Raw genomic sequence first — 56,594 nt, 5'->3', positions numbered from 1 at the left:
AAAGCTCTGGAAGAGGAGTTCGGCGTTTCCGCTGCTGCTCCTGTTGCTGTTGCTGCTGCTCCTGCTGCTGGTGGCGCTGCTGCCGCTGAGGAGAAAACCGAGTTTGACGTCATCCTGAAGAGCGCTGGCGCAAGCAAGATGGGCGTTATCAAACTGGTCAAAGAGATCACCGGTCTTGGCCTGAAAGAGTCCAAAGAGCTGGTTGACAACGCTCCTAAAGCCATCAAAGAGGGCGTTTCCAAAGCTGATGCTGACGATATCTCCAAGAAGCTGACCGATGCAGGCGCTGAAGTTGAGGTAAAATAAGTCACTTTTACAGAAAAAAGCGGAGCCAATATTGGCTCCGCTTTTTTTATGATTCTTTTGGGACTGTGAAGCATTTACAATTTTTTCTCTTCTGCCCAGATTTTCCTCTGGGCAGATTGTCATCCATGCTCACTCAATTCTTATTTCAGCTGATTTCCCAATTGATATGCCTGCCGGGGAAACATAGAATGCTGGGTCATAGAAGGTGTGCCGCAACCGGTTCCCAAAATCATCCCCATATCTGTCAGGTTCAAATAACGCACCAGCGTTTTATAATGGCATTCCAACGCCTCGAAGGTCCAGTTGTCGCTGTTCCACGCGGCAGCCAATAAAGCTGATTTCATATGTTTGCGCTGGATACTGCTATTAAACGCACAGAATCGGTCAATGAGTGTCTTTAGCTGGGCAGACATTCCATAATAATATAGTGGCGTCACAAAAACCACCATATCCGCCTCTAGAATCTTGGGGCGGATTTTTTCCATATCATCCTTCTGCACACAGGGGCCCTCATACCCACAGTGAATACATCCGGTGCAGGGATGAATGTTCCCATGGGCAGCATCGATGATTTCCACCGTGTGACCAGCTGCTTCCGCCCCCTGCCTGAAGCTATCCGACAGCAGGTTGGAGGAACCATTTCGATTTGGGCTGCCTTCCAACATGATAATTTTCATGGTCTGTTTCGCCTCATTTCCTTTGTATCAAGTGACCTGCGGCATCTTTCCGGCTTGGTATAGCCGTCTCCTTCTTGCGGAAGCTTAAAGGTCCGCTGCCCACCGTTTCAGCATATCCTCAGAGGGATTTCCATTGAGCAATTTTCCTTCCTTGATCACTGCACCCGCGCAGCTGGAGGCGAGTTCCTTTGCCGTCTTCCCCATGCCGCTTCCGCCAGAAGTGGCAAACAAAATGATGGTTTTGCCGGTGAAGTCATAGCTTTCCAAAAAGGAGCGGATGATGGTAGGCGCTGTGTACCACCAGATAGGAAACCCTAAAAAGATCCGGTCATAGTCCTGAATATTGGCGTCTGTATCGGCCAGTTCTGGACGGGAGGAAGGATCGTTCATTTCCACTGAACTGCGGGAATGTCTATCCTGCCAGTTGAGATCCGCCCGGGTATACGGCACAGCCGGTTTGATTTCGTACAGGTCACCGTCAGTTGCTGCTGCCAATTTTTCCGCAACGCCCTTGGTGGTACCACTTGCTGAGAAAAAGGCTACTAAAGTTTTTTTCATATGATGTATCCTCCTTGTCACTTTACATTTTAGGCTATTCTATCACATCAATCGTGATGGTTCCAGACATCTCACCGACCAGCTCCCCGCCAGAAACAACCTGTCCCAGTTCATACAGGGAGGGATTCTCGTTATAGTCTCCGTAAAACATCACTACGTCTCCCCAAGGCGCATAATAGGCCAGCGTGCCAGCTCCTCCTTGCGCCAATGGAGTATTGTCCGTATCCAGCTGCTGGGGCGGATAGAAGATTTTCTCGTTGGTGCTGTAATCCTCCACCTCGATGGTGAGGGGCAGCTGCTCATAGAAAGAGGCGGCCGCCCCACCATCGTTAAGCTGGTAAACAACAACATTTTCTCCAAACCGGACAGAAATCTGCCGGGATGATGTAGTTTCCGGCTCTTCCGAAGCTTCTGACGCTGAGGATGTTTCTACCACCGAAAGCGGTTCTGATGTTGCGAGAGGTTTCGATTCTCCTGCAGCAGAAGATGATTCTGTTACAGGAGATGACGGTTCCTGATCGTTGGCCCCGCAGACCGAAAGAGTAAATACCATCAGGCAAAGAAGGAGTACGCCAAAAAGTTTTTTCATATTCTCTTCCTCCCGCTATTAATAGCCAAGTCCAGCGACCCAGCTTTGAATGTCGCCTTGGGAAGAAGCGGCCTCCTCTTCGTAGCAATCAAAAATATTTTCGGAAATCACTGCATTGGGCGTTGCCTCTGTAATCAGCTCCACACTGTTGGCAAGGCCGCCAGTGCCGTGGGAACAGAATAGATATACCTGTTTACCAGAAAGGTCATTCTCTTCCAAGAAGGAAAGCAGGGCCATCGGCACGCCGTACCACCAGTTGGGATACCCTAAAAACACAGTATCATATTGATCTAGATTTTCAACATTTCCCCTTAGCTCTGGACGGGCATTGTCTCCCCTCTCCTGGTTGGCCCTGGCCAGACACTGATCCCAATCACTGGGATAGGGTTCAGTAACCTGAATAGAGAATAGGTCTCCTCCAGTTTCCTCCTGTACCCAGCCTGCCAACTGCTGTACATTTCCGGGGGCAACTACACTGGGCGAAGCAACAGCATCCACATCCTCTGCTAGGATAGCATTGTCTGCCCAGGAAAAATAAGCTACCAAGATATTGCTGGTTCCCCCTTCATTTCCCTCTCCAGCAGCGGATGATCCTGACTGCGAACTGGAAGTTTCTCCCTCTGCATCACTGTCATTCGGTTCTGCCGGCTCAGACACGGTTACACCCTCTTCAGAGGTTTCAGAACTATCCTGACCTTCTGTTGTTCCACATGCTGAAAGAGAGAGAATCATTGTTATTGCTAAAATAATCGAAAGGAATCTTTTCATTTGCAATCCTCCTTGTTTGTTTATTGCCGCAGGAAATCCCTAAACAATCTGCGGCTTTCCTACTGGTAAAAGGCTTTAGGATTTCTAATTTCATTATAAATCCCTATTTTTTCAATGTCTAATACCTATTTTTTATCTTTTGTTATGCAAATTAAGTATTGATAAGCTCATAAAAAGATCTCCTAGTCTTGTCTAGGAGATCTTTTTATGAGCTATAAACTTGGTGGAGCTTCTCATGTTACGCCAAAAATACCCAGTTTTTTGCCGAAAATCCCTTTCTATTCCAGGGTATTTTCCTCCTGATGTATCTTTTCTTGTCCTTCGCCCACCGGGGGAACTGGATGAATTCTTTTCGGCTTCTCCCCTTCCCCTTTGTCTTTGAAAAAAAGTTCCTTGGCGCCAATCAATAGCAGGAAAACGGCGAAGAGCCGGCGCAGCATATCCTCCCCTATAAAAAGAGCTGTCTGATATCCTAAGAAAACGCCGGCATATCCGAAGATTGTGACCCAAAGCACTACTTTCCAGTTGACCAGCTTGTTTTTAGTATGCATAATCAGAGCAATGACAGCAATAGGCATAAAAAAGATGAGGTTAATGGTCTGTGCCTCCAACTGGGCCACACCGGCAAATGCCGTCAGATAGAGCAGGAGAATTCCTCCCCCTCCCATGCCCATGGCGCTGATGGTGCCAGCCAGGAGGGCCGTGATCGAAGTAAGCAGAATATCCGTCCAATTCATCGCATCAACAGCCGGATAGCGGAAAAGATGATAAGGGCTCCGAAAATCCTCCGCAACAGCGTCTGGGGGATTTTGGGCAGAAGCCAGGCGCCCAATAGTCCCCCCGCAATGCCGCCAGGGATATAGAAGATCCAATTGGTAAATGCAAGCTGGGTTTTCCCCATATAAAGCCAAAGGCTGAAAAGACTGAGAAAAAAGATGACTGCAATAGAGGTGGCGTGGGCTTTTTTCACCTCCAGGCCATTTGCTTTGAGAAAGGGTACAGCTACCATGCCGCCTCCCGATCCAAAAAATCCATTGAGGAATCCAATGGCTATTCCAATGAGGGCAGTCGCTATCTTTTTCCCCTTCTTTATCTTTTCCAACCGGCCTCCTCCTTTCTTTCGGAATCAAACCATCCGGCAAAACAAAACTGCTGGCTTTAGTATTTCCTGTTTTTCTTAGGAAATGACAAGCCAGCAGTTTTAACTTTTTTATTCAGACCAAATTTAATAAAAACCGAACCGCGTAAGAGGCCAGAAAATATCCGGCCGCAGGAGGCACAAAAGCAGTACTGCCCGGTGAGTGACGTCCCTGTGGAGAGTCGGGGGCGCACACCGCCTCCATCGGCTGCTCCCTGCTGAAAAGCACCGGTGTATGTTCAATCCCTCTGCGTCTTAATTCCCGCCGCATGATCCGGGCCAAGGGGCATCCGCATCCGACAGTATCTGCAATATCCCCTAAAACAAGCTGGGAGGGGTCTATCCGGTTTCCTGTCCCAAGACAGGTTATCATGCCTATCCCTTGATTGCGGCACTCTGTGGCCAAATCTAGCTTGGCTGTGACCGTATCAATGGCGTCCACCACAAAATCGGGATGATAGTCATAGAGAAAGTCCCGATTTTCCGGCAAATAGAATTCCTCACGTAGTGTCAGCTCCAGGCCGGGATTAATATCTAAAAAGCGCTCCCTGAGTACCTGTGTCTTTTGCATCCCCAGTGCGCTGTGGGTAGCCACCAGCTGGCGGTTGAGGTTGGTCAAATCCACTGTATCGTGATCCACCAGCATCAGATGCCCTACGCCTGATCGAACCAAGGCTTCGGCCGCAGCGCTTCCCACGCCGCCCAGCCCCAAAACCGCTACCCGGCTGTGGGCCAACTTCTCCAGCCCCTCGCCGCCAAGCAGTAGCTCTGTCCGGGAAAGCCAATGTTCCATGGAGATTCCTCACTTTCAAAAAATGGGCATAAATATACCCCACAAAGCCGCCATGTGACTGTATGAAAACCCGTCATTACAACAGGGTGGGTGCCATCCCAGCAGTTTCACGCTCCCTTCATCCGCCAAAGCGGGAGGTCTGCAATCTGCTACCGGAGTCTAGCTCCCTTTTCATCAAGTGTTGGATTATATATGGTCACACTTTATCGCACTTCGCAGGGTGTATTTGTCTCAGTTTGTTTGTGATGTTCCTATTATACCACAGGTCATACAGATTACACAATGGAAATCCTTTACGATTCCTGAATATCGTAATATTCATCCAAACGATCGAGGAAAATTTCAGACACTTTGTTAAATTCCTCTTCGTCCTCAATGGCCACCAGGAACTCTTCTTCCCCTTCCATCTCGGATTTGAGCAGAATCAATTCCCCATCGTCTTCCACCGCATCCTCCGCGTCGTCATATACAGGAATCAATGCGATGTAGCGGTCGTCCTCTATTTCCAGGGTGTCTATGACCTCAAACTGGTGCTCTACCCCTTCGTCATCCACCAGCGTCAACAGGTCTGGTCCAAACTCCATCTCTTCCGGCATGCCAATCAACTCCTTTGGTTCTAGTTTTATCAGCGAGCGATGTAATATGAGTTTAATGCAATTGCTCTCGCCTGTCAATCCGTACACAAAGACTCCATACTTAATTTACAAAATATATGATTTTAGTTCAAAAAAACTATTGACATTATCTATAGTGTATGGTATATTATAGTCACAGGAAGGAAATAAAGATCATCTAACAACATAGTATCTGAAAGATGATGAATGAGATCATACCAAAGGGATTTGGAAAGGTCGAACCATTGTCCGAGAAAGATGACTCACTGTAAATGGGATGGTCATTTCCTCCGAAAAGTATCTGAAGGCAATGAAGGCCAATAAAAAGGCAGCATTGTCAAAAGGGATACTGATTGAATGATAAGAAAGGGAGGCGGTACCCATGTACGAAGAAATGCCAGGAAATTTAGTTGCGTTCCATAGATATATGGGCAGCGCTCGATAACATAATCTGCAATAAAGCGTTAAACCAAAAGTATGAAACATTTCGAGAAGAAGCATGTTCAAACGGTTAACAGACAACGGAGTCATTTTCCGATTGAGATTATGCAAAAGGCTGTATCTTCTGTAAAGAAAGAAGATTCCATTTTATCTTTGGAACGTGAAGAATTGCCGAGAGGTTTTCTTTCCATATAAGAAAAATTGAAAGTGGTGAATCCCATGAAATAGCTAAGGCAGCAGAAAAAACTGCCGAATCGGATAAAATTAAAAAAATCCGAGGGATAAAGAAATCGAATGGAGCATTAGTCCAATGTAATATTTGATGTTTATCCTGTTATTTCAGCAACGTGAATTCTTGCAAAAAGAAGCGTAAGCCTTGTATTGAATCAGATCAGCATTACAAGCGGCAAATGAAATTGCTCACGTAAAGCAGTGAAATGAGATCAATGCGAAACTTGCATCTTCCCGTTATCACAATAAGGTGATAAATAGTTCTACTTGTAGAAAGATAAATAAAGAATGGTTTATCTTTAAGAAAGCTAAGTATAAAATAAGCAGTGTTTCCTGTTTAAACTATGAAAGGTAATCACAAGTAAGAAGCCGCAAGTAGTTGCTGAGAGATTTCAAAGGGAAACCAAGCAAAGACAAATTTAAATTTAATATCTAATGAAATAAAAACAAACCGCAATGGTGAAAGCTGTTGCGGTTTGTTTTTTGTCTTCCCTCCCCTATTTTATTTCACAATTTGTTTATTTTGTTTTCTTGTGCCATCCTCTCTTTTGCTGTATAATGGAAATCGCCGTTCAAAAAGGCGTATGTTTTCCCACATCCGCAAAAGAATATAATGAGGTGACAAACCATATGAAAAGAATCTTATCAGCAGTCTTAGCCGCAGTGATGGCCTTCTCCTTGGCCGGCTGTTCCAGCGACAACGGATCATCCTCTTCCTCCGGATCAGAGAGCTCACAGGCTCAGGCTCCAGAGTTTACCCCAGGAGATCCTATCCAGCTCAAACAGTTTGAGGAGCCCCAGCCGGGTGAGGAAATTGCCATCATTAAAACCAATATGGGCGACATTACCGTCCGCTTCTTCAAGGATGAGGCTCCTAAAGCGGTAGAAAACTTCATTACCCATGCCAAGGATGGCTATTACGACGGTCTTACCTTCCACCGGGTTATCAACGACTTTATGATCCAGGGCGGTGATCCCAAGGGTGATGGTACCGGCGGAGAAAGCATTTGGGGTACAAAGTTTGAGGACGAGTTTTCCGATAATCTCCATAATTTCCGCGGTGCTTTATCCATGGCAAATGCAGGAACCAACACCAACGGTAGCCAGTTCTTCATCGTCCAGTCCTCCCAAAAGCCTACCACGGCTGAGGAGGAAGAAGCTTTTCTTCAGAACGTCTACTTCAACAAGTTGGTAGCCCAGGCAAGTCAGCGTCTCTACGAGAAATCTTCTACCGAGGAAAGTATAGACATAGATGCCTATAATGAAGAGATAGAAAAAGAAAATGCCGCGATCCAGGCTGCGGTCAATGCAGGCGTGCCGGAAGAGGCGCGGGAATATTATCAATCCGTCATTGACAAGTATAAGGAAGTGGGCGGCACTCCCAACCTGGATAACAAGCATACCGTCTTTGGCCAGGTCATCGAAGGGATGGACATTGTAGATCAAATTGCCGCTGTGGAAACCGATGACAACGATAAGCCCACCGAAGATGTCATCATCAATTCCATTGAGATCACAACCTATGCATAAAAGAAAAAGCGCCGTTAACGGCGCTTTTTTCTCAAATATGCCAGATAGCTACCAACGTGGTGACAACAATAATGCTGATACAGATGGAAATGGAATTGATAACTCCCGCTACCGAAACATCCCCGCCCAGTTTTTCGGTAAACACCGGCGCCATACAGGGAATGGGTGAAAAGGATACAATCACCAAAACATGTCTGACCTCCTCCGAAAAAGGCAGAAGGAAAAAAGAAACAAGGGCCAAAGCTGTGGCGCAGGTAAATCGTAGACCTACATTGGTAAGAACCCGTTTGATCTTTTTATGATCCAGATGAAACTCAAAAATCAAGCCAATCAGGAGCATAGAAAGAAAGGTGTTGGCGGAGCCAAAAGTTCCGGTGATGTCGTAGACAAAATCGGGAAACCTGAGTCCAGCAAAGGCCATGATCAGCATTAACATATAGGCATCAAAGGGTATAGAAGAAAAGAGCCTGTAAAAGAAGTATTTGGGTGATTGGTTCTTCCCTTTGCCTGCAAACTGGGCCGCCACCGCATAGGTCCCGCCGGTAGACATGATAGAGTTGCCCGCATCAAACATGCCGGTGACAATGACCCCAAAGGAGCCCATAAAGCTTTGTACATAGGGCATGGTAAAGCAGCCGATGTTAAAACCCGAATAGTTGAGGATGTTAAACGCTTTATCAATCCCGTCCATCTTCCTGGCCATAAAATAACCTACTCCCGCCATAAAAAGGTTGGCGCATAAGCCAAGAAGGATAATCCCCATCAAGGAGGGATCCATAGAAAAATCGTCAAAGCTGGTGATGATGACAGCAGGCAATGTCAAATGCATAATGATCTTCATGACAATCCGGTAATCGGTAGCACAGAACAATCCTACTTTTTTGAGCCCATAGCCTGCGGCGATGATCAGTACAAAGCTGAGTGCCTTTACCAAAATGGCAAACATATTGTTTTCCCCTCTTCACTGCAATACAGGTCTGTATCTTACGGACCCGGCTTCTCCCCATTTTATCTATTTATTATTTGAGCGGCAGCACATCCTTAAAAACGGCGGTGTACAGCGGGGATATCATCTTATCCAGATGGTAATGCCCGAAATACCAGCCCTTAAATTTTACCTGCTTTGCTATTTCATCCAGATAATCATGGAGGTTGTGGATGTCATGGCAGTCCATATCCAAAAAGGTTCTAACGGTGGAGGAAATCTCGTGGGTGACGATATAATCCACCTCATTGCCACAAGCCGCCAGGTTCTCCCTTCCCCTCGCAAAATCTTCTTCACTGGGCATTTCCTGTGGCCACCAAAGCTGGTTTTTCTCCCTGGACTCTATGTTCTCGCTTTCTCCCCCTCCAAAGGCGAAGATCTTTTTCCCCTCGATTTCGTAGACAACGCCACGCTGTAAATAGGAAAGATTGCCGCTGATATGGCGGGCGGGCGCGCCGCCCAGCTCAAAGAGCTCATAGTCAAAAAGACGGTCAAAGTTTTCGTGGGTACCGTCTACAAACAATATCTGATAACGGCGCTTTCCAATCCATTTGAGAAGCTTTTGCTCCTTCTTGCCGCCATCCCACACAAAGCCGAAATCGCCGCACACGATCAGGGTATCCCCTTTTTTCAGCTTTTTGAGTTTTTTACTCTTAAATCGCTCCATGTCCCCGTGAAGGTCACCTGTCACATAAATCAAGGCCACGTCCTCCCTTTTCTTGGGCTTGTCACAAAACATGCCCCGCGGCCAGACTCCCCGCGGGGCATATGAATTTATTCTTATTGTATGCCTGTTCCCCGCAATTTGTCAAGAACCCTTCCATCGTGACGAATCCGGTAAAAAGAAGGAAATTTGGCTTTCTATTTCTGCCCATTTCTGGTATACTAATCATAAGTAGATTTTTCTTTGATGAAATGTTATTTTAAAATTCCGATATCATACTGCGGGAGAGAAAAGTTATGAAAAAGAAAATTGCATTTATATTAGCTTTTATCATCTGCTGCTCTGTTTTCTCCTCACTTTTCACCTCGTTTGCCGCCTATACGCCTCCGGAATTCAATCCGAAAATCGATGAGGACGCGGCCATTTATATGGTCAACCTAGACACCGGTGATGTCATCTATGAGCAGAATGCAGACAAAGAAATGTATCCGGCTTCACTGACCAAGATCATGACCACCTTGCTGGCTTTGGAAAACACTGACGATCTGGACGCCCATACCGTAACGGCAATGAATTCCCTCTTCAATGAATTCGCAGGCATCAACATCTCCACCGCCGGTATTTTAGGCGGGGAAACCCTGACCATGCGTCAGCTTCTTTACTGCATGATGCTCCAGTCGGCCAATGAGGCCGCGAACATGGTCGCTTACGATTTGGGGGATGATTCCATTCCCAATTTTATCAATATGATGAATGAGCGCGCCAAAGAACTGGGATGCCAGAATACAAACTTTGCCAATCCCCATGGTCTTCATTCTCCTAGCCATTATACCACCGCAAAAGACATGTTTCTCATCACCCAGGAGGCGTTGAAAAACCCAGTTTTCAAAGAAATCTGTGGTTCCTCCCGCTACACCATTGACGGTACCAATATGCGGGATACCTTTACCCTCGTCTCCACCAATTATATGATGGAAAACGGCAGCAAGTATTATAACCCTTATGTTACCGGAGTGAAAACCGGCACCACTGATGAGGCTGGACGGTGTCTCATTTCTACTGCGACCAAGGACGGCTACACCTATCTGACCGTTGTGATGGGCGCGCCTCAAACCGATGAAAACGGAAATGAACTGGCGGATAACCTTGCCTTTGTTTACACCAATAATCTGCTGGATTGGGCCTTTGATACCTTCCGTGTAAAAACGCTCGTTGAAGCGGGAGAACATATTCAAGAATTGCCTTTAAGGCTGGTTTGGGGACAGGACTACATTCCTCTGGCCACAGGTGAAAGTTTCTCCGCTCTCATTCCCGCTGATATTGACTCTACCAGTGTACAGATTATCCCCAATGACGATCTGCCCGACTATGTCAAAGCGCCCATTACAGAAGGGGAAAAGTTGGGGACTGCTACAGTTGTCCTGTCCGGAGAAAGTATTGGCACCATTGACCTGATCGCTGGGGAAAGCCATGAGGCCAATATGCTTCTCTCTATTCTGGACACGATTGGCAGTATCTTTCACTCCTTCTGGTTTAAGTTCTTCTTTGCTTTGGTCATCATCCTTGTCATTGGATATATTGTGTTGATGATCATCCGCAACCATAACCGAAAAAAATACAAAGCGATTAAACAGCGCCGCAAACTCTGATAGAACAATCTCTCATGAGGAGGGGACTACGGTTCCTTCCTCTATCTTTTTAGAAAGGAGAATCTGGAATGCAGAACCGAAAAATTGACGGCGGCAAGCCCTTTGACTGGGGACGTACCTCTGATGACTACGCCAAATATCGGGATATTTATCCGCCCATTTTCTATAAAAAATTTTGGATCTCGGCTTATGCATTTCCGGTCAAAAGGTGTTGGATCTTGGTACAGGCATCGGGGTATTACCTCGTCATCTCTATAGCGCCGGTGCCCATTTTACTGGAATAGACATTTCGGAAAATCAGATTCTTCAAGCTCGCCGGCTGGCGCAGGACGGTGGTATGGACATCGAATTTATTGTCTCCCCTGCCGAAGATCTAGCCTTTTCTCCCAACACCTTTGACGTAGTCACCGCTTGCCAGTGCTTTTTCTACTTTGATTCTGCTCGGGTTCTGCCCCAGATTGCCCGGATGCTTGTCCCCGGCGGAAAGCTGGCCATCTTTTACATGGCGTGGTTACCAGAAGAAGACCCCATTGCAGGGGAAAGCGAAAAACTGGTCCTCCGCTACAGTCCTCAGTGGTCGGGAGCGGGAGAGCAAAGACGCCCCATTCCCATCCCCCCTGAAGCCCACGACCTTTTCACACTCACCCATTCCCTCACCTTTGACCTGCGTGTCCCCTTTACCAGGGAAAGCTGGAATGGCCGAATTAAAGCATGTCGCGGTATTGGCGCCTCCCTTTCTTCAAAAGAGATCTCCGACTTTGAAAAAGAACATCTTGCCTTGCTCAACCGCATCGCGCCCCCTTCTTTTGAAATTCTCCACTATGCCTCTATGGCAGTATTAGAAGTAAAAAAGTAAACCTTTACTTTTTTGGGCAGAACCTCCAAGCACTGTCCCTTTGGTTTTATAGTTTCTACAAAATGCATGAGACCCGTTGATCTCATGCATTTTTCATGCTAAGATATAGATGAAATCGGAAAAAACGCATAGTTTTTCTACACTTTTTTGTTAAAACTGCAACAAACATCTCTTTGGCGAGAATTCCGTAAAACATGATTGAAAAAGAAAGAGGGGTGTCCTATGCCAGATCCCAGTTACACACCATTACTGCTTCTCGACAACAGCAACATGATGTCCATCCTCAATCAGGGAGAATTTAAATGTACCAATCTTAGCTTCGCGGAAGCCAAAGCAATTTTGGAAATGCATGATGAATCGGATATCCTTCGCTGCTTTACCGACAACAATATTGAGGAAATCATCTTCAATTATCTCGGTATTGCCAAACGGGATTTTGCCTACAAGCATATCCGGAATATGCGGGTTGGACAGGACGCCATTGTTTTTAAGCTCTACATCACCCCATCGGAAACCCAGCCCATCATCCAGGCGGATGACCATGTAGAGGCAAAGAAGATTCAAAATGTCTATGTCTACTGTATGTTGGTATCCCGGACAAAATAAAAAAAGCGGCTACAAGCCGCTTTTTTTATTTGCTCTCTTCCTTGGCCTTTTCTTTTTGATTTCTCCGGTAGGCAAGATAACTTTCCAGAATAATGGTGGCCGCCACCTCATCAACCATGTCCTTACGCTTCTGTCCGCGGATATCCGCCTCGTTGAGAATTTCATGAGCCGTCACCGTGGTGCGGCGTTCATCCCACAATTCCACCGGAACCGTGACCACATTGCGCAAGCGCTGGGCAAAGCGTTCACATTTTTGGGCCCGCTCTCCTGTGGTGCCATCCATGTTTTTGGGGTATCCCACAACCACATGGGAGACCTGGTACTCATCCACAGCAACGGATACCTGTACCACCAATTTGTTTAGATCCCGTTCGTGGATAACACCAATAGGGGAAGCCAAAAATTCCGTCCGGTCACAGACTGCCAGTCCTGTCCTGGCGTCCCCCAAGTCTACCGCCATAATCTTCATGCGTCTTTCTCCTTTAATTCCTTCTGCCAGGCTTTATCATCGTTGATCTCTACACCCTCCACATGTAGGTGGCTGGAATCGTTATAAAATGCCACATGGGTGTCAAAATGATCGTCATATTCTACCAGGGTTACCGAGGTATTGTCGCACCAGGGCAGCTGATCCATTTCCTCAGGCTTCAGATGCATTGCAGACTGCATCAGGCAGCGGATGGCCCCGCCGTGGGAGACAACGCAAATGGTCTTTCCCTCGTTCTCCTGGGCCAATTTTTTGACAGTATCCCGCATCCTTTCACACACATGCTGGATAGTCTCCCCTCCCGGAATACAGAGCTGATAGATATGATGATCCCACAAATATACTTCATGGGGATATTTTTTCGGCATATCCGGCCAATACTGGCCTTCCCACTCGCCGCCGTTGATCTCTACAACTCCGGGCTCCGTCAATACAGCAAGCCCTTGTCGGGATGCAATGGCCTTTGCCGTATCCTGGGCGCGGGACATCTGGCTGGCATACACCTTATCCAGATGGATTTTCTTCATCCGCTCTCCTACCAGCGCCGCCTGTTTCCTTCCATTTTCGGTCAGCGGCAGGTCAGAAAGGCCCTGGAATACATGAGTCACATTGCCGACAGCTTCTCCGTGGCGTACTAAATATACCTTTGTCATTGTGCAAGCTCCTTCTTCGTGTGATCTATTGAACATTGAACAGTTACGATTTTACCAGGGTTCTACAGTTCCCACGATGTCGGACACCCTCTTGATCTGCTTTTCTTCCAGATAGGCATCCAAGCCCTCCACCACATGGATTGGCGACCATGGATCCCAGAACATGGCGGCGCCGATCTGAACAGCGGACGCTCCCGCCATCATCATCTCCACGGCGTCCTCCCATTTTGCGATACCGCCCATTCCCACAACCGGAATAGAAACGGCGTTGGCTACCTGCCAAACCATCCGCAGGGCGATGGGAAATACAGCAGGTCCGGACATTCCTCCGACATTGTTTTTTAGGATCGGACGCCGGGTTTGGATGTCAATGCGCATTCCCAACAAGGTGTTGATGAGGGAAACTGCATCGGCGCCTTCGCTTTCCACCGCTTTGGCGATGGAGGCGATGTCGGTGACATTGGGGGAGAGTTTCACCATCAGCGGTTTTTTGCAGTAAGGCCGTACTGCCTTGACCATCCCCGCCGCTCCCTCACAGGAGACGCCGAAAGCCACCCCGCCTTCCTTGACATTGGGGCAGGATATATTCAGTTCGATCATATCGACTTCTGTATCAGAAAGCCGCTCTACCAAGCGGCAGTAATCTTCTACGGTTGAACCGGCCGCGTTTGCAATCAGCACGGTATCCTGTTCTTTCAGATAGGGCAGATCATTTTCAATAAAGCTCTCCACACCGGGATTTTGCAGCCCTACCGAATTGAGCAGACCAGATGGGGTCTCTGCAATCCGGGGCGGAGGGTTGCCCAAACGCTTTTCATAGGTCATCCCCTTCAGGGACACGCCGCCCAACTTGGAAAGGGGATATAAATCCTCATATTCCCGGCCAAAGCCAAAACAGCCGGAAGCGGTAATCACTGGGTTTTTGAATCTAACGCCGGCAATGTTGACACTGAGATCAGCCACCGAATACAACCTCCTCCGCCTCGAACACTGGACCATTTTTACATACATGGCTATAGTTTTCCTGCCCCTGCTTGTCCCAGGTTTTACAAGCACAGACAAGACAGGCCCCGACGCCACAACCCATCCGCTCCTCTAGGGAAACCTGGCAGCGGATACCAAATTCCTTGGCAATCTCGGCCAAAGCCTTCAGCATGACCATGGGACCGCAGGCATAGATGATATCAATGCCGCCCTGGGCGAGCAAGGCCCGAACCTCTTGGGTGACAAAGCCCTTTTTGCCATAAGAACCATCGTCGGTGCAAACCCGTACATCACAGCCTTGATTTCTAAAATCCTTTTCCAAAATCACACGGCTTTGATCTCTGAAACCAATAACAGCGGTGGCCCTTTTCCCAAGAGACGTCGCCACTTCTACCAACGGGGGAACGCCAATACCGCCGCCTACCAAAAGAGCATGCTGGCAATGGCCTGATAAATCAAATCCATTTCCAAGGGGACCCATGATATCTACATTGTCCCCAACGTTCAATGCCGCCAGGTTTTTGGTTCCTTCTCCTTTGACCTCAAATACCAGCCGCAGATTGCCCCACAGCTTATCAGCCTGGCAAATGGAGATCGGCCGCCTCAAGGTCACCCCCGGGCAGCGAATATGTACAAATTGCCCCGCTTTGGCAAGCTGTGCCATTTCAGGACAAGCGACAACAACATCAAAGATACCTTCCGCTATTTTCTGCTTGGATACAATAGGAAAAAAGCCCTGTAGATAACCCATTTTATTGCTACCGCCTTTCTTACATACACAGGGTGAGCGTGCATTATCCGCTCAGCCACCTCTTTATTGTAACTGAAACCCCAGCCCCTCGCAAGGGGTGGCCTCTTCAATTTTCCAACTGGAACAGTATCGCTTTTTGTCAACTTTGTTAGGATATTTTTGCCAATTGTAAAATCAAGAGAAAAATGCCGCTACAGCCGGGCCTTGCCGCTGACGGAAACAATGTCATCCCGCATACGGATCGCTTCCCTGCGGGCTGCGCCTGCGAAATCCCGTTCATCACAGCCCTCTTTCTTCCAGGCACAGAGAATGCCCCGGGAGGAGTTGACAATGGCTCCCAGTCCTCTGCCATCGAAGGCTCCCGCTACATCTTTTGCGCCGCCGCCCTGGGCGCCGTAACCGGGTACCAGGAAAAAGGTATGAGGCAACTTTTTCCGCAATTCGGTCAACTGATCGGGATAGGTGGCGCCCACTACGGCGCCAACACCAGAATAACCGTATTTTCCAGGCAGGGATTCACCCCATGCCTCGCACATCCCGCCCATGATCTCATAGACAGTTTTTTCTCCAATTTTCTGATCCTGCAATTCCCCTGAAGAGGGATTGGAGGTCTTAACCAGCACAAAAATGCCTTTATCCTCCTTGGCGCAAACCGAAAGCAGGGGCTTGATGCCGTCACTGCCCAGGTAACCGTTGACGGTCAAAGCATCACTGCCAAAGGGGGTAAACATTTCCCCCTCTACCTCTACCTCTCCCAGATGGGCAATGGCATAGGCTTCCATGGTGGTGCCGATGTCGTTGCGCTTGCCGTCGGCGATGACAAACATTCCCTTTTCCTGCGCGTAGTCCACCGTCTCATAAAAGGTCCTGATTCCCTCTACCCCGTACATTTCATAATAGGCCAACTGGGGCTTTACTGCTGGAACTACATCACATAAAGCGTCAATGAGCGCCTTGTTGTAGTTCAAAATAGCCACAGCAGCTCCTTTTAAATTTTTTCCGCAGAGGGCGAATGCCTCTTCCTTCAGATAGGAGGGAAGGTAATCCAGCTTTGGATCAAGTCCCGCCACCGTAGGATTTCCGGTTTCCACAATCTTCTCAATCATTCGGTCCAGTGACATAATCTTTCTCCATTTCCGCCGCCGGACAGCGGCTTTTTCTATTAATAGACACTCAGGTCCCCATTACTGGTCTTCAAATACAACCTGTCCCCCTAGGATGGTGGTTTTTACCTTTCCCGTCAGCTCCCGTCCATGGAAGGGGGTATTCTTTGATTTTCCATGGAGTTTATTGCGATCCACCACCCATTTTTTCTTGGTGTCAATAATGATAAGATCCGCTGGATTGCCCACGTGGAGGGAGTTGTCCCCCAGCTTCATGATCCGGGCGGGGTTGAGACTCATCAGACGAATCAGATGATCCAAACTAATGATGCCGGATTCCACCAATGCCGTATAGGAAGCGGCAAAAGAGGTTTCCAAACCTACCACGCCGTTAGGCGCTGTGAGAAAATCCGCCTTTTCCTCTTCGCTGTGGGGAGCGTGATCGGTGATGATGGCGTCAATGGTGCCATCCACAATGCCAGCAATCACCTCCGCTACATCCGCATGCTCCCGCAGTGGCGGGTTCATCCGCAGATTGGCGTCCCGGGAGAAAAGTTCCCGGTCGGTCAGCATGAAGTAGTGGGGCGCTGTCTCACAGGTCACCTTGGCACCCCGTCGTTTGGCATCCCGGATGATCCTTACAGACCCCTTGGTACTGACATGGGCGATGTGGATGGATGTACCTGTGGCCTCTGCCAAAGCAATCTCCCTGGCGGTAATGCTGTCCTCAGAGCTGCGGTCCATTCCTTTGACACCAAGATCCACCGATACAGCCCCTTTATTGATGATACCGCCATCCACAATGGATAGATCTTCACAGTGGCTGATGACCGGCAGATGCAGTGCATGACAAAGCTCCATCGCCTCCTGCATCAACCGCGCATTCTCTACCGGCCGGCCATCGTCGGTGACGGCAATGGCTCCTGCCGCCATCAGTTGGGAAAAATCACTGAGTTCCTGTCCCTTCATTCCTCTGGTAATGGTGGCTGTGGGGTAAACCTTGGCTTTGGCATCCTTTGCACGGTCGTAGATATAAGAGATAAGCTCCTCGCTATCTATGGGGGGCTTTGTATTGGGCATGCAGATCACCGAAGTCACCCCGCCCGCCGCTGCCGCCTCACAGCCGGAAAGAATATCCTCTTTGTAGGTAAGTCCCGGATCCCTCAGATGGACATGCATATCCACCAGACCCGGCGCCACCACCAATCCAGTGGCATCAATCACCTGGGGGGCAGCTGATGCGTCGATATGTGGCTGAATCGCGGTAATCACCCCATGGCTTATACCGATATCCAGATGTTCGTGGATCCGGTTTTTGGGATCGATAACCAATGCTCCTTTAATGAGTAAGTCCATATTACGTCTCCCTTTTCTTTGTATAAATACTGACCTCGTCCACACCGTCCCTCTCTACCAGCATCACCCGGATTTCTTCCTCGTGGGAGGTAGGCACATTTTTCCCAACAAAATCCGGGCGCAAAGGCAGTTCCCGGTGTCCTCGGTCGATAAGGACTGCCAGCTGTACGGCCCTTGGCCGTCCCCGGGCCATGACAGCATCCAAGGCCGCCCTGGTGCTCCGTCCTGTATACATAACGTCATCCACCAGGATAATCTTCTTCCCTGTCACAGCAAAGGGAATCTCACTGGTATCCTCAATGCCGTCTGTCTGCTTAAGATCATCCCGGAAAGGTGTAATATCCAATATGCCTACCGGCACAGTATTCCCTTCAATTTCTCCGATTTTCTCAGCAATCCGGCGGGCGATTTCCCCTCCCCGGGATTTGATGCCCAGGATGCAAAGGTTAGCCACACCGTGATTACGTTCGATAATTTCATAGGTAATCCGCGCTATCGCCCGTCCCATAGACTTTGCGTCCATAATCTGTGCCTTTTCTTTGAACATTCCCGTCCTCCCTTCTCCATCAAAAAAGCCATACTACCGGCAGGCAGTATGGCTGTGCTGTGCATTATTTCCCACAGGATGACGGAAAACATTCTGTCACATCCAACCTTACTGGCCTCACGGGACCAATTTCAAGGCAGTCCTTTATTCGTCTATATTGATTTGCTGGGGGCTTCAGAAAATCCTGTTCTTTCCACCCATTCTATTAGAAATGTACAAAAAAATATAGTTTCTTTTATTGTATATCCCCAGAGAGAGGCTGTCAAGCAAAAGAATACAACCGAAAAATTTTAGGCCTTTGGCACAAAAAAACCAGCCCAAAAGGCTGGTTTTTCTTTTTATTTCTCGGTTTCTTTCCCCTTAAATCGCTCGACAGCATTATAAAAGGAATACATCACGCTTTAGTAGAGCTTTGCGCCCGCCGGAATATGGTCGTCCACCATCAAGAGATGGAGTTTTTCGACCCCTTCCTCGTGGTGTACTGCACTAATCAGCATACCGCAGGAGTCAATGCCCATCATCGGTCTCGGCGGAAGATTTGTAATAGCGATACAGGTCTTGCCGACCAGTTCTTCCGGCTCATAATAGGCATGAATACCGCTTAAAATCGTCCTGTTTTCGCCGCTGCCGTCGTCTAAGGTGAACTTCAAAAGCTTCTTAGATTTCGGCACAGCTTCGCAGGCAAGCACCTTGACAGCTCTAAAATCGGATTTAGAGAAGGTCTCAAAATCAACGGTGTCCTTGAACAAAGGCTCAATTTCTACCTTGGAGAAATCAATGGGTTCCGCCTCTTTCGCCGGCATTGCTTCGATCTGCTGGGAGAGAACCTCTGTAGCCTGCTGCATGGCCTGATCTAAAGAAGGTGTTTTCTCTTTTTTCTGCGCATCCAAAGGCTTCATGGTGGGGAAAAGTTTTCCCAACAAAACACCTTCATTCGTATTTCTTCAAATCCCTGTAATTACTTAATTCTCTGCAATTCGTATTGATTCATACTTCATCAGAGAAAAAATAAAATTGTTGTCAACTTACTGTCAGCGCAACATATTTGTTGTCAATTTCCGACGCCGAGAACTCTTCTCAAAAGATATCCAATTTTGATAAGTTTTCAAACGATTCCTGTTTTTTACGATCTGTTGCCTCAGCATAGATATCCATCGTTGTTTCAATGTTTCGATGTCCCATAACTGCTTGGATCACCTTTAAATTCGTTTCGTGTTCACAGAGCCTGGTACAGAATGTATGTCTCAGATGATGGCAGGAAAATGACGGAAGAATAATTGGCTCACGCCTTTCTTTTTTTGCGTTTACCACTTCTTCTGCATTGTAGCTACCGCTTATTCGCTTGATGGCTCGATTCACAGATTGCGGATTATGTAGATTCCCGAAACGATTGATAAAAATGAAACCTGTCATACCATCAATTTCTGTATCACAAAATCCGAACTCTCTCTGCTCCTCACGTTCCATTTGAAACGCATCATAAACCACATCAAGCATCGGAACTGTGCGAATACCAGCTTCCGTCTTTGGCTTCGATATATGCAAGACTGATGTTCTTGAATCACCTACCGGATAATACACTACGCTGTGATTGATACTAATAATGCGTTTTTCATAATCAATATCATCCCAACGGAGTCCTAAGACTTCTCCGATTCTACAACCTGTGCCTAATAATACTGTAAACAATGGCCACCAGTGATAATAGACCGGGTGATTTGCCATATAATCCATAAACGCCCGTTGTTGCTCTATTGTTAACGCATGTCTGACGCCTCTGGACTTACCAGCCTTTTTACTGACCTCTTTCATTACTCCATCCGACGGATTATTTCGAATAATCTCATCACGCACCGCCAGTTGAAATGTAGGATGCAGCAATGTATGAACCGAATCCAGCGTGCCTAATGACAATTCCTCTTCATTAAGCAAATGATAATAAAACTGGAGCACTTCCGAAAATTTGATTTTTGCAATTTTCTTCTTACCAAAGGTATTTCTGATGAAGCGATCATATATGTAGATATAGTTACTACGAGTAGTTTCTCTCAAATCGTATTTTGCGGATATATAACGATCAAAAGTATCATTTACCGTAGCTTTACCTGAAACATATACATCTAAACCATCTAATTGATCCTTCACCAATTGCTCTTCTTTTTCACGAAGCGTTGCTAAATCCTGCGCGTATATAAACTTACGCCGTCCAAGAGGATCAGTATAAGTGTACATATACCGCTTATCTGATGCTCTCTGCACTTCTCCTTTCCTGAGCGCCCTTCCGCGATCATCTTTTCGTGCCTTTGCCATTTTGTTACCTCCTTCAAAGAAATTGAAAAGAGGAACTCATAGCACTTACTCCTGCGTGGACAAAAACTTTTCCAGATTCCGTAAGGCAACTTCTGTCATTGACATTTTGTGCTTAGCAGCATACTCTGACAATTTTCTATGCGTGTCTTCCGACATGCGGATTGTGAGGGACTTCCTTTTTGCGTTGCTCTTTTTGGGTCTTCCCATCTGTGTCATATTGCTACCTCCACACTAACTTTAGTATACTTATTGTAAGACAAAAAGTCAATACCTTTTATGATATGAATTCCTACCTTCAATTTCATATAAGTACCTCATTCAAAATTCGCGAAATGACTCCAAAAACTTTTCAAAAATTTCGCAGTTTACTAAAGCAATTCCATCAATTTTATAAACCGCTTTTGCTTCTTTTGCTAATTCCTGAAATTTGGTCAATCCCAAACTATACTTTTCTGCGCCTTCTTTATACCGCACAAATTTCTTGGCATATTGTTTTGTTTGTTCCACGTCTTGTCGCTTATATCCCATTTTAAATCCTCCTTCACAATAAAAGATAAATGCCTAACTCGGCGCCCATAGCTACTGGGTCCATAGAAATCTAATCTCCCCGCCTTCATTGTGGCCGAGCCGCGAATTACGGAAGTACCATTATTATCCCTGATGCCTCATCGCGTTATGTAGGGGCCACCTGCATATCAGTGCTCTTGTCTTTGTTCGCCACACAAATGGATAGCCGCTCATCATCAGGGGATGTACCGAGGTTTGCTATTCAATTGTCAAGATACAGAAGGATGTCTTCGTATAATAAAAGCGATTCATCTTTCGGCAATTTCGTAGTCAAACAAAAACTTTTTAAAAAATTTGGTCGGATCTCAGTGAGAAATCCGACCAGAAAAATTAAATTTTGAATTTCATTATCTGTAAAGCAACTTGCAGCAGAATGTATTGTTTACAATCTTCATCAAACTGCCCGTCCACAATGCTGCTTTTGTCAATCAAGGGCATATATAAATCAATAATCTTTTCCAGAGAACTGTAATCACCGGAAATAGCATTAGTGAGTAATTCGGCAAACTCTTTACTTGCCATGTGGTTCACCTCCCAGCAATCTACGAAGTTTTTGAAGAGCAAGATACTTCTGATCGTAGACATATTTTACAGAACAATGCATTCTTTTCGATATTTCAAGAGGTGTGAGTTCCTGAACAAACAGCATTTCTAACACCTTTTGTCTTAATAAAGGAAGTGCAGCAAAAGCGTTTGCAAGATGTTCCTCTTCAAACTCAAAAGATTTTTGTTCCGAATTAGTTTGGGAATATTGTTCCTCAAAATCTACTGCCGGTTCAAAATCCAAATCTTCCAACGATATTTCTTGGGAAGTACGGTTCTTTTTTCGGATGTAGTCGAGCTTTGCATGAATGATTACCTGTTTTATGTACACAGTAAATCTCGCTCTCAACTCATCCGGTTCCTGGTTTTGTCGTGACACGACAATGCCTCCTTTCAGGCATGCCGTCACGACACAGGAAAGGGAAAGACATTACATGCCGAAACGGCATGCTATGCTTCTTAGTTTGCTTATATGCTGTGTGAGAATTTAAGTCATAGCACGAACAATCATAGAAACCACCCCCTTTCGAAAAAGTGATAAAAAAAAGGACATGGACTGCAAACGCATCCCATATCCTTATAAAAGCGCAAAAAGTAACAATAGTCCTTTGCGGGCTATTTTTTCTTACTATATTTAGTTGTCGAAATTTGCTTCCTGTACCAGGACTACATCCAGACCCCACTCACTTCCATGATACCCTAACCCCTCAACATCATTTTAAATGCGAGTTATCAAACTGAGCTCTATCAAGAACCTCCAACATATCACGGATCATCTCACAAGCCAATATTCTCGTGCTTAACGGATAGCTTTGAAGCTTTTCACTGATTTCTCTAAGATAAATCAGTTCAGGGTATTTAGAATCCGCAATAATCAATTGATCTACTGATACCCCTAAAGCGTTTGCTATTTTCGTTGTGATCTCTAAACTGGGAATTCCTCTTCCGTTTTCGATTTGCCCGATATGACTGTTTGAGCAATCCACGATTTCTGCAAGCTGTTCCTGTGTTAATCCTACAATCTTACGGTATTTTTGCACATTTGCACCGAGTTTTTTGTACTCCAAAATCATCTACTCCTTATATAATAGTTATTTTACTCCATCATCCCCCGGATTTTAAGAAAGCATAAATCCAAAATACGCAGTAGAGGTGTGATTTCTATAAGGAGTAGTATAACTGAGACAAAAAAAGGCCCTCAAAACGAGGGCCTAATGGTTATTCATTAAACAAGTCAAGGTTTTGAAGCATCTCGTCTATATCTGAGTCAGCAATAATCGGTAAAGACTCAGATTTTTCTTGGCTATAGCTAAGCTGCATTTCCGGCAATTTTCTTTCAAGAATGCTTAAAACCATTTTTTCCAGTTCTGCTCGTTTGATAGAAGGTTCAACCTGTACTTTAATTTTGGCATGATCTTCTGTGATTTCTGGGTGTCTCTTAATATATTCAAACAGTGCAGGTACAATAATGGCACTTTTTCGATTTCCGAGTTTTTCAAGCAGCTCACCAACCTGTATCTGTTCATCTGTTATGGCGTCAAATTGCAATGAATATCGGTACTTTCCGTCCTTTTTCACAGCATATCACCCCATTATATTGCAGAAAGGTGACTTAGTTGTTTTGTGGCAAGCATGAGGTACCCAACTGCATTTGCTTTCGGATCTTCAATAAATTCAGCCTTGGTTACCAAATTGGAATTTTCAATGAAGTCCTTAAAAAGGATACTGCCTCCGCCGATAAAGATGGCTGGATTGGCACGCAAATCAACCTGCAGCTCTCTCAGCTTATTAAGAATGTCGCTGGTATGAAGACCGGTTGCTTTTCGGATTGTTTGTTTGACATCTTCAGGAAGAATAGTCTCCTCTCCACGAAGCACAGCACTGATATGATCATCTTCAATTTTCATATCATGCTGTGTACTTACTTTGCGAATAATTTCATTATTCATTGTGATGACGCCCATTTCCAAGCTGCGACAGAACTGAAGATCCGGCTTTCCATTTCTCAGAAGTAATACATCTGTAGTATATCCTCCAATATCAATAACGAACATGCGAACAGTATGGAGCAGCTTTCCTGCATGTGGAATTACAGCAGCATATGCCTGCGGATAAACACAGACATTACGAATTGCAATGCTGATCGGTTTATCCTTATACACAAAGTTGATTGTACCATTTCTTTTAAAATATTGAGCAAATTTATTTTTTAACGCACCGTAATGCTCTGGGGGGAGTCCAACCGCCAAATCAATTTGCTCAAAAGGAGAAAAACTCCCCGCTTTTTCCAATTCTTTCGCAACAGCAAAAAGGGTCAAAATAAAGTACCGCTCATCCTGAGTTTTATCTCGCATATAGGAGAGACGATTTCCGGTCAAAGTCCAATACTTTCCGTCATATTCCAGAATTTCGTCTGCTATCGGCGGTTTTACAGTATGTTCAGACACGCCCGCAATAAAGGAATGATTTACGGTTTTAATAGCATAATTTCCATGGTCAATAGCAATAATCATTAGAAAGACCTCCTGATTTTTTCTTTATCTTATTACACAGTTTTGTATGTGCATTTGTAACATGAAAAACGCATTTTTTCTATGAATGCGCATGAAAAAAGGCGGAACCTATGTAGATTCCGCCTGTGAGTATTTTGTTACTGTTCCAATGTTGGTTTGATGAGATATTGCCAGACATAATCGTCCAGCCCCTTGTATTCTGGATTCCAAAGATAAGTTCCAAACTGAAAGCCCATATCATTCAGCATCCAAGTGAGATTATTGTATCCTCCCTGTACATGAGGGTTACTGAGAAAATCCATATCAAATGCAGTCATGATTTTCGTTACCCCATACTCTCTCAGAATGTCCAACATGCGTTCCAGATGCGTTAAGGCATTTACACCTGGAACAGCGACAACAGTCTGACCGGTAAGGAAATGGATTACATCCGCCTTCATTGGCCCTTCCGTCAATAAAATCATTGGACGGGGTGTACCAGCAAGATGTACCCAGCCTTCAGCTTTGCAGCCATCTGGTTTTCCGACACTTGAAACCCAACGGAACTTTCTTCGGGTTACATTATCACGACGAATCTGTAGACCTTGTATCTGTCCATTTTCGTTTCGCACCGGAATTAAGATTCCTCGATTTTCTTGAACAAATGACCATTGTCCGGATTCTGTTTTATAAAATCCCGGAACCCCTGCAAGATAATGGCCTTCACCGGCAAGTTGTTTGGCTATGGATGACATTCCGATAACTGGAGTTGTTTTATACCCCAACCGATCGATTGCATCATCTGTAAGACCTCGATCTCTAAGATTCTGTCTGTGATCAGATGATAGCGAGAGCTTTGCTAAAAAAGCCTCGTAGGTTGCACTTCGGCTATCCACATCGGTCAGAGGGCACTCTGGAATTTCCTTAATAACGACTTTAGGCGTTCTTTTTTGAACATCACCTTGAACATTCAATCGTGCAATCAGAGCTTCTCTGACTTCTTCTCTGGGTATCCCGGCATAATGAGCATATAAATCAAAAACGCCGCCGGAAAATCCACACCGGGGACATCGAAATACATCTTTTTTCAGATTGATATTCAAATGCTTTTTCCCTGGTTTATCATCACAACATGGGCAAGGAATGTTATAGGTGCTGTGTCCGGATGGCGGATACGGTAGTCCTATCAAGGAAATAACATCTGACATATGAAATATATCCATACAGCCCTCCTTTCCGGGGGATGGAAATATCCATCCCCCTCATTTTTTATGCGGAAGCCTGCTGTACGGCATACTCACATATCATTTTCGCGGCTTCTTGAATTTTGGCATCACCTGTAAACTTAGTAGCGATCCAATTCAGTGCTTTAGGATCTACTTCCAACAGTTCTCCCAGAGTTTTATCACTGAACTTTTTTATCGGACACGGAGTTTTGAACGCCTGATTGAGTTTCTGATCTTCTGACGATTCCTGTGATACAGTTTCATAATCTTCATCTGAACCTGATGGAGTCTTTGCGGATTCCTGTTGAGCAGATGAATCAGAAACATTTTCTGACTGCTGAGATGTATTATTTGTAGGTTCAGTAACTGGCAGTGATTCTGAGGTCAAGCCTTCAAAATCTTCACCGGCAGCAGCAAACTGAAGACCAAATCCAGCATTGCGGAGAGCAATGCCTACAGCTGCTGTCTGCGCCCATTCTCTTGGTGATACAGATGGTTTGTTAGGATCAGGACCTCGTGATGCGGTTGCCTCTGCAAGATAGTAGTCAGCTGGATCTTTATAGCTGGGATATACTCGTGCAGTTGCCACAAAACAGTCACGACCAGTTGAAACCTGTACCGAAATGCGTCCTTCTGGATAACAGAGGCGAAACCATGCCATTTGAATCATAACAGGAAGTCTTTTTCGAACTTCACCTGTTGCCAGATCAGTAAATTCCACCACAAAATCCTCAGGATTAAAACCTTCCACTTGATGTATGCTGCTGATTTTCTGCAGCGATAAAATTTTATCATTCGAGTTGTTTTGACTCATAATTGGGCCTCCTTATTTTAAATTGATATAGGTGTTTCGATATTGTACCCATGCGGGTAGTACAGTGTTAACCAGCTTGTTGACGCTTTGTTTGTACAACTCTGGCGAAGTAGGTTTGAAACTGCTGAAACTCTTTCTGCAGTTCTGTACGATCTGGGTCAAACTGTCCGATGCCGCTTTTCTTTTTGCCTTCAATTCATCATTTGCAGGAAATCCCACCTTGTGTTCTGAAAGCAAAGAGCAAAGATACGCATCAACAATCTGATAATGATAGCAGAGTACTTTCGTGTCTGTTGTAATAGGCGCCGTTTTACAGAAGGCTTGACAGGATTCTAAAACCGAAATTCTATAAAGAATTTCTTGGTATGTAAATACCTTGTCACACGGAAGCGTACCGGATGCCATCTGTTCTCCTGTAGCTGATTTTAACTGTAAGTACTGTTCCAAAATTGTTGCCATGATGGGCTCCTTTCTTTTAATGACTGAGTTCTTTTAATCGTTCTGCCAGCTGTGTTCCTCGTTTTTCTGTATCCTGCTTTTTGATCGCAATACAAAGCGCTCGTCGTTCACCAACAATAATCACTTGTTTTTTAGCTCGTGTGATTGCCGTATAGATCAGCGGACGGACCAACATAATTGAGTGAGCACATTGCAGATTGATTATTACAGACTGATATTCACTACCTTGAGACTTATGAATGGTAGAAGCATAACCAAGGTCAAGCATATTGAGTTCAGAAGCATCATACTCAACATTTCGACCATCACCGAAATCAATGCAAACTACGGCATCATTACCAATTCCTGAGATATCAGTAATGTATCCGATATCTCCGTTGTTTACATCTTCGTGGTTTTTTATCTGCATTACTTTGTCTCCAGTGCGAAATGTTTTTTTCCCTAGTGTGATTTCTCCCTTTGTAGGATCCTGTGGATTGACATCCTTGCGAATCCGTTCATTAAGAGCTGCTACACCTGTTTCCGTTTTTTGACGATAAGGAGAAAGCAATGCGACATTGTCCACACCATATTTAGCAATCTCCTGTAGATACAGTTTTTCAATTTTCTCAGCAGATTCTGCTATACTCGACGAATCTAAAAACTGAAAATCAGTACCATATTCCAGACTCAGATTTCCATGTCGAATCAGCTTTGCGTTTGTTGCGATCCGACTGCCAGCATTCTGACGATGAACACGATCCAGACGAACAACCGGAATGACATCACTTTTTATGATTTCACTCAATACAGCTCCCGGTCCCACAGAAGGCAATTGATCTGCATCTCCGATAAGAACCAATTGACATCCTTTTGGAACACTGCGCAAAACATGCTTTGCAAGATAAATATCCAACATGGATACCTCATCTATCAGCACTAAGTCAGCGTCAAACGATTCCGGTTCACCATATTGACCATCATCACCGGCTATCAATCCAAGTGCTTTATGAACTGTGGACGCAGGATGACCTGTAGATTGTTCCATTCGTCTTGCAGCACGTCCTGTCGGAGCACAGCAAACAATTCGTCCACCGGGATTTTGGCGTCTATAAATATCCAGAATAGCTTTTTGAATGGATGTTTTTCCAGTTCCGGGGCCTCCGGTAATAACGCTGATGGGAGACTGAAGTGCAGTGGTAATGGCAGTTCGCTGTTCAGGATCCAGTCGAATTCCCAGTTTCTGTTCCTCTCGATTTATTTCCTGATCCAAAGAACTAAATCTGGCATAAGGGGAACTTCTCTGTACAACATGGATCCTTTCTGCCAGTTGCTGCTCCGTCTCAGCAGTCCTCGCACGATAAACATAGCCTTTATAACAACTGAGTCTGCCTGCTGAAACCAGTCTGGCAGCTCTGTTTGCAACCATGTCAATCGTGAGTTTCGGTGTATCCAGAATTTTCATTGCTGTTTTTACGAAATCTTTTTTCTCCATGCACAAGTGGCCTTTGCCTTCAGCTTCTGTTAGAGTGAACATTAAACCTTCATCCACTCGTTCCGCAGATACTTTAGCAAATCCCATGTTCATGGCTATCTGATCAGCAGAGCGAAATCCAATTCCGGCAATTTCACAAAGACGGTATGGATGATTTTTTACGATCTCCATCGTTTCGTTTCCATATTCTCTGTATAGCTGCACTGCGCGATTTGGTGTAATGCCGTGTGGTGCAAGAAATGCGACTACATCACGAGCACCTCTGTTGGCAAGATATGAATCGCAAATTTTTTTGAGTTTTGTCTTGCTGATACCAGAGATAGTCAATAATTTTTCCGGTTCATGATCCAGTACATTCAAGGTGTTTAGTCCAAAAGCATCGAAAATTCGCTCCGCCATTTTAGGACCAATTCCTTTAATCTGTCCAGAAGATAAATACGCAATAATACCTTCCTTGCTTGGAACAATTACCTCTTCATAGCTCTCGACTTCATACTGTACGCCATGTTTCGGGTTTTTACTCCAATGCCCCTGGATCTCATAACGCAGATTATCTGCGGTTGGCAAGCAATAACCAACTGCCTTGACCTGCGTAACTCTGTTCCCGGATGTATCGAGAATTTTTTCGCACGGTCGATACAGCGCAATCATATAGCTGTTTATTCCAACTGCAGCGATATTGGATGGATAGATCAATTTTTCAAACTGACATAACAATTTTGCTTCTCCTTTCTGATCATGCTCCTGTTGAAACAAGCACCTTTTTCCTTTGCGGAATCAGATATTCCTCTTCTTCAACGACGCATGTTTTTGCGAGATGAATTGCCTGGTCAACCATTCTGTCTGCCAGTTGATCAAATTCCTGAACCAATCTGACACGTTCTCTCAGTTCATACATCTCCCAAGTTTCATAATCTGCATCATCATCTGTGCCTCTGCCAGGAAAAATATTCACCTGCATCGGAGGGTGGGAATAATCAACCCTACTTGGATTGCGACATACGCCACAAATATTTCCAGACTCTGATACCGACTTATAATTTCTCTGTCCACAATGTGTACAGTAGGATTTGTATTCACTTGGTTTCAGTTCACCCTGATAGAGCACCAGATATCCGCCGCTTCGTCCGTTCATAGCTGCTTGCCAGCGATACTGATGTGTTTTAGCAAATTCATCTAACAGCTCTTTTTGCCAATAAAAAAATTCCTGGGTGTCCAACATATCGTACAGTTTTTCGCTTATCTCATGATCCAAACCAAGTTTGTAGATTTTGAGATTGCATGCATACGATTGTGAACAATTCCAGGAATTCATTGTGAAGTATCTGAAATGATCCTCCAGATAATCTATCATTGCTTTGCGTGATCTTAGGTCAACTGGTTGAAAAAATCTTTTCATCGAAACATCCCCGCATTCTTCATATGAGTTATCGGGGACTCCCAGCTTAAAACATAGTGGTCACGGTTTAGATGAACAAGAGATTTGTTCCCGTTATGCTGAGTTGCCAGTTTTTGAACCATCAAATAGAGACTTTCCTCAAAGGTGTAAATAGGCATATTCAATGTTATGGCATGAAGTATTTCTTCTCGCATACCGTTGCTGATATGATTGCCACACACTAAAATCAAATCGCTTTCCTCCAAAAGGTGAAGTCCAAACTGAAGTGCAATAGCACGTTCTGAAGGGACGCGGTCACACAGAAGCATCGGAAGATATGCATGGGGTGCTCGTGCAGCATATCCCATTTTCTCCATAGCATAATACATATACGCTCTGGCACTATGCATATTTCGAAGCATTTCTTCCTCTGTCGGTGCGCTTAGAGGAGAACAGATATATGCTTTTTTACAACACCTGTTGTTTTTTAGAAACTGCAAAGCAAGCTTGTCTTCCCAATTCTCGATAAAAATATTTTGTTCCATAATGAACTCCTTTCTAAAATTCAGCCGGGAGAAATCCTCCCGGCTCAGATGATTACGCCGTTTGAACAGAGACTTTTAGTTTTCGGCTTTCAGTAGTTTTCTGCACATCTTTGAAGACGGTAGGATATTTTTCTTTCAAAGCCTTTGTGTCCGTTCTGCGGCTGGTTTTCGTGGCAAAATCAATTAGGAATTTGTCGGTAGTTGTTTCTAAAATACCTCTTTCATGTTTCTTCATCAATTCTGCAATTCGCACACTATGTGCCTCGATCTCCTTTGCATAAGATTTTATTTCCGCATTGCATTCATCAATTTTGCCTTGTAGAAGCGCAATGCGACGAACTTGTTTTTCATAACTTTTTGGCAACTCAATGGTTGGTAAACCAGGTTGACTGCTGCCATAAATTCTGGCCAATGATTCTAAAGCCAGTTTGGGCTTTACATCTGTCATCTTAGGGGGTTTATCATGCACTAAGCTCCAAATCCACTCCTCAAGGCGTTCGAAAATCATATCTTCTTTCGCCTGATCTCGTTCAATATCTGGAATAGCTAAGTCCGTTTCCGGATTGTTACCCCAAAGAGCAGAGAAAGCGCCTATTCGCACATCTGCAACTGATAGATAAAATCGTAATTGCAGCTCATAGTAAATGGGGATTGCATCGTCCGCCCAGTCTTCAGCCTTGTGATAGGTGCAGCTCTTGCACTCTAAAATTCCGGGTTCACCATCTGATGAACGAGTGAACCTGCGGTCAAAGTTGGCCAAGGCATATGGGTGATCAGCATGTTGATATAAACCAGTATCCTCATAAACGGTATTTCCGCTTTTTTTCGCATACCAGTGGGCAGCAATGGGTTCTAAAAGATGTCCCATTTCCAGCTGACTCGCATTTGCCTTTTCAACAGGTTTCATTCTTCCTTTTTTGATTAACCACAATTCTAATGGTGTTGTCCATGGACTCAAACCAAAAATTGTAGCTACATCACTTCCACCGACGGTATAAGGAATCGTCCCTGCAGGACCATGCATTCTGCATTCCAGCCAGCGCTCATTGCTCATTCCTTTGGTGTCGCATAGCAAAATGGGCTGTGCCATCAATAGCTCACCGCCTTTGCAAGGTCATAATCACTCCATTTCAGTGTCAATGCTCTTGCCATATTTTCTTCTATAACAAGCATTTTGCTCTCCGGAGTATTCTGACTTTTAAGGATAAAAGGAATTTCCTGCAGTGCCATGAAAACATCATGTGCTGTTGCTGATCCTCCGCCATAAGACATCTCAAACATTGCGATTGCTTCCACCGCTGCCTTTTTAGGAAGACTCAGCTTTTTACAGATGCGTGTCATTGCATTGACTGGGTACTCAAGTTCGATATCCAACAGCTTTTCCAGTTTTGCTACTGAATCACCAAACTGAGCAAATAACTGATCCAACGCATTTTCAAAATCATTCACTTTTTTCTGATGGCGATGATCTACTGCAATACATCCTCCAATATGGATTGGATACTGCAGACCGGTTAGAAGCGCTGAAACTTTTGCAGAGGCAACGCCTGTGTCTGAGGTCATAAAGCGAATGCCTGGCATCAGTTTTGCAGCCATAGCACTTTTACCTTGCTCTTTCAGCACTTTAGCATAGGCACCTAAGAGATCATCTTTCTGACCGGGAAGTGTCCAGGTAGCACTGGAACACGAATGATCGGTATATCCAGACTCAAAAACAGCGCCTGGAAAACGCTCATCCAGCTTTCTTGTGAGGGTACTGAGCAATTCATTGATTGGAAGGACAGAATAGTCTGATGGATCTCCGGAATGAACTGCTGCAATTTTTTCATCACGAATCAGAAGTAATGCCTCGGCTGAATACAGATGCAGGCAGGCATTCAAGGTTTCTGCCAATACATCACGTCCAAGTTTTGGGAGCGCAGTACCTCCGATTTTCGCCCTGTCAAGAAGGCTTTTGTAGGCTGTCATGCGCAATGGATAGCATTCGCCATCTACACGCATAGCTAAACCTAAGTTTTTTGCCGTATCCTCTACAGCATCTTGAGAGATTCCTGAGGCAAAAGCACTTAAATTACCATAGAGGGGAGAGGATTCATTCAGCGGTTCAACTTGCAGGGTGTTGACCTTGCATCTGTGCCACTTGCTTTCTCTCTCCAGCTGTTCGTGGTAATCTAACATCACCACAGGGGAACTGAAGGTTGTGAAATAGTTGTCTTCGCATTTTTTTAGCATATAGATGCTCCTTTCTTTTTTTGACGGTTAACCGCCTTGATATATAACAAAAGCCAGCAACCCCGAAGGACTGCTGGCTTATGCCCAATATGAAATTTGGCCGGAAAACAAAAAAGTGCCATCTGCAAAAATGCAAATGACACTTTGATTACTTGATAACTATGATTTTTCTTACGAAAATCTTGAAACTGTTATATATATTATAACAGAGATTTGTTCTCCAGTCAATCTATATAAGAAAGAAGCCTGTAAATGATACATTCCATTGCTATGTTTGAATTGAAATTTTAGAAATTCAACATCTCGGCAATCTCATCGACAACATCCAAAATCACATGGAACTCAAGACCCTCAGCATATTTGTTTTCTGCGACATAATTTCTCCAGAGTGTGTACAGCTGCGGTTCCTCTCTAATTTCTTTGAGAATATCTTTCCAATCGTACAATTCTTCAAGTGACCCACGCTTTTTAGCCGTATGTTGTACTGCATCATGCAATACTTCAAAACGGATCTCATCCCAGTGCTGCCGACAAAGCATATACAAATCATAAAAATCTCTTGCTCTTGTGGTTCCAATGTTTCTACGAATAATAGTCTCATATTTTTCTGCTAATATTGTTTCTAATGAGTATGCCAAAATGGAAACCGTTTTTTCACTGAGTATTAGAGGGTAATCATACCGAATTGCTGCTGGTGTAATAACATCGCCTGTAGTAACATCCATTTTCATTGGATTATTTATTTTACCGTATTTTGCGATAAGATGAATTCTAAAGTTGTTATATGCATCATCTTCACGAATCGGTTCAATTCTTTGAAACTCAAATTGAATCCCATCATCCACATCTATTGCAATGATTTTTTTGACTATCTCTACAATCTCATCCTCTTCCATTTGAATGCCGCGAACAGTAGTATCCATATCCATTGTTGTTCTTTCGCTGATCCCGATCATGGATGAAATAAGTAAGCCTCCCTTCAAAATAAAATTACTTTTATATTCAGAAGCGGAAAGGCGTTCCAATACTCTCTCAAACAAAAACATCTGCAGAACCTCTTGTGGGCGCAGCTCTTTTTTCTCTGCGATGTTCTTAATCCGTCCTTTAATTTGTTCCGGTGTTAACATGACAAAACCTCCATGTAAGTCCTTATTTTATCATCAATTCCAAATTGTTTACCGTATCGCAGCAATTTACGATTGTTAGGCTTGGATTTAAAGTAGTCCCTGAGAGCCTGCGAATACAACTGCATTTCTATTTTCTCTTTATCCCGTATCAAATCACAAATACATCTTTCTTTATCATACAAACGCACTGTACCTCCCTGAGGAGACATCAATTCCGTAATACCCAACTCATACAAATCATTTACGATGTAATGACAACGGATATTCGGATTGTTTTTCCGCAGCACAGTAGCATTCAATCCTTGAGGCAGCGTCACATCTAAAATATGTGGCGTTCTGTCTGACAACCCCCAGAAAAAAAGTGCCGTTCCATATGAAAAGATAGCTTTTGTGTTTTGAGCCTGCAGAAGAACATATTCGTCTGCAACTTCTCCGCTTAATATATATAGACCCTTTCTGATGCGCTCCAATTTTCCTAAATCCATATATTTTTTTAGCATAGGACGACTGATACCAGCCGCTTCAACTTGGCTTGTTCGGATAACTCCATCATTATCCTCTGCTATTCTAACAAATTTTTCCCAGATTTTATCCATACATAATCACCTCTCAGTGCTCATTTACATTCTTGCTTTAAATTATACATCGTTAAAGTAAAAATGTAAATAAGCACTTTAAGATATGATATGCGTTTTTCCGAAAAAAATTCAAAAGAAAAAGGGATGTCTAAATAGACATCCCTTCAGTGTGGCAATTATTAAATTTTATGCTTGATACTTATTTACCATTTCCGATTCACACTGCATGCCTTTGACGAAGGCCCCAAAGTCCTCGTCCAGCATGAAAAAAATGATCCGGATGGTATTGAAGAGTCTGGCGAACTTTTTCCTTCCACCATTGATTTTTTTGAGCTTTTTTGTATAGCTCCACCTCCTTGTAAATTTCTTCTAAGGATACAGCCTCCTTTTTCTCAGTCAATACAGCTGCGACTACATCACGCCAAGTAGCTCCTGGCATGTCACGGATGTCCAGTTTCTTCTCTGTTGTAAAAAGAATGGGATAGATAAGGGCATTATCTTTTCTCACAACCAGTACATACTCATGAAGAATTGGAATAAATTTTCCACTGTACTGTATTTGATCAGAAAAGCAATTGTGCTGCGCTTTGATTATAATGTTTTCCAGCGTTCCTGGCTTTATAATCTCTGCAAGCATACTGTATAGCTTTCCACGCTTTTTGATATCTCCAATAAGAACAGCCATACGACCGCCTTTTTCCAGAGCACAAAACTGTTTCATCATTGCATAGTTCATCGCTTCAACAAACCTGTCCCAATCTGGGATACGGGATAAATCCGCCTTACAAGGATCGTATCCATATTTCTCTTTTACTTCCGACGCTTTGTACATAACATCAGAGTATTTGATTATATCCCAGTATGGAGGATGCCAGAAAATGAATTCTGGACGTTCTGGAATTTCGCAATTCATTAGATCGAATCCACTATGTAGATCGTACAGATGACTGCGGATTCCCAGTTTATCAGCAGCGGCTTTTGTTGTGCCACTACCACACATATAGTCGCAGATTTCCATCGGCTTGAAAAAGCCAAGTAAATCCTCAATAAGTTTTGGAGAACAATTTCCGCGATATTTATTGTTTCCACCTTCACCGCGTTCCGGATAAGAAACAATGCTGGTCAAAATATGGCGTGATTCATGTTTATCAAACATTTGCTTCACCTCCTTCATGATACTTTTTTGTTAAATCCCCGATGACCTCAGATATCGAATGCCAGTAGCTATCCCAATAAGAATCGTTCTTTCCCAAAGTCTTTTCAATTCTTTCTGGAATACTGGGATCCTCAATTAGGCTGTGGTACTGGTCTTCTGTAAGGTCTGTAGTTATGTCGGACTGTACTAACTGAGATTCAAAGTCTTCGATTCTGCATTGTTTTAGATATTCACGACCTATTTCTCCCAATTTTCCCGAACTAAGCAGCAATTCTTTTTGTATCAAATTCAGACAATAATGATTTTCAATGTATTCACCATCGATCCAGCACTCATATGAGTGCTCGTCAGATTCAGATATGAAACTGCCGGCATTGCGAAATATCTGGATGCAACCAGTATTCTGCTCTTTTTGAAGCATTTCGCATAGTGCTATCTTAGCATATTGATAATCTCCAAAAAGTGATGTGGTATGCCCTGATTCTCCATCAACAGACCAATCTTCTTCTACCGCATAAACAATAATTTTTTCCTGATTTTCCTGAATAGTAGTCATTGTATCTAGCATTTCAGGAGCCATGATGATGCAATCAAGTGGGATTTCATCGATTTTTTTCGTTTCTCCGTATAGCTCTGAAAAATGTTTTTCAAGAGCTTTTACATCATAAGGCAAGGGTGGAACATCAAACTCGCAATAAATATCTGGAGTTTCATTTTCTGTTTCCTTATCTTCACCATCTCTGATCTCTAAGATGTGTCCTATTAAGCCGGAATACTCACTTTGTGAATTTGCAATAATTCTCTCGCCGATTTTAAAAGCCATTCCATTATACTGGAATTCAGCTCCTGTTTTGTTTATGAGCATATAAACGCCCCCTGTGTAATCAATTTTGCTGTTAGCATTTTAGTTACCTCCAGAAAAGATTTTCGTACAGTTCATATCCGAAGTCATCCAACTCTTTCAGTCGTCCCGGATTGAAGTGATACTCTGGATAAACCACAAATCCGCTTCGCTCAGTTCGACCTGTAGGCGATCCTAATCCTGTTTTTTCTATCCATGGAAGGATTTCTTCCCCTAAATTGTTAGTGTCGATAAAAGCACAGTCCTTTTCTACAGGAATTCCTAAATTTACACTTAAATCTCCCCAAGGCTCTGGATCTTCTTGGCTCCAATCTACTAATTTCAGAGCTAATTTTGTTTCATTGTAATAAGAGCAGACCTGTAAATCCAATAAAGCCATTTTTCCATGCCAAAACAATTTTAATAGAGCCTTGCCACTGAGAATGTCCTGATATTTTTTATCACTGTAACCATCCCAGCGCAAATAATTCCAGTCTGGTCTTGGGCATTTCTCAGAAAGAGCCACCTCTTTTGATACTGTTTTCAATTTTGGTACATGAATACTTCCCATTTGAACCTTAGCATAAATCGGAAGAATCTTTTTCGCCAAATATTCTTGATCTGGACAAGTGTCTATCAAACCCATTTTTGCAGATAAGAAAGACTGATCTTTCATAGTGCCAATAGCAGACATTTCTGCCCACCGGTGCCGTGCCAAAAAAGCTGAAATGTTTTCGGGAGTAGCTTCAAAGAAAACCGTACTATCTAAATTTTCCATATCGCTGGAAATCCCCTGTAAATATTTTTGATTCATATCCGTTCCTCCTTAAATATGATAATCTACACCAACAAGCACCATGTCATCATCAACATTGTCTATGTACTCATCAATGGAAGTGTGCCAATCCGAATTGCGATTATCAGATAATGCGCAACTCAAATCATCTTGCTCCCACCAATTGTCAGCATCTACAATATCGTTGACTCCCAAAGGATACTTCCAGGTGTCCGGAACAGCAAAGCGTTCAAGAAAATTTTCTAAGGTTTCACCTTTATGATAGAGATATTTGTCTACGAAAATGATACCATCCTCTACAATTTGTCCATAAAACCCTTCTTCTAATTTTCCATCCAGAAACATGGACTTATATTTTTCATAAGCTTTAACCGATTTTTGATGATCCCATTTTCGCATAGCATCCCAGTCAATGTCTTTTTTTCGTGCTGCAGAAACCCAAATGTAACCTTCCGGAGCTTCAAGCTGAGCATCTTCATTACACCAGCTTCTTTCTCCTTCAGAATACTCTTTGCAATCTGTACGAACCAAGAACATTTCTGGCCATCTTCCGCCAATTTGATACCAGTCCCATCTAGTGTTTGGATTACAGTAATACCCATATCCTTGCTTTTTTCCATCATACTCAAATCCAAATGATTCTGCATATTGTTCAAAAGATGAATAGAGAGAGGAAATGGGATACTGAGGCAAGGCCTGAATTTTTTTGGCTTTTTTGGTACGTTTCTGATGATGTAATTTTCCAGCTTGCTGCTGAAAAACCTTTCCATCCTGAATAATGTAGTTCGTGTAATATGGAGGACGATCCAATTGAACAATTTTGCCTTCTGGCAGTTTAATACAGTCAGTTGTACTGTTGTAATCTTCTCTTAATTCTGCTGTCATATCAAAGAACTCAAGATAGTCAGGATTTCTTGTATCCTGAAAATAGGGTTCCATGACTTCAGAGACCATGTCGTCTACAGCGCTTGAGAAGCCAGTAACTTTGCTACGCAAGCGGCTGATTTGCCATTCCAGCATGTGGTTAACTTTTTCAGACCTGGAATCCGAAAGTTTTTGGATCATATCCCTGATTTCCTGATTTCTTTTCTCATCCTCCACTATGGGAGCAATATTTACAGCTACCATTGTCTTAAAATGCATAATGATTTTCCTTTCTTAAAGACAGATGGGCAACTGTAATTCAGCTGCCCATCATTGTTATAGTGATGTTGTTTATACCCCTATGTGACGCTTTACTACAGCCGTCAATTTTATGGGCAGTTGATTTAGATCAGTGATATCCATGAAGGAATCACCATAGATTCTTTCGATGTTCTGCTTGTCATCGCCGATTGCCGCTGCGATGAAAAGCAATCCTTTTCGACGATATTCCTGCTTAATACCTCTCAGATCTTCTTCTGCAGCTGCACCGTAATAACCACTGTCAGCTGGTTGTCCATCTGAGATTAGCATTAAAATACGGATCTCCTCGGGTCGTTTCACCATTTTCTCGGCTACAAATCGAAGAGCCGCGCCATCACGATTGCTTCCTCTAGCGGAAATATCCATAAGGCGGTACTTGTCGTCTTGATCAATGTCTTGAAATTCAGCATATGAGAACAATTCTACGCTGTCGTATCCCGTTGTGTGACCATAAATTGTTACTGGTATACCCAAGCTATGACAAAAATCGTATAAGATAATCGCTGCAGCTCTGGCATAAGTACAACGGTCGCAGGAAGACATAGAACCAGACTCGTCCAGCAATAAACCAACAGATATCTGGGGGACCTCATTTGGCAAGGCGTTTTTGTAAAAAACCTTGCCATCATTTCGGCATAATGCGTGCGCATCCAATCTGCGTCCCATTACCAAGCCTGTTTGTTTTCCACCTCTTTGTCTGTCTTTTAACTGCTGAACGATACTTTTTTGCAGCTGCTTAGAAATTCGGATCAGCGGTGCCGAAATTTGATCATATTGCTCTATAAGCTCATTATCGACATCGGCAATACGGTTGACGCGTATTTGTACACCCGCATGAATATCCCCATAAGAGATATTCTGTGCAGCTTCATTTAGTTCCCTGAGTCGCTCGTTTTCAAGTTGTTCGCATGCAGCTTTTTCCGCCATTTTATCTAAAAGACGTTCGATATCAGAAGCTGCATTTTCGTAATGTTCACGCTGATAGTCATCATTGTAGGATGTTTCACCACCAGTCGGCTCAGAGACACTTTCAGTCTGTTGATAAGGGATTCTTCCTTCTTCTTCAGAGGAAACATTCTTCTTGCCGTTTCCACTTAGTGCGCCACTTTCTACACCGTCATCCCCTATTGATGACTGCGATGCAGTGGTACTATTCTCGGAATTATCTGACGCATCATCTTCTTTTTCGTCACTGACAGCATTTTCCGATTCTGATGAGGAAGAATTATCTTCCTCATCGCTGCCTTCAGCAATTGCTTTTGTGGCTTTTCTCTTTCCGGCATTGCATGCTGGGCAAGAGCTTGTACGTGGTTCCGGGACAGGGATGGTATCACCTTCGCCTGCACAAGAACCTCCTACCACAGAACCAAAGGCTTTTGCAAGTGTTTCTGACACTGATGTTTCTTCGCCTGCAGCTTTTGCATCATCCTGACGCTGTTTGCATACCTCAATAAAGCTTTCAATATAATCCCAGCAACGAACTAAGACTAAATTTACTGTTTTCAGCCTTTCTTTTCCGGATGTAACCATAATTGCATTATCCAGATCTGATATCAGGCTAAAAACCAACTGAATCCTTTCGTCCTTTTTGGAAGCCTCGCCGTACTTAATTTCTCCATACTTTACATAGGAGAGCAGCAGTTGAGCGATACTCTGAAAAATATGAGTTGGACGTTCTTCATCTTCCTCAGACTCAATCAGTTGAGTCACAGTTCGCATATCCTCAAACATTTGATCTCGCAGAGTTGCAAGATTTTGTCCAAGGACTCCTGGAAACCGTGAAAGCATACGACTTTCAACATAACCATCCTCAATGATGTTACAAACATAATGAGAAACTGATTGAAGCATTTCGAGATTTCTGGGTTCTTTTTTTGCATATTCCCAAAGTGCTTTTTCTCTCTTTGCATCATCGGGAAAAAGTAGACTCGGCGGTTCTGGATACCATTTATACATTCCCATAAAATTATTGTGGGTCTGTTGTATGGGGAAATCCGTAAACAGCACATGCCCAAGCTCGTGCGCAAACATGCCAGTAACAATTTCGTATCGATCCTCACGAGTTCGATTTTTCTTTGTTACCAATGGATGTCCTGCATTTATCAAAATATGCCTGTTATTAGTTACTGCGGTTTCATCGCTTCTGGGTTTCCATATAAGTTTCATGTGAATGCGCCGATTATACTTGTATCTCCTGGTTTGCGCAATCGCCATGTCTTCATAATGTCCTGCTAAAATACGCGAAGTAAAGAACTGACGGTCTGTAATTTTACTGCGATTTTGGTCAAGCATCTGCTTGACTTTTTTGTGATTCACCCTTGCCATATGTAGGGTAACCTCCTTCCTTAAAATTTTATACTGCTTTCTTTGAGCGTCTTGGCGCAAATATCGGTTCCAATACGGTATTGATTAGAGCTTGTCGGTCATCCTCATCAGCAGTTGCCTTGCTGATAATGGTATATAATGCCGACGCATATGGATCACCGGTAATTTCGGTACTGATAATCCAGTCGATTAAGCTTCTCATGCCACAAGAACCGTCTGTGATACTGTTTTTCCTCATATAGTCAGACATATCGTTGACAACCTGCACCATCTGGGATACCAGATAATCATCTGCACATCCTGTTACACTCATGGCGCGCTGTACCATGACTTCAGGTGCCGGAAGCTCAACATCTCCGACAAGACTCATACGGTCGATAACAGACTGATTGAGTCCACGGCAACCCTCATAGCTGATATTTGTGGTAACAACCACTACAGCATCTGGATGCCTATTTATGATTTCTCCGGTTGGCAGTGTAATAGATCCAGATTGCTCAAGCATTGAGTTAAGACCCACCAAAACGCCAGGCTGCATAATTGTGCTTGGCTCCTGGATTTCAATCACATACCCATTTTTCAGAGCCTTTATAAAGTCGGTCTCCACATATGTGTATGACTGTCCACTGCTCTGATGGTTCTCTGCACGTTTGCTGAGCTGCTGTACTTTTTCCGTAACCTTATCCAAGACAATACTCATACAGTCTTGAGCGGAGGCGTCATCATTGTCAATCCCCGTAAGAGCCTTATATACACCTGCTGGATCATAATCCATATCATCCAAGTCAGGCAAGTGCATCAAGGCAGCAACATTGGCATAATTGATTCCGCCCATTGCCTTCAAAGCTTCTCGTTCGCGATCCAGTTCAGCATCTCCCGTAGAAACAGAATCGGTTTCCGGGAAAATCATGCCGACGAAATCAAAAATTTCTGTGCCTGCCGAACAGGTGTATTTCATGTAAGGTAAATTAAGCCCCGCCGCAATTGCTTTGGCGCCCATTGTTTTACCTGTACCTGCAGGACCACGCAGCAGAAAATTACGCATCGGCATCGCTTTTCCAGTTGTAGCATTTGCGTGTTTGCAGATGTCTACCACTTCATCCGGTATGATATACCATGCGGGAAGCTGTGGAACCAGCGATTTTTCCAGCGGAGATAAGGATCGTCCGGGATTAAACTGATACTTGCTAATAAAGTCGCTGTGTTCTACTGTGTTAGTAGAGCGTTTGATGACTACTGGTCCCGTCTGAGCAAATACAGTGAACTCTCCGGCTATAACATCGTTTGGTGTATACGCACCGGAATCCAGTTGTGTTTGAGAAATACGCATCAGATTTCCGGACTTATCCAAAACAACCTTAACATGCGCCGCACACGTTTCGTCTTTTACACGGCGGTACATATTGTCGCAAAGGATTGCCATATCATCTGTTGCTGCAGACAAATCCGAAAAACCATCATTCATATGATTGTGATAGCTTTCCAGATGTTTGCTGAATTCCTCATCTTCCATAAAAGCGGGCATCATAGCCATAAGGACTGCTGCACCGTCTCTACCGCTGTTGTTCAGAGTATAAACCTCCATCACTTCGGTGCTTTTGTCATATACACTGGCAAGCAGATTTCCGGCCTTTGTATCATACACAACGAGATGATAGGAATCTGGTCCAATAGAAGATTTGTACTCCGCAACTGTTCTGTTATCAATGGTACCAACTGCGCCTTCTGAAGACCCATCCATACAACGGCACAAAGCATGAATTGCTTTAATTGCCGAAGAGCAAAGAGTAGATTCCATTCCTGATCCATACTTCGATGAAACCTTTACTTTTTTGTTTCTGAGGGTATCAAAAGGGGCTGGGAGGGAACGTGAAAAGTTAAATAAATTTGTTACACTCATAGTGCTTGATTTCCTTTCTGCAGTTTTACTGCGCAAATTTGATTTCGATACCGTTTTCTTGACAGACTGCAAGCTCAATATCAGAACGCATTAGCTCGTCGCAAATGTTTTTCCAGCTCTGTTTTGCAGGAAGCTCTTCCTCGGAAATCAATATTGATTGCTTTCCTTGTCCGATAGCCTCATTACAGCGCTCATTCAGATCTATCATATGAGATTCAGTCCATTCAAAAGCTAACAGTTCATAGTTTTCAGGGATTTCTTCACAGGTGGAATCATCACTGGTTTCATCAGTAAATCCCTCATCATGGTTTTCTGTAGATTCCATATTTTCTTCAGATTCATTTTGAGGACATGGCCCTTCGGCAGTACAAAACTGTATGCCGACTATCTGAAGATTTTGGACTTCCACTTTAGCACGACGATAACCGCCGGCTCGATTAAGCAAGATATAGACGGATTCACCACTTTCAATGCTTTTTCTGGCGTTCGGATTTTCCCAGATCCATCGAGCTTGTGGAAATTCTGCCAATACCAGTTCTGTGACTCGACGCTGAATCACGCCGTAGGCAAGATCCCGTACATCCTTTTCGGTGGGAATTGGCGTAGGTTCCTGAACGGTTGTTTGCACTTCAATGGGTTCTACCGTTTTTGAAGAGAGAAACAAGAGCCGGATGACTGCTACAAAAATGCCCAGAATAATCAAAAGTAAAATCGGCCAAAGTCGGCAGATAAATGTCAGAAGCGCAAGCATTCCTAATAGAATCAGCGCTTCATAAGCCATATGCCGTTTGTGTTCTTTTCGATTCATTGGCATATTTCCTTTCTTGTACTCATTTTTGGGCACAAAAAAACGCACATGAGCAGTTTATCTGTAACTCATGTGCGTTTCAATGCGCCTGATTCAATTGTTCTGTGTCCTCCTTATTCATCAAAAAAAGAATTTCCGCCGCCAAATGCTTCAAATCCTGTAAAATTTTCAGGTGTAGAAGTATTTTGCGGTGCAGCAGCGGGAGAGGAGACAGGCGGTGTTTCGTGATTGCCATTATTGTCGGCTTTTTTGTTCCCACCACTGAAACAGTATTCAATATCTGTCAGAATGATAACGGGAACACTCTTCTTTTCGCCGGTTGTAGCATCTTCCCATGTATCCTCATCCAAACGGCCAAGAATCGTGACAAGAGAGCCTTCCTTGAGCTTCATATTTTTAATTCGCTCGCAGAGAGGACCAAACGCTTTCGCAGAGAAGTTAACCCAGCGCGAGTTGTTTTCCGCACGAGTATCGTACACTTTGTATCCGACTCTGAATCGTACAGAATCGTTATTTTCCGAATACTTGAGTGCGGGGGTGTCGTTATATCCTTTTGATATAACAACCGGGGTGCCAAATGTCATTAACATAGTTAAGACTCCTTTCTTGCAGGGGTTACCTGCTATCAAATATATTTATTTCAACCTGTTTTCCAGGCAGAAACCGAGAGAAACAAAAAAAGTGCCAATCAGCACAATTGTGCTAACTGACACTTTGTAAACCTTGATACTATGGATTTTCAACTGAAAACCTTGAAACTGTTATTTTTATTATAGCATACTTTATCCTCTCAGTCAATCCGTCTGAAAAAGTTCTTAGTTATGATGACTGAGTTTGGAGCAGTTCTTTTTTTGCCAGCTCTAATGCAAGATAGACTTTTTGTGTGTCACAGTCCATATGTCCGTCTTTATCAGAATGCTCATGAATCAGATTCCTGATTTCGTCCAGCAGCACCAGTAAATTCTCGGCTGTCATAATTGCTCTTCCCCTTTCTCATTTTTTCCAATGCAAGGTAACTGCATAACACTTTACATTGATCATGCTCATAAACCGGTGTATTTTTAGAGATATATACTCGGATAGTATCTCCTTTTTCCATCTGTTTTATACATTGCCTGATCACAATCTTTACAGTTCCTGACTCCGTTTCAAGGTAAATGTTTTTCACACGTTTACGTAGTGGCGTTTTATCAACTGAACTGCATAGACCTTCTAATATGATATACCTGTTTCCTGTAACAGTGTGCCAAACGTAAATGCCATTCACGTAAAAAAATGCCGCAAACACCAAACAGGGTATTAAAAGATAAACATCTTTATACAAAACCAGGATTAAAATGGTGAGAATTAAAAACACTGACCCTGCTCCGAAACGTATTATCAGTTGTTTTTGTAAAGCTTCTGGCAAAGCCATAAACTTCTCTTTCATTATATCACCTCACAATAACAGTATCCGTTTTTTCTTGAGCAAACTCAGAATGTTTTTAATGGTTTCATCTCGTGTTGCTGCCTTTTCCATCTGTACTTCTAAAATATTGTCCTGAATGTTATTTTGAAAATAGATGGTTTCCGTCAATTTCTGCCTGTTATAGGAATATAGCAGTTCAGACGAAGGACGAATACCTTTCTCATTCAGGTAAACAAGTTCTGCTACAGATAGATGTAGACCCGCATGACAGATCCATTCTAAAAGTTCTTTTTCTTTTGTGCTGAGTCTGGAAAAACGCATCTTAGGTTTTGTTTGACATAGGACGCACTGAGTCAAGATCTGATACTGAGCTAATTCACTCGTTTCCTCTCTATACTCAACCAAATTCATTCGTGCCAAATGCTGCAAATGCTTTTTCTGTTCTTCTGTTTTCTCATAGGCAAAAGAAAATCTACCGTCTAACCACAAGTCGGCTTCTAACCCAGTCAAGCGAAATTCGACCCCACACCGTGTTACAAATAGTAATTCTTCTGTAGACGGTCTTGCAACCATACCTTTCGAAATATACATTAGTGTTCACCTCGTTTTGAGCTTTACCTTATTACACGGTATCGCTCTCGAAAGTGTAACATTACAACAGATACATAGCAGCAACACATAAAGAAATGATCAATAACACTCCGATTGCAACTAAGCCAACCCGTTTCATCATCACCCAATCGATGCCTTCACGGTGTTTTCCAATGTCACTTGGTACGATGTCATCATAATACCCATCGTAAGAAGGATCGTTCTTTTCTGTTTCATTTGGTAATGTTTCGGTATTTTCTTGCGGAGGACGTTTCTTTTTTTTGGTCAATTTCTGAGCAGTAATACTCTTTTGGGCTTTGGGTTCTTTTTCCTCGTTAACCTCTTTTGAGTTTGAATGAGGTAATTCCTTTCCGCATTCCGAGCAAAAAGAAACGACGTCATCCACAAGGGATGCGCCGCAATATGGGCAGTATTTCATGTCAACACACTCCTTTGTATAAAATTTCGGTTTTAAAACCGTTCTCATCAAAGCCTAAGTGTGGATATTAAAAGTATACCACATAACAATTTGCATGTCATCGGCATCAACCTTGCCATTTATCTTGCCATTTTATATGCCATTTTGTTTTCACACAAAAAAATATAGAAATAAGATCAGTAAGAATAAGGTTTACAGTTTTACAAACAAATTAAAACCACTCTGTTGAGATATAGCATTATACAAAGTATAATAGTATTGAGAGGAAATATTATTATATAAATTGGATTGTTTAGGCGGAGGAATAACTATGAAATGTCCATTTTGTAATGTTGAAATGATACATGGTTATCTAAATTGTGGAATGACCTTATGGAGCACAAAGAAGCATAAAATCAGTTTGTTAACTGATGATGATGAAACATTTTCCCTTCAGCTTGGTAAGCCAGCACTGTCTCCTCATCACATAGAGAGTGACTGCTGTCCCAAATGCAAAAGAATCATTATTGATAGCTCCGGCTATAAAAACAATATTGATTGAACCCGCACTATCTAATTATCATTTTTTATTTCAACGATTCAAATTACTCATATTTCAAGGAGGTGCTAACTATGAAGAGGACACTTTGCATATTCCGAAGGTTTATTTTGTTTTTCTGCTTATCTTTTCTGATGTTGAATTTAATCCCACCACATGCATCCGCGAATTCAGCACAGACCCATTGGACCGGAACAACCGCTACAGGAGCTATTATCACAAATGATGAGTGTCCGATTGTCGTTGAGAATGAAAATTTGACATTTGATATTAACGAATTTCCAAAGCAGTACTACAATGAGTCCGAAGATTATTTGAGCTATAATGGAAAAGTGACTGCAGAGTACACTTTTTATAATCCAGCGGATTACACTGTAAACGCTGTACTTGCGTTCCCTTTTGGAACAGTCCCTGATTATGGGATAATTCGCAATTCGAAAACAGATGAAACAATCTGGACCGCAGATACAGAACGGTACAATGTATCAATTGACGGGACACCGATTGATAAACAACTACGCCACACATTTTCATTGAATGGATCCCAGTTTGAACTGAACAGAGATGTTTCCATGTTGCATAGCTCATATATGGATGATGAGTTTTACGAACCGGATTTACCTGTAACTCAATATACCTTTGTTGCGAGCAATGTGGATACTGAAACATATCGGGCTGCAAATGCGGCATTTATCTTCTCTGCAGATCAAAACAAAACAAAAATTCTGCTAGAAAATCAAAGTGGTGCCAAAACTCAAGATAATGGAATCCAAGTCGAAACTTGGGTTCAAGATGAACCGTTTGTTCTAAATGTAATTGGAAATCCATTGACTCAAATGCCAGAGTGGAAATTTTATGAAGATGGGTCTTGTGAAAAAGAAATTGATGGTACCATGACCCTGGTAAACACAAATGTCATAACATTTAAGGAACTGGCTCTATCTGAATATGAAGCAGATTCCGGCATTTTAGAATACGACTGGTATAATGCGATTGTAGAATCAATGAAATACTTCGAGTGGGAATATGGCGTTGTTCCTGGTTCAGAATTTCAATTTGACATCTCGAACCAGTTAATGCGCTGGTATGAGTATGAGATAGTATTGGAACCCGGTGAGAAAATAGTTAATACCGTGACTGCTCCTGTATATCCATCTATCAACACCAATTATGAGCCCCCTATTTACGAATACACATACCTACTGTCTCCTGCACAAAGTTGGAAAGACTTTGGCACTTTAAATATTATGGTGAATACACCATTTTACATGACAGAAAGCGGACCAGAGGGGTTTGAACAATCAAATAGTGGTTACATATGCAAGTTTTCAAATCTGCCAGAAGGTGAACTCACATTTACTCTCTGTTCCGATTCTAAGCCGACCGCACCTATCTTTAATAATTATTTGTCACCGATCCTTTTAATTTTTCTCGGAATAGTCCTTATATTTGCAATCGTGATTATTGTCGTTGTTGTTCTAATAAGAAAGCGTAGAACCTAATTTTCCATATATAAAAAAGTGGCGGTACAGTATAGACTGTACCGCCACAAAAATAGTTATCCTACATCATCCATTAAAGGGGATGATTTTATGATACTTTGGAACATCGATTCTCCGGAGTCCCCCGTTTGATATGTGCTATTATGAGATGTAATCGGTTCTTTCTTTCCTGACTGAAATTTAACAAGATACCAAGCTGATAACCAGGCTTCGTAATGTGTTTTTGTTATAAGCAGTAACTCGCTAAAGCTTTCAAAGGTCATGCTAATCGCCACATGATTTTCAGGTTTATTTCCGAATTTCGGGACTATCAATCCTTTATCATTGGCTTGTCCAGGACCACTGTCAGCTACAAATAGAAAATCGGATTTACTGCCACAGAGTAGCTGAGCTGTTCTTGATTGGCTCATTCCATCTTTCCGAGAACGACCTTGCTTTGCTAGCTTTTCTGCAGAAGTACCTCCAAGGCACTGATAAAGTGGAGTTTTATCTCCACTTTTTTTCTTATTCTGCAGCATATAGCGAAGCTCACCGCATTCAGTCTTTCTGCACAACTCAAGAAATTCATCTGCTGTAATGTAGATAGATATATAATTTGTTTGACGCTGGCCCGCCGGACGGCTAAGATCATATGTAGCAAAAACAAAATGGATCCTGCCTATTTCAAATGCATCGCTTAGGCTTTCAACAAAACATCCACGGGCATCCTTGCGAATAATTTGGTTTTGGTTGCGAGTATCATCCATGTTGTTTACCACCTTTCGGAATAGGCATAAGCTGCATCACTGTAAGAAGTTCTTCAGAACTTTTCTCAAACTGAGGCAGGAAATCTTTCTCCATATCATAGTCCAAATAAAGCTTAACAAAAGTAAGAGTCCAAACCTTTTCCATCAGCTCATCTTTTACTTTTCCTTCAGCCTTGCGGAAGATGGAGCCCAGCTTCATGATGGTATTGTTCCACTTGAAAAAGAACGGATCATCAATGGGAATTCCAAATTCATTCAACCATTCACTAACAGTGTGAGTTTCAGAATTATCACCGCATCCAGGATTTGTGAAAATGTATTCGGTTCCATACATTGCAACTGGATTTTTTTCTTTTTCATTTTCAAATCTAATACAGCGACCAATAGGAAACATTGCACATACAGCTGGTTTTGCTTTATGCACTGAACATTTTCGGTCTTTTAATAAAGGACATCTTTTAATGGAGCCTCTCGGTTTGAGCCTTACAATTGGCATTTTGGAATCGCTGCCTATATAATTCTCGCAATAAGTGATAAAAAAGTCACGGGGATTCAAACCAAGCTCTTTCGACATATTATATATATCTCTTGGCGTCAAAAGTATGTCTTCTCGATCTATGCAGCATTTACCGCACATAGTACAGTGGAATTTAAACGGCTCATCCAAACCAATTTTCATCTGATCAAAGTTATCCACGATTTCTTTCAATCTGTTATCCATAATTTTGTACCTCCAAAATATTTAAAGGCGCCGAAATAATTCGACGCCTTTTTGTGATTTTACATCCTGATCAGTTCCAAGTATCTCTGCCTGGAACAAATTCAACCTCAAGGTTTTCGCTGATTGGCATATCAGGTTCGCCGTAAAAGTCGTTGTCACATTTCGTATGGATATCCGCTTTACGCTCCTTATACGGATTGACATCAACATATACCTGACCATTCGACTCATAAACAGGTCTTTCCCAATCATCTCTACCTTTGTAGTTTAGTATAAGTTTTTTCATCATGATTTCCTTTCTGCCTTTATTGGCTTTAACATTTTCCGGCAAGTCTTCTCAAAGCAGCAATCAAGCAACTGTTGTTGTGCTTATATTGGTTGATAAAGGACTTGTCTAAATCAAAGTTTGAATACTTATAGTGAATGAAAAGCATCATTGCTCTCGGCTTATCACATTCCGGCACTTTTTCAAGTAGCCTTGCAATCTCTTGCACCGTACTGTACTCTTTTTCCCAGAATGCAAAATCCTGATTAGAGCACCGCTTCTGTATCCACTTTTTGACCGACATTTGCGGGCCAGTATTGTGATGCGGTTGTTCCATGCTGATAAATTGTTCATAACCGCCTTTTGCATTAGGTCCTACCGAAATAGGATATGTACGGCAAGCTCGCGGATTTACGCTGTGAATCGTGCATTTATTCTCTTTCAAGAATATACAAGCATCATCTTCACCTACTGTTTTAAGCATAAATACCAAATAACCAGATTCATGCAACAGTACCGGCTCAGCATAAGCAGCCAGAACATCATCAATAGAACACACCTTTTCTCCGGAGTCTCTGAAGAATTTTGCTAAGCGAAATGCATCGAGACTTTCCAGTGGTACGCTTTCCCGCACTCTTCTGCAGCAGGCGCCACATTGACTGCACCGAAATGAAAATCGGTCTGTTGTTTTTATCGGAACCATTTTTGCTATGAAATCTTTCATATGATCTTCCTTTCTGAACAAAATTCGATATCTCATGAGAGATGTTCTAAACCTGCAATGAACAGATCTTCTGTTTGCAACATCTGCAGGCGATAGACCGGCATACAATGCTCGTCCTCCGGGAAGATATTGTTTCCATCCGGAATAATAACCCTAAGCACTTTACGACCGGTTTCCTCGAATTCATCCAAACGGATATCACAATCCTCGTAAATTCCAGAAACATAGTCACCGGCATGAAATACTTCTCCTGACTGTACCCGCAGTCCAAGAGTGTTCAGAATGCGTGCTATCTCCTCATCTTTTATGCGCAACACAAGCTGGAAATCCATATGACCGTATCTCATCATTCCATGTGTATGCGCATTACATGCATAGGGCAAAAAACCTGTTTCGATATTGTTGCATTCATCACATGCTCCATTTGCCACACAGTGTATTACCCAGTCTATTTTGAGCGACATATTGATCCTCCTGATTTTTCAAATATTTTTTCATTGCGTACATTGCCTGATGGAGATCTTCGTCAAACAGATCCCATGATTCGATAAATTCCTGCATAGAACCTGAATCAAACAATCTTACTTCACTCAAACAGAAAATCTCACCATTCTCTTCGTCCGCAATGTCATAAGGCAGGCTAAGAACTCCTTCTTTAACCAAAACCAAAAAAGTTCCGAGATGTCTACCATCCGATATAGGATACGGCCAGCACAGCTCATTGTGATATTTCTCGCGATATTCTTCGCAAAAGTCCATCAATGCAGAGTGTGTAGATCCATTGTTTTGGAGGTATATAAGAAGCTGACTCATACTTCTGAGCTGCTTCAGATCAACACCCAGATTTTCTAATTGGATGTGACTCATATTATCTGAATCTTTTTCTTTCACATCAATTAAATAAAGAAATTCTCGGTCTATGTACTCTTTTATCCAATCTAATCCTAAGCTACGTTTCAGTAAAAGATCCGATAATCCCATTCCGAGTGCATTAAAAGAGACATCTCCATCATCACAATAGGTGTCTTCTCTCACTCGGTCTTCAGCTTCTACCGTATCAAAAACGAAGTCCAGTTCTGTTAAGTCAACTCTGTCATTCTGTATCGATATACCCCAGTAATCGTGATCATCCATTGAGGCGATACAATAAAAACAACGACCAAGCAGCTTCTGAAGTTCAGATGATACAGCCTTGGCTACATCAACCCAGGATAACTGTATTGATTTAATTTGAATCATTCACATTCCCTTTCTGCCATATATGGCTTGTAATATGTTGTATCTTCAAGATGGGACTGGTAGACCCCTATGCAAAGCCTGTGTTGAGAGTCTCGCTCAGGATTAAATTCTGCAAAACATATTTCTTCTAGCGGATCGTCCGTATTCCTATCCCAATAAAGATTGATTGCCGGAAAGTTTTCATCATCAATGGCAACGGCTTTTAAACGAGTGCCATCTGGTAAAGGTAATTCAATGCTTGGATAATCCTCCAGACTCATTTCATAACCTCCTGCCCAACTAATTCCGGTATGGTAGAGATATGAAGCAAATAATTTGTGTTCTGCGTTTCAAACTGAATCTCGGTCTGAGAAATGTTATCCATCCCCAGAACAGGTGATGTTCTGCGCAAAAACTCTCCTTCACAAATAAGAGCAGCTGCTCCAATTTGAATTGGGCAAATTAGGCTGCCTGTAATCTCAATACATTTTTTTTGCTGATTCATAATTGTGCTCCTTTCAAATAAATCTGATTTCTAAAGCAACGATTTCATTGTCTGATTTTTGAGCATAAACGCCATAGCAACCATCGCCATAGCCCGAAAAGCTATAAAAACCTTCCTCTGTAAGCCATACGCTCCCTTTTGCTATGCTGTCGCAAAATCTTGACCATTCATCATCACTATAATCTGGTTTGTTATGAAAAAAACCAGCCAGTCCTGCATCTACACCGATGGATCCTATTTCCTCCATGCTTTTTTGAGGTGGAATAATACCATTTAGATATATGCCAAGAATCCCAACATGCTTTTCCGTGTAAGTTTGCTCCTTCACGGAAAACTTTTCGGTATGATACCAAGCGATACAGGTATACAGGCCTTTTTTGATTGAGATGTTATTCATCCGACACCAAACATTCCTGCTATAACATGGATCCGTAACATCTACTGCTCCTTGAAAATCCTTTGTACCAATAATTTTTCGTCTCATAATCAGCCTCCAAAAAAAGCGGAACAGTTTCCTGTTCCGCCATAGTTTGTTCCAGCTTATTCTGCCAGCATGTTTTCAAATTCCTGTTCAGTCAGTGTAGGGATCCCGAGTTGCTGAGCTTTTGTCAGCTTGCTTCCGGCTTTCTCTCCAACAATTAGATAATCTGTATTTTTAGTAACAGAATTCGTAGGCTTTGCACCTAATTCTAACAGCTTTGTCTGAATGCCATCGCGGGTGTAATTCACTAACTTACCAGTTGCCACAACAGTTTTTCCGAAAAACGGATTGTTCGTATTTCTATTCATAAAATGATTCTCCTTTATAAACTCAACTTTACTCAATAACGGACGCCAGAGTTTGGCTTCCTGCTCATCTGCATACCATGCATAGATGTTATCGTTCATGATCTGTCCGAAATCAGGGAGGGTTGTAAAATCAAAACCGGATTGAATTGCAGCTTCAAAATCTTCCCATGAACCATGAAAATGACGATCCAGATCTCGACCAGCGTGCCTGCCAACCATGGGAATTCCCAAACCGGCAATGAACTTGGCCAATGTACAGCTGCGACTTTTCTCAATGGCTGCGTGAAGACGTTCATAGGATTTTTCACCAAACCCATCGGTATTGATAATCTCTTCACGATGGAGGTCCAAATCATACAAATCTCCAAAGTTCTGAATCCAACCATGCCCGATAAACTTCTCCAAAGTGACTGCAGAAAGACCTTCGATATTCATTCGAGTCTTCTCACAGAAGTGGCTAAACTTCTGTACCAGTTTTGCAGCACAGCGCGGATTTTCACAGAATAGCTGGCGAGTTCCACCGCTGGTTTTCTTTACGCTTAATGGTTGTCCGCAGCAGGGACACTCCATAGGTAAAGAGTAGGTGTTGCTCATCGTAGCATTTTCTGCAATTTGGGGAATGATCATGTTGGCTTTGTAAACCTTAATTTTGTCGCCCACTCCAAACTGGAATTCATCAAAAATGTCCAGGTTATGCAGATAAGCTCGACTGACGACAGCTCCATCCATGTTAACCGGCTTAAACAGTCCAGTAATACTTACCATACCTGTTCTTGTTGTTGCCAACTCCACACCGGAAAACTCAGTTTCATACAATTCATCCTGCCATTTTAGCGCGATTAACCTGTTTTCATGATGACCGGTCGCACCAAGACTGCGCCCATAGGAGATATCATCATACTCCATAATGAGGCCGTCTACAGGATATGCATATTTCTTTGGCTGGAAACTGTTAATGGCTTCACGCACCGATTTATCATCCACACCTGCATCCAGATGAATGTAAGGCACTACGGAAAATCCATTGTGCTCCAGGAAGTGCTGCTGCTCTAACTTGCTACCAGACTCCATTTCATCACTGACCAAATCAAATGCCCAAAACTCCAGCATTCTCTTTTTGGCTTCGCCGGCATCCAGTTTACGAACACTACCAGCTGCCAGATTTCTTGGATGGGTGTAGTCTCCTCCCAGACTGAGATTGACTTTCTCGAAATTTTCCCACGAAATGACGCCTTCACCACGAACCTCAAAGGATTTCTGAGTGGGTATGGTAAGAGGTACATTCAGAAAAGTGCGTACTGTATGGGTAACATCTTCTCCGATAATTCCTTCACGACCTCTTGTAATTGCTTGATGCAGTTTGCCATTTTCGTAGCGCAGCACCAAGGTGAGCCCATCCATTTTCCAACTGAGTAAGACAGGTTGACCGGCTGCAAATTTAACCAAGTCATCAATTGACTTGGTCTTATCTGCCGAAAGCATTGGTCTGGTATGGCGTACTGGTGTAAACTCCTCCAGAATGTCTCCGCTAACCTTTTGGGTTGGGGAATTGGAAAGAATCAAACCAGTATCATGTTCCAGTCCTTTCAGTTCGTCCAGTATGAGGTCGTATTCCCGGTCTGTCATAATAGGTCTGTCATCACGGTAATAGGCGATATCTGCTTCATTGATTATCGCTATTAACTCAAGCATTCTTTCGTGATTTGTTTTGTAGTTATTCGCACTCATGTGCAAGCTCCTTTCTTATAATATCTGGTCGATACTTTTGATTGAATGGAATGTAATCGCGCCATTTGGGATTATCAAAAATTCTGTCTGCATGCAATTCTAAAGCATATTGCTCAATTTCGTGCTTTCCATGCAGCCAGAGTGCAGTTTCCTTTATCCACTGGCAAAGATGCGCATATAATTCCTCTTCTTGATTTCTACTGATCAACTCATGAACAAGTCGTTCCCATTGTGAAACCTCTATGTCACCAATATTGGTCATCACTCCGGTTCGATAACCTGTCACACGGTTTTTACCGCTGCCAGAAATCGTATAGGACCTGCCGGTTCCATATCGCTTACGAAGATCTTCAAATTTTAAGCCATCTGAAGAAATTTCTTTCTCTCTCATGCTGGGATCTCCTCTTTCTGTTGAGCAGCAGAAGGATTTTTGTCCTGGGACAGGGACAGAAGAGCATATGGTGTGACCCATTCGGACCATTCTTCCATCGTGATGGTGTTCCCATGAACGACAATCCCAGGAATTTGATACAAGAACATCTGAATATAGGCCATCCACACACATCGGATGTCAATATCCCTGCCAATAAATAGGCATTTCTTCTGATAATCTATTCCTTTTCGTTTCATAGCCCATGCAGAAGCAAGAAACATCGCACCAGAGCCACAAGCAGGATCATTGACAGTAAATGGCTTTTCGTCAGGCAATTCATCAACCGGATTAACGAACATAGCCATCATACGGCAAATATGGTCATCCGTAAAAAATTGTCCATTCCATTCATTGTTTAGACCGAGCCTGTGATAGATACTTCCAAGAATATCGCTGGGTTCCTCCGAATGCTCTTTGACAGCCATATACATCAACGCAAACATTCTTGCATATGTAGACAGCATTTCCTGAGACATTCCGGAGACCATTTGTTGATATCGTTTTTCTCTTTCTTCCGCATATCTTGAATCTACCTGAGCATTAAGAGAGACAGCAAGCATTTCGAGAAATGTGGTAAACACATTGTTTAATCCTTGCGTTTGTCCTAATGTCTGGATTTCTTCGATGAGTTGTTCTGATGCGGATTTTTGTACTTTTTTAGCCATTTGCATCCCTCTCTATTACAATAAATTTGGACAGGAAAGCCGGGCAGCCAGTCCGGCTTTCTTTCCATCTCGTGCCTAAGCTACAATGAGAGGAGCAACTGGCTGACCAATCACTCCTTGGGCTTGTATGTCCGTGTGAAAGACTGTTAGCCATCCTCTCGTTGCAGCGTTCGATTTAAGCAGGTTGAACCACCGGATGTCGGAGAGTTCGTGTCACACAATAGATTGAATCGGCAGCGAGAAAAGATGGATTCCGGTTGCAGATTCTTTGTATTGGAGGAATGTGAATGAACTGCGTTGGCATCGATGTTTCCAAGGGTAAGAGCATGATTGCAGTCATGCGGCCCTTCGGAGAGGTAGTGGTTTCACCCTTTGAAGTACGTCACACCGCCAATGAACTGAGCGAGCTGGCAGGACTGCTCAAAAGCCTGGACGGCGAGACCCGTGTGGTGATGGAATCCACGGGTAATTACCATGCTCCGGTGGCCTGGCTGCTCCACGACGCGGGCCTTTATGTCTCGGTAGTCAATGCAATGCTGGTGCATGACTACGGAAACAACAGTTTAAGACGGGCCAAAACCGACAAAAAGGATGCCGTAAAGCTGGCCAACTACGGTCTTGACCACTGGCTCACATTGCCGAGATATATCCCGGAGGAGGATACCCGACTCATGCTGAAAATCTGCTACCGGCAGTACCAACAGTATTCCAAAGTTCAGACCATGCTGAAGAACAACTTGATCTCCCTGCTGGACATTGCTTTCCCGGACGCAAACCGCTTGTTTACCAGTCCGCCCCGCGCCGATGGCAGCGAGAAGTGGGTGGACTTTGTCGCTACTTTTTGGCATTGCGAGTGCGTTTGTGGCCGGTCTGAGAAGGCCTTTACTACCCAATACCAGAAGTGGTGCAGAAAGCACGGCTACAATTTCAGCGAGGATAAGGCGCTGGACATTTATGCCTCCGCCTGTGGACACTTTGGTGTCATGCCGAAAACGGATACAGCAAAACTTTTGGTAGAACAGGCCATTTCCCAACTCCGGGCAACTTCTTCCGCGTTAGCTGCTCTCAAACAGGAGATGCAATCCCTGGCAGCTTCTCTGCCGGAGTATCCTGTAGTGATGGGGATGTTTGGTGTTGGCCCAACCCTCGGCCCCCAACTCATGGCTGAAATTGGCGATGTACGCCGTTTTCATTCCAAAAAAGCGTTGGTTGCCTTTGCGGGTATTGACGCCCCGCCCTACCAATCCGGTCAAATAGATGTCCGTAGCCGTAGCATTTCC

The 56,594-nt window shown here is 43.4% G+C and carries 67 protein-coding genes, 1 other RNA gene and 1 pseudogene (1 of these 69 running past the window's edge); 9 read left to right on the top strand and 60 right to left on the bottom strand.

Annotated elements, in window-relative coordinates:
* Window positions 1–306 carry the 3' portion of a 50S ribosomal protein L7/L12 gene (gene rplL, locus WGC32_RS09445; RefSeq protein WP_191481832.1) on the top strand. The gene continues 75 nt to the left of window position 1, outside the view, so the window shows 306 of its 381 coding nt (coding positions 76–381); the start codon falls outside the window, past its left edge; its stop codon occupies window positions 304–306.
* Between the two features lie 140 nt (window positions 307–446).
* Here rplL and WGC32_RS09440 read toward each other — a convergent pair whose 3' ends face one another.
* From WGC32_RS09440 to WGC32_RS09400, 9 genes are all read right to left on the bottom strand, one after another.
* Complete coding sequence (locus WGC32_RS09440) at window positions 447–983, bottom strand: flavodoxin family protein (protein WP_342681516.1); 537 nt, start codon at window positions 981–983, stop codon at window positions 447–449.
* Window positions 984–1,067: 84 nt separating this feature from the next.
* Entirely contained in the window at window positions 1,068–1,541 is a 474-nt protein-coding gene (locus tag WGC32_RS09435; RefSeq protein ID WP_342681515.1) for a flavodoxin, read from the bottom strand.
* 34 nt (window positions 1,542–1,575) lie between these two features.
* A complete protein-coding gene (locus WGC32_RS09430; RefSeq protein WP_342681514.1) occupies window positions 1,576–2,130 on the bottom strand; it encodes a cyclophilin-like fold protein in 555 nt (184 codons plus the stop codon).
* An 18-nt stretch (window positions 2,131–2,148) separates the two neighbouring features.
* Window positions 2,149–2,898 (bottom strand): flavodoxin, encoded by a 750-nt coding sequence (locus tag WGC32_RS09425; protein ID WP_342681513.1) that lies wholly within the window; start codon window positions 2,896–2,898, stop codon window positions 2,149–2,151.
* Between the two features lie 278 nt (window positions 2,899–3,176).
* A complete protein-coding gene (locus tag WGC32_RS09420) occupies window positions 3,177–3,635 on the bottom strand; it encodes a sulfite exporter TauE/SafE family protein (protein WP_342681512.1) in 459 nt (152 codons plus the stop codon).
* Complete coding sequence (locus WGC32_RS09415) at window positions 3,632–4,000, bottom strand: sulfite exporter TauE/SafE family protein (protein WP_342681511.1); 369 nt, start codon at window positions 3,998–4,000, stop codon at window positions 3,632–3,634. The genes WGC32_RS09420 and WGC32_RS09415 overlap by 4 nt, the downstream gene beginning before the upstream one ends.
* A gap of 112 nt (window positions 4,001–4,112) precedes the next feature.
* On the bottom strand, window positions 4,113–4,829 hold the full coding sequence (locus WGC32_RS09410; protein ID WP_342681510.1) for a tRNA threonylcarbamoyladenosine dehydratase: 717 nt from the start codon (window positions 4,827–4,829) through the stop codon (window positions 4,113–4,115).
* 32 nt (window positions 4,830–4,861) lie between these two features.
* Window positions 4,862–5,054: non-coding RNA, 6S RNA (gene ssrS, locus WGC32_RS09405), on the bottom strand.
* A gap of 68 nt (window positions 5,055–5,122) precedes the next feature.
* Window positions 5,123–5,425, bottom strand: coding sequence for a DUF1292 domain-containing protein (locus WGC32_RS09400; RefSeq protein ID WP_191481839.1), 303 nt, complete (start codon window positions 5,423–5,425; stop codon window positions 5,123–5,125).
* A 1,320-nt stretch (window positions 5,426–6,745) separates the two neighbouring features.
* On the opposite strand from WGC32_RS09400, the gene WGC32_RS09395 reads away from it, so the two are divergent.
* Entirely contained in the window at window positions 6,746–7,645 is a 900-nt protein-coding gene (locus WGC32_RS09395; protein ID WP_342681509.1) for a peptidylprolyl isomerase, read from the top strand.
* 31 nt (window positions 7,646–7,676) lie between these two features.
* On the opposite strand, the gene WGC32_RS09390 is transcribed toward WGC32_RS09395, so the two are convergent.
* Window positions 7,677–8,591 (bottom strand): AEC family transporter, encoded by a 915-nt coding sequence (locus tag WGC32_RS09390; protein WP_342681508.1) that lies wholly within the window; start codon window positions 8,589–8,591, stop codon window positions 7,677–7,679.
* A gap of 73 nt (window positions 8,592–8,664) precedes the next feature.
* Window positions 8,665–9,321 (bottom strand): metallophosphoesterase, encoded by a 657-nt coding sequence (locus tag WGC32_RS09385; RefSeq protein ID WP_342681683.1) that lies wholly within the window; start codon window positions 9,319–9,321, stop codon window positions 8,665–8,667.
* A gap of 269 nt (window positions 9,322–9,590) precedes the next feature.
* Between WGC32_RS09385 and WGC32_RS09380 the strand changes: the two genes are divergently transcribed.
* The 4 genes from WGC32_RS09380 to WGC32_RS09365 all read left to right on the top strand — a co-directional run bounded on the left by WGC32_RS09380 (window position 9,591) and on the right by WGC32_RS09365 (window position 12,405).
* Window positions 9,591–10,943, top strand: a complete 1,353-nt coding sequence (locus WGC32_RS09380) for a D-alanyl-D-alanine carboxypeptidase family protein (protein ID WP_342681507.1) — start codon at window positions 9,591–9,593, stop codon at window positions 10,941–10,943.
* Window positions 10,944–11,011: 68 nt separating this feature from the next.
* Entirely contained in the window at window positions 11,012–11,227 is a 216-nt protein-coding gene (locus WGC32_RS09375) for a hypothetical protein (protein ID WP_342681506.1), read from the top strand.
* Window positions 11,152–11,799, top strand: a complete 648-nt coding sequence (locus tag WGC32_RS09370; protein WP_342681505.1) for a class I SAM-dependent methyltransferase — start codon at window positions 11,152–11,154, stop codon at window positions 11,797–11,799. Before WGC32_RS09375 ends, WGC32_RS09370 begins: the two co-directional genes overlap by 76 nt.
* Before the next feature lie 222 nt (window positions 11,800–12,021).
* On the top strand, window positions 12,022–12,405 hold the full coding sequence (locus WGC32_RS09365) for a hypothetical protein (RefSeq protein WP_191481845.1): 384 nt from the start codon (window positions 12,022–12,024) through the stop codon (window positions 12,403–12,405).
* A gap of 25 nt (window positions 12,406–12,430) precedes the next feature.
* On the opposite strand, the gene ruvX is transcribed toward WGC32_RS09365, so the two are convergent.
* The 37 genes and pseudogenes from ruvX to WGC32_RS09180 all read right to left on the bottom strand — a co-directional run bounded on the left by ruvX (window position 12,431) and on the right by WGC32_RS09180 (window position 45,480).
* On the bottom strand, window positions 12,431–12,874 hold the full coding sequence (gene ruvX / locus WGC32_RS09360) for a Holliday junction resolvase RuvX (protein ID WP_191481846.1): 444 nt from the start codon (window positions 12,872–12,874) through the stop codon (window positions 12,431–12,433).
* Complete coding sequence (locus WGC32_RS09355; protein ID WP_342681504.1) at window positions 12,871–13,545, bottom strand: histidine phosphatase family protein; 675 nt, start codon at window positions 13,543–13,545, stop codon at window positions 12,871–12,873. Before WGC32_RS09355 ends, ruvX begins: the two co-directional genes overlap by 4 nt.
* Window positions 13,546–13,596: 51 nt before the next feature.
* Complete coding sequence (locus tag WGC32_RS09350; protein ID WP_342681503.1) at window positions 13,597–14,508, bottom strand: dihydroorotate dehydrogenase; 912 nt, start codon at window positions 14,506–14,508, stop codon at window positions 13,597–13,599.
* A complete protein-coding gene (locus WGC32_RS09345) occupies window positions 14,501–15,280 on the bottom strand; it encodes a dihydroorotate dehydrogenase electron transfer subunit (protein WP_342681502.1) in 780 nt (259 codons plus the stop codon). The genes WGC32_RS09350 and WGC32_RS09345 overlap by 8 nt, the downstream gene beginning before the upstream one ends.
* Window positions 15,281–15,471: 191 nt before the next feature.
* On the bottom strand, window positions 15,472–16,401 hold the full coding sequence (gene pyrF, locus WGC32_RS09340; protein WP_191481850.1) for an orotidine-5'-phosphate decarboxylase: 930 nt from the start codon (window positions 16,399–16,401) through the stop codon (window positions 15,472–15,474).
* A 63-nt stretch (window positions 16,402–16,464) separates the two neighbouring features.
* The gene (locus WGC32_RS09335) at window positions 16,465–17,739 is read right to left on the bottom strand and encodes a dihydroorotase (RefSeq protein WP_191481851.1); all 1,275 of its coding nucleotides are present in this window, start codon (window positions 17,737–17,739) and stop codon (window positions 16,465–16,467) included.
* Window position 17,740: 1 nt separating this feature from the next.
* Window positions 17,741–18,286, bottom strand: coding sequence for a bifunctional pyr operon transcriptional regulator/uracil phosphoribosyltransferase PyrR (gene pyrR, locus WGC32_RS09330; protein ID WP_342681501.1), 546 nt, complete (start codon window positions 18,284–18,286; stop codon window positions 17,741–17,743).
* Between the two features lie 401 nt (window positions 18,287–18,687).
* Window positions 18,688–19,077, bottom strand: a pseudogene (locus tag WGC32_RS09325) (lysine--tRNA ligase); the annotation flags it as partial.
* Between the two features lie 286 nt (window positions 19,078–19,363).
* Window positions 19,364–20,596, bottom strand: coding sequence for a tyrosine-type recombinase/integrase (locus WGC32_RS09320; RefSeq protein WP_342681500.1), 1,233 nt, complete (start codon window positions 20,594–20,596; stop codon window positions 19,364–19,366).
* Window positions 20,597–20,641: 45 nt separating this feature from the next.
* On the bottom strand, window positions 20,642–20,803 hold the full coding sequence (locus WGC32_RS09315; RefSeq protein WP_342681681.1) for a toxin-antitoxin system HicB family antitoxin: 162 nt from the start codon (window positions 20,801–20,803) through the stop codon (window positions 20,642–20,644).
* Window positions 20,804–20,914: 111 nt separating this feature from the next.
* Window positions 20,915–21,124 (bottom strand): DUF6462 family protein, encoded by a 210-nt coding sequence (locus WGC32_RS09310; RefSeq protein ID WP_342681499.1) that lies wholly within the window; start codon window positions 21,122–21,124, stop codon window positions 20,915–20,917.
* Between the two features lie 369 nt (window positions 21,125–21,493).
* Window positions 21,494–21,685, bottom strand: a complete 192-nt coding sequence (locus tag WGC32_RS09305; protein ID WP_342681498.1) for a helix-turn-helix domain-containing protein — start codon at window positions 21,683–21,685, stop codon at window positions 21,494–21,496.
* Complete coding sequence (locus WGC32_RS09300; protein WP_342681497.1) at window positions 21,675–22,085, bottom strand: sigma-70 family RNA polymerase sigma factor; 411 nt, start codon at window positions 22,083–22,085, stop codon at window positions 21,675–21,677. Before WGC32_RS09300 ends, WGC32_RS09305 begins: the two co-directional genes overlap by 11 nt.
* Window positions 22,086–22,419: 334 nt before the next feature.
* Window positions 22,420–22,773 carry a helix-turn-helix domain-containing protein gene (locus tag WGC32_RS09295; RefSeq protein ID WP_342681496.1) on the bottom strand — a complete coding sequence of 118 codons (354 nt, stop codon included), beginning with the start codon at window positions 22,771–22,773 and terminating at the stop codon, window positions 22,420–22,422.
* Window positions 22,774–22,924: 151 nt separating this feature from the next.
* Complete coding sequence (locus tag WGC32_RS09290) at window positions 22,925–23,284, bottom strand: hypothetical protein (protein WP_342681495.1); 360 nt, start codon at window positions 23,282–23,284, stop codon at window positions 22,925–22,927.
* A gap of 14 nt (window positions 23,285–23,298) precedes the next feature.
* The gene (locus WGC32_RS09285) at window positions 23,299–24,219 is read right to left on the bottom strand and encodes a ParM/StbA family protein (RefSeq protein ID WP_342681494.1); all 921 of its coding nucleotides are present in this window, start codon (window positions 24,217–24,219) and stop codon (window positions 23,299–23,301) included.
* 137 nt (window positions 24,220–24,356) lie between these two features.
* Window positions 24,357–25,421: a DUF3854 domain-containing protein gene (locus tag WGC32_RS09280; RefSeq protein WP_342681493.1), complete on the bottom strand. Its 1,065-nt coding sequence runs from the start codon at window positions 25,419–25,421 to the stop codon at window positions 24,357–24,359.
* 46 nt (window positions 25,422–25,467) lie between these two features.
* Window positions 25,468–26,238, bottom strand: coding sequence for a hypothetical protein (locus WGC32_RS09275; RefSeq protein WP_342681492.1), 771 nt, complete (start codon window positions 26,236–26,238; stop codon window positions 25,468–25,470).
* A 12-nt stretch (window positions 26,239–26,250) separates the two neighbouring features.
* On the bottom strand, window positions 26,251–26,697 hold the full coding sequence (locus WGC32_RS09270) for a hypothetical protein (RefSeq protein ID WP_342681491.1): 447 nt from the start codon (window positions 26,695–26,697) through the stop codon (window positions 26,251–26,253).
* Between the two features lie 16 nt (window positions 26,698–26,713).
* Window positions 26,714–28,927, bottom strand: a complete 2,214-nt coding sequence (recD2, locus tag WGC32_RS09265) for an SF1B family DNA helicase RecD2 (RefSeq protein WP_342681490.1) — start codon at window positions 28,925–28,927, stop codon at window positions 26,714–26,716.
* Window positions 28,908–29,570 (bottom strand): hypothetical protein, encoded by a 663-nt coding sequence (locus WGC32_RS09260; RefSeq protein WP_342681489.1) that lies wholly within the window; start codon window positions 29,568–29,570, stop codon window positions 28,908–28,910. The genes recD2 and WGC32_RS09260 overlap by 20 nt, the downstream gene beginning before the upstream one ends.
* Window positions 29,567–30,094, bottom strand: a complete 528-nt coding sequence (locus WGC32_RS09255) for a DUF7768 domain-containing protein (RefSeq protein ID WP_342681488.1) — start codon at window positions 30,092–30,094, stop codon at window positions 29,567–29,569. Before WGC32_RS09255 ends, WGC32_RS09260 begins: the two co-directional genes overlap by 4 nt.
* A 52-nt stretch (window positions 30,095–30,146) precedes the next feature.
* The gene (locus tag WGC32_RS09250; protein ID WP_342681487.1) at window positions 30,147–31,184 is read right to left on the bottom strand and encodes a YqaJ viral recombinase family nuclease; all 1,038 of its coding nucleotides are present in this window, start codon (window positions 31,182–31,184) and stop codon (window positions 30,147–30,149) included.
* On the bottom strand, window positions 31,184–32,326 hold the full coding sequence (locus WGC32_RS09245) for a hypothetical protein (protein ID WP_342681486.1): 1,143 nt from the start codon (window positions 32,324–32,326) through the stop codon (window positions 31,184–31,186). Before WGC32_RS09245 ends, WGC32_RS09250 begins: the two co-directional genes overlap by 1 nt.
* A gap of 287 nt (window positions 32,327–32,613) precedes the next feature.
* Complete coding sequence (locus WGC32_RS09240; RefSeq protein WP_342681485.1) at window positions 32,614–33,453, bottom strand: nucleotidyl transferase AbiEii/AbiGii toxin family protein; 840 nt, start codon at window positions 33,451–33,453, stop codon at window positions 32,614–32,616.
* A complete protein-coding gene (locus tag WGC32_RS09235) occupies window positions 33,447–34,049 on the bottom strand; it encodes a type IV toxin-antitoxin system AbiEi family antitoxin domain-containing protein (RefSeq protein WP_342681484.1) in 603 nt (200 codons plus the stop codon). The genes WGC32_RS09240 and WGC32_RS09235 overlap by 7 nt, the downstream gene beginning before the upstream one ends.
* A gap of 199 nt (window positions 34,050–34,248) precedes the next feature.
* Window positions 34,249–35,187, bottom strand: a complete 939-nt coding sequence (locus WGC32_RS09230) for a hypothetical protein (RefSeq protein ID WP_342681483.1) — start codon at window positions 35,185–35,187, stop codon at window positions 34,249–34,251.
* Complete coding sequence (locus tag WGC32_RS09225) at window positions 35,180–36,052, bottom strand: hypothetical protein (protein ID WP_342681482.1); 873 nt, start codon at window positions 36,050–36,052, stop codon at window positions 35,180–35,182. The genes WGC32_RS09230 and WGC32_RS09225 overlap by 8 nt, the downstream gene beginning before the upstream one ends.
* 43 nt (window positions 36,053–36,095) lie before the next feature.
* Complete coding sequence (locus tag WGC32_RS09220; protein WP_342681481.1) at window positions 36,096–36,842, bottom strand: DUF4313 domain-containing protein; 747 nt, start codon at window positions 36,840–36,842, stop codon at window positions 36,096–36,098.
* A 12-nt stretch (window positions 36,843–36,854) separates the two neighbouring features.
* Window positions 36,855–37,967, bottom strand: a complete 1,113-nt coding sequence (locus WGC32_RS09215; protein ID WP_342681480.1) for a hypothetical protein — start codon at window positions 37,965–37,967, stop codon at window positions 36,855–36,857.
* A 72-nt stretch (window positions 37,968–38,039) separates the two neighbouring features.
* The gene (locus WGC32_RS09210) at window positions 38,040–40,334 is read right to left on the bottom strand and encodes a vWA domain-containing protein (protein WP_342681479.1); all 2,295 of its coding nucleotides are present in this window, start codon (window positions 40,332–40,334) and stop codon (window positions 38,040–38,042) included.
* 28 nt (window positions 40,335–40,362) lie between these two features.
* Complete coding sequence (locus tag WGC32_RS09205; RefSeq protein ID WP_342681478.1) at window positions 40,363–42,234, bottom strand: AAA family ATPase; 1,872 nt, start codon at window positions 42,232–42,234, stop codon at window positions 40,363–40,365.
* Between the two features lie 25 nt (window positions 42,235–42,259).
* Entirely contained in the window at window positions 42,260–43,042 is a 783-nt protein-coding gene (locus WGC32_RS09200) for a hypothetical protein (protein WP_342681477.1), read from the bottom strand.
* Window positions 43,043–43,155: 113 nt separating this feature from the next.
* On the bottom strand, window positions 43,156–43,632 hold the full coding sequence (locus WGC32_RS09195) for a single-stranded DNA-binding protein (protein WP_342681476.1): 477 nt from the start codon (window positions 43,630–43,632) through the stop codon (window positions 43,156–43,158).
* Window positions 43,633–43,961: 329 nt separating this feature from the next.
* Complete coding sequence (locus WGC32_RS09190; RefSeq protein WP_342681475.1) at window positions 43,962–44,471, bottom strand: hypothetical protein; 510 nt, start codon at window positions 44,469–44,471, stop codon at window positions 43,962–43,964.
* 9 nt (window positions 44,472–44,480) lie between these two features.
* Window positions 44,481–45,041: a hypothetical protein gene (locus WGC32_RS09185; RefSeq protein WP_342681474.1), complete on the bottom strand. Its 561-nt coding sequence runs from the start codon at window positions 45,039–45,041 to the stop codon at window positions 44,481–44,483.
* Window positions 45,042–45,102: 61 nt separating this feature from the next.
* Entirely contained in the window at window positions 45,103–45,480 is a 378-nt protein-coding gene (locus tag WGC32_RS09180) for a zinc ribbon domain-containing protein (RefSeq protein WP_342681473.1), read from the bottom strand.
* A gap of 310 nt (window positions 45,481–45,790) precedes the next feature.
* On the opposite strand from WGC32_RS09180, the gene WGC32_RS09175 reads away from it, so the two are divergent.
* Window positions 45,791–46,021: a PF20097 family protein gene (locus WGC32_RS09175; protein WP_342681472.1), complete on the top strand. Its 231-nt coding sequence runs from the start codon at window positions 45,791–45,793 to the stop codon at window positions 46,019–46,021.
* Window positions 46,022–46,092: 71 nt separating this feature from the next.
* Window positions 46,093–47,520 carry a hypothetical protein gene (locus WGC32_RS09170; RefSeq protein WP_342681471.1) on the top strand — a complete coding sequence of 476 codons (1,428 nt, stop codon included), beginning with the start codon at window positions 46,093–46,095 and terminating at the stop codon, window positions 47,518–47,520.
* Window positions 47,521–47,576: 56 nt separating this feature from the next.
* Here WGC32_RS09170 and WGC32_RS09165 read toward each other — a convergent pair whose 3' ends face one another.
* From WGC32_RS09165 to WGC32_RS09110, 12 genes are all read right to left on the bottom strand, one after another.
* A complete protein-coding gene (locus tag WGC32_RS09165; RefSeq protein ID WP_342681470.1) occupies window positions 47,577–48,266 on the bottom strand; it encodes a hypothetical protein in 690 nt (229 codons plus the stop codon).
* The gene (locus WGC32_RS09160; protein ID WP_342681469.1) at window positions 48,259–48,987 is read right to left on the bottom strand and encodes a YkgJ family cysteine cluster protein; all 729 of its coding nucleotides are present in this window, start codon (window positions 48,985–48,987) and stop codon (window positions 48,259–48,261) included. Before WGC32_RS09160 ends, WGC32_RS09165 begins: the two co-directional genes overlap by 8 nt.
* A gap of 70 nt (window positions 48,988–49,057) precedes the next feature.
* Window positions 49,058–49,276 (bottom strand): hypothetical protein, encoded by a 219-nt coding sequence (locus tag WGC32_RS09155; protein WP_342681468.1) that lies wholly within the window; start codon window positions 49,274–49,276, stop codon window positions 49,058–49,060.
* A 25-nt stretch (window positions 49,277–49,301) separates the two neighbouring features.
* On the bottom strand, window positions 49,302–49,976 hold the full coding sequence (locus WGC32_RS09150) for a YkgJ family cysteine cluster protein (RefSeq protein WP_342681467.1): 675 nt from the start codon (window positions 49,974–49,976) through the stop codon (window positions 49,302–49,304).
* Window positions 49,977–50,008: 32 nt separating this feature from the next.
* A complete protein-coding gene (locus WGC32_RS09145; RefSeq protein ID WP_342681466.1) occupies window positions 50,009–50,440 on the bottom strand; it encodes a hypothetical protein in 432 nt (143 codons plus the stop codon).
* The gene (locus WGC32_RS09140; protein ID WP_342681465.1) at window positions 50,388–51,215 is read right to left on the bottom strand and encodes a hypothetical protein; all 828 of its coding nucleotides are present in this window, start codon (window positions 51,213–51,215) and stop codon (window positions 50,388–50,390) included. The genes WGC32_RS09145 and WGC32_RS09140 overlap by 53 nt, the downstream gene beginning before the upstream one ends.
* Entirely contained in the window at window positions 51,212–51,475 is a 264-nt protein-coding gene (locus WGC32_RS09135; RefSeq protein ID WP_342681464.1) for a hypothetical protein, read from the bottom strand. The genes WGC32_RS09140 and WGC32_RS09135 overlap by 4 nt, the downstream gene beginning before the upstream one ends.
* Window positions 51,472–51,699 carry a hypothetical protein gene (locus tag WGC32_RS09130; RefSeq protein WP_342681463.1) on the bottom strand — a complete coding sequence of 76 codons (228 nt, stop codon included), beginning with the start codon at window positions 51,697–51,699 and terminating at the stop codon, window positions 51,472–51,474. Before WGC32_RS09130 ends, WGC32_RS09135 begins: the two co-directional genes overlap by 4 nt.
* Before the next feature lie 13 nt (window positions 51,700–51,712).
* Window positions 51,713–52,183: a hypothetical protein gene (locus tag WGC32_RS09125; protein ID WP_342681462.1), complete on the bottom strand. Its 471-nt coding sequence runs from the start codon at window positions 52,181–52,183 to the stop codon at window positions 51,713–51,715.
* A gap of 56 nt (window positions 52,184–52,239) precedes the next feature.
* Complete coding sequence (gene ligA / locus WGC32_RS09120; RefSeq protein WP_342681461.1) at window positions 52,240–54,216, bottom strand: NAD-dependent DNA ligase LigA; 1,977 nt, start codon at window positions 54,214–54,216, stop codon at window positions 52,240–52,242.
* Window positions 54,203–54,607 (bottom strand): hypothetical protein, encoded by a 405-nt coding sequence (locus tag WGC32_RS09115; protein ID WP_342681460.1) that lies wholly within the window; start codon window positions 54,605–54,607, stop codon window positions 54,203–54,205. The genes ligA and WGC32_RS09115 overlap by 14 nt, the downstream gene beginning before the upstream one ends.
* Window positions 54,604–55,314: an N-6 DNA methylase gene (locus tag WGC32_RS09110; protein ID WP_342681459.1), complete on the bottom strand. Its 711-nt coding sequence runs from the start codon at window positions 55,312–55,314 to the stop codon at window positions 54,604–54,606. The genes WGC32_RS09115 and WGC32_RS09110 overlap by 4 nt, the downstream gene beginning before the upstream one ends.
* Window positions 55,315–55,601: 287 nt before the next feature.
* Here WGC32_RS09110 and WGC32_RS09105 point away from each other — a divergent pair.
* On the top strand, window positions 55,602–56,594 hold a 993-nt coding region (locus WGC32_RS09105; protein WP_342681458.1), incomplete at its 3' end, for an IS110 family RNA-guided transposase.

Origin of the sequence: Zongyangia acetica (assembly GCF_038739695.1) — a bacterium.
Lineage (GTDB): Bacteria > Bacillota > Clostridia > Oscillospirales > Ruminococcaceae > Zongyangia > Zongyangia gallinarum.
This window is presented reverse-complemented; position numbering and strand designations above follow the sequence as displayed.

Coding starts and splice junctions, on each gene's coding strand:
- WGC32_RS09440 (WP_342681516.1), bottom strand. CDS start 983: ATGAAAATTATCATGTTGGAAGGCAGCCCAAATCGAAATGGTTCCTCC.
- WGC32_RS09435 (WP_342681515.1), bottom strand. CDS start 1,541: ATGAAAAAAACTTTAGTAGCCTTTTTCTCAGCAAGTGGTACCACCAAG.
- WGC32_RS09430 (WP_342681514.1), bottom strand. CDS start 2,130: ATGAAAAAACTTTTTGGCGTACTCCTTCTTTGCCTGATGGTATTTACT.
- WGC32_RS09425 (WP_342681513.1), bottom strand. CDS start 2,898: ATGAAAAGATTCCTTTCGATTATTTTAGCAATAACAATGATTCTCTCT.
- WGC32_RS09420 (WP_342681512.1), bottom strand. CDS start 3,635: ATGAATTGGACGGATATTCTGCTTACTTCGATCACGGCCCTCCTGGCT.
- WGC32_RS09410 (WP_342681510.1), bottom strand. CDS start 4,829: ATGGAACATTGGCTTTCCCGGACAGAGCTACTGCTTGGCGGCGAGGGG.
- WGC32_RS09400 (WP_191481839.1), bottom strand. CDS start 5,425: ATGCCGGAAGAGATGGAGTTTGGACCAGACCTGTTGACGCTGGTGGAT.
- WGC32_RS09395 (WP_342681509.1), top strand. CDS start 6,746: ATGAAAAGAATCTTATCAGCAGTCTTAGCCGCAGTGATGGCCTTCTCC.
- WGC32_RS09390 (WP_342681508.1), bottom strand. CDS start 8,591: ATGTTTGCCATTTTGGTAAAGGCACTCAGCTTTGTACTGATCATCGCC.
- WGC32_RS09380 (WP_342681507.1), top strand. CDS start 9,591: ATGAAAAAGAAAATTGCATTTATATTAGCTTTTATCATCTGCTGCTCT.
- WGC32_RS09375 (WP_342681506.1), top strand. CDS start 11,012: ATGCAGAACCGAAAAATTGACGGCGGCAAGCCCTTTGACTGGGGACGT.
- WGC32_RS09365 (WP_191481845.1), top strand. CDS start 12,022: ATGCCAGATCCCAGTTACACACCATTACTGCTTCTCGACAACAGCAAC.
- ruvX (WP_191481846.1), bottom strand. CDS start 12,874: ATGAAGATTATGGCGGTAGACTTGGGGGACGCCAGGACAGGACTGGCA.
- WGC32_RS09355 (WP_342681504.1), bottom strand. CDS start 13,545: ATGACAAAGGTATATTTAGTACGCCACGGAGAAGCTGTCGGCAATGTG.
- WGC32_RS09345 (WP_342681502.1), bottom strand. CDS start 15,280: ATGGGTTATCTACAGGGCTTTTTTCCTATTGTATCCAAGCAGAAAATA.
- pyrF (WP_191481850.1), bottom strand. CDS start 16,401: ATGTCACTGGACCGAATGATTGAGAAGATTGTGGAAACCGGAAATCCT.
- WGC32_RS09335 (WP_191481851.1), bottom strand. CDS start 17,739: ATGGACTTACTCATTAAAGGAGCATTGGTTATCGATCCCAAAAACCGG.
- pyrR (WP_342681501.1), bottom strand. CDS start 18,286: ATGTTCAAAGAAAAGGCACAGATTATGGACGCAAAGTCTATGGGACGG.
- WGC32_RS09320 (WP_342681500.1), bottom strand. CDS start 20,596: ATGGCAAAGGCACGAAAAGATGATCGCGGAAGGGCGCTCAGGAAAGGA.
- WGC32_RS09315 (WP_342681681.1), bottom strand. CDS start 20,803: ATGGGAAGACCCAAAAAGAGCAACGCAAAAAGGAAGTCCCTCACAATC.
- WGC32_RS09310 (WP_342681499.1), bottom strand. CDS start 21,124: ATGGGATATAAGCGACAAGACGTGGAACAAACAAAACAATATGCCAAG.
- WGC32_RS09305 (WP_342681498.1), bottom strand. CDS start 21,685: ATGGCAAGTAAAGAGTTTGCCGAATTACTCACTAATGCTATTTCCGGT.
- WGC32_RS09285 (WP_342681494.1), bottom strand. CDS start 24,219: ATGATTATTGCTATTGACCATGGAAATTATGCTATTAAAACCGTAAAT.
- WGC32_RS09280 (WP_342681493.1), bottom strand. CDS start 25,421: ATGGATATATTTCATATGTCAGATGTTATTTCCTTGATAGGACTACCG.
- WGC32_RS09275 (WP_342681492.1), bottom strand. CDS start 26,238: ATGAGTCAAAACAACTCGAATGATAAAATTTTATCGCTGCAGAAAATC.
- WGC32_RS09270 (WP_342681491.1), bottom strand. CDS start 26,697: ATGGCAACAATTTTGGAACAGTACTTACAGTTAAAATCAGCTACAGGA.
- WGC32_RS09260 (WP_342681489.1), bottom strand. CDS start 29,570: ATGAAAAGATTTTTTCAACCAGTTGACCTAAGATCACGCAAAGCAATG.
- WGC32_RS09255 (WP_342681488.1), bottom strand. CDS start 30,094: ATGGAACAAAATATTTTTATCGAGAATTGGGAAGACAAGCTTGCTTTG.
- WGC32_RS09250 (WP_342681487.1), bottom strand. CDS start 31,184: ATGGCACAGCCCATTTTGCTATGCGACACCAAAGGAATGAGCAATGAG.
- WGC32_RS09245 (WP_342681486.1), bottom strand. CDS start 32,326: ATGCTAAAAAAATGCGAAGACAACTATTTCACAACCTTCAGTTCCCCT.
- WGC32_RS09240 (WP_342681485.1), bottom strand. CDS start 33,453: ATGTTAACACCGGAACAAATTAAAGGACGGATTAAGAACATCGCAGAG.
- WGC32_RS09235 (WP_342681484.1), bottom strand. CDS start 34,049: ATGGATAAAATCTGGGAAAAATTTGTTAGAATAGCAGAGGATAATGAT.
- WGC32_RS09230 (WP_342681483.1), bottom strand. CDS start 35,187: ATGTTTGATAAACATGAATCACGCCATATTTTGACCAGCATTGTTTCT.
- WGC32_RS09225 (WP_342681482.1), bottom strand. CDS start 36,052: ATGCTCATAAACAAAACAGGAGCTGAATTCCAGTATAATGGAATGGCT.
- WGC32_RS09220 (WP_342681481.1), bottom strand. CDS start 36,842: ATGAATCAAAAATATTTACAGGGGATTTCCAGCGATATGGAAAATTTA.
- WGC32_RS09215 (WP_342681480.1), bottom strand. CDS start 37,967: ATGCATTTTAAGACAATGGTAGCTGTAAATATTGCTCCCATAGTGGAG.
- WGC32_RS09210 (WP_342681479.1), bottom strand. CDS start 40,334: ATGGCAAGGGTGAATCACAAAAAAGTCAAGCAGATGCTTGACCAAAAT.
- WGC32_RS09205 (WP_342681478.1), bottom strand. CDS start 42,234: ATGAGTGTAACAAATTTATTTAACTTTTCACGTTCCCTCCCAGCCCCT.
- WGC32_RS09200 (WP_342681477.1), bottom strand. CDS start 43,042: ATGAATCGAAAAGAACACAAACGGCATATGGCTTATGAAGCGCTGATT.
- WGC32_RS09195 (WP_342681476.1), bottom strand. CDS start 43,632: ATGTTAATGACATTTGGCACCCCGGTTGTTATATCAAAAGGATATAAC.
- WGC32_RS09190 (WP_342681475.1), bottom strand. CDS start 44,471: ATGAAAGAGAAGTTTATGGCTTTGCCAGAAGCTTTACAAAAACAACTG.
- WGC32_RS09185 (WP_342681474.1), bottom strand. CDS start 45,041: ATGTATATTTCGAAAGGTATGGTTGCAAGACCGTCTACAGAAGAATTA.
- WGC32_RS09180 (WP_342681473.1), bottom strand. CDS start 45,480: ATGAAATACTGCCCATATTGCGGCGCATCCCTTGTGGATGACGTCGTT.
- WGC32_RS09175 (WP_342681472.1), top strand. CDS start 45,791: ATGAAATGTCCATTTTGTAATGTTGAAATGATACATGGTTATCTAAAT.
- WGC32_RS09170 (WP_342681471.1), top strand. CDS start 46,093: ATGAAGAGGACACTTTGCATATTCCGAAGGTTTATTTTGTTTTTCTGC.
- WGC32_RS09165 (WP_342681470.1), bottom strand. CDS start 48,266: ATGGATGATACTCGCAACCAAAACCAAATTATTCGCAAGGATGCCCGT.
- WGC32_RS09160 (WP_342681469.1), bottom strand. CDS start 48,987: ATGGATAACAGATTGAAAGAAATCGTGGATAACTTTGATCAGATGAAA.
- WGC32_RS09155 (WP_342681468.1), bottom strand. CDS start 49,276: ATGATGAAAAAACTTATACTAAACTACAAAGGTAGAGATGATTGGGAA.
- WGC32_RS09150 (WP_342681467.1), bottom strand. CDS start 49,976: ATGAAAGATTTCATAGCAAAAATGGTTCCGATAAAAACAACAGACCGA.
- WGC32_RS09145 (WP_342681466.1), bottom strand. CDS start 50,440: ATGTCGCTCAAAATAGACTGGGTAATACACTGTGTGGCAAATGGAGCA.
- WGC32_RS09140 (WP_342681465.1), bottom strand. CDS start 51,215: ATGATTCAAATTAAATCAATACAGTTATCCTGGGTTGATGTAGCCAAG.
- WGC32_RS09135 (WP_342681464.1), bottom strand. CDS start 51,475: ATGAGTCTGGAGGATTATCCAAGCATTGAATTACCTTTACCAGATGGC.
- WGC32_RS09130 (WP_342681463.1), bottom strand. CDS start 51,699: ATGAATCAGCAAAAAAAATGTATTGAGATTACAGGCAGCCTAATTTGC.
- WGC32_RS09125 (WP_342681462.1), bottom strand. CDS start 52,183: ATGAGACGAAAAATTATTGGTACAAAGGATTTTCAAGGAGCAGTAGAT.
- ligA (WP_342681461.1), bottom strand. CDS start 54,216: ATGAGTGCGAATAACTACAAAACAAATCACGAAAGAATGCTTGAGTTA.
- WGC32_RS09115 (WP_342681460.1), bottom strand. CDS start 54,607: ATGAGAGAGAAAGAAATTTCTTCAGATGGCTTAAAATTTGAAGATCTT.
- WGC32_RS09110 (WP_342681459.1), bottom strand. CDS start 55,314: ATGGCTAAAAAAGTACAAAAATCCGCATCAGAACAACTCATCGAAGAA.